This is a genomic window from Streptomyces sp. NPDC051907 (assembly GCF_040681075.1).
In the GTDB taxonomy this organism is placed as follows: domain Bacteria; phylum Actinomycetota; class Actinomycetes; order Streptomycetales; family Streptomycetaceae; genus Streptomyces.
Map to the genome: position 1 here is coordinate 15287 of NZ_JBFAYB010000056.1, position 42266 is coordinate 57552.

Genomic DNA, 42266 nt, shown 5'->3' on the forward strand with positions numbered 1-42266 from the left:
CCGCTCTCTTCGGGGCCCCCCCCCCGGGGGGGGGGCCCGGGGGCCACCCCCCCCCCCCCGGCCCCGGGTCCAGCGAAGGTGCAGGTCAGCCCTTGCGGGCGGTGACCTCTTCGGTCAGCTGCGGGACGACCTCGAAGAGGTCGCCGACCACGCCGTAGTCGACCAGGTCGAAGATCGGGGCCTCGGCGTCCTTGTTGACGGCCACGATGGTCTTCGAGGTCTGCATGCCGGCCCGGTGCTGGATCGCGCCGGAGATGCCGGACGCGATGTACAGCTGCGGGGAGACCGACTTGCCGGTCTGGCCGACCTGGTTGGAGTGCGGGTACCAGCCGGCGTCGACGGCGGCGCGGGACGCGCCGACGGCCGCGCCGAGCGAGTCCGCCAGCGCCTCGATGATCGCGAAGTTCTCGGCGCCGTTGACGCCGCGGCCGCCGGAGACCACGATCGCGGCCTCGGTCAGCTCGGGGCGGCCGGTCGACTCGCGCGGGGTGCGCGCGACGACCTTGGTGCCGGTGGCCTGCTCGGAGAACGAGACGGACAGGGCCTCGACCGCGCCCGCGGCCGGGGCGGCCTCCACGGCGGCCGAGTTCGGCTTGACCGTGATGACCGGGGTGCCCTTGGAGACACGGGACTTGGTGGTGAAGGAGGCGGCGAACGCGGACTGCGTGGCCACCGGGCCCTCGTCGCCGGCCTCGAGGTCGACGGCGTCGGTGATGATGCCGGAGCCGATGCGGACCGCGAGACGGGCCGCGATCTCCTTGCCCTCGGCGGAGGACGGGACGAGCACGGCGGCCGGGGACACCGCCTCGTACGCGGCCTGCAGCGCGTCCACCTTCGGTACGACGAGGTACTCGGCGAACTCGGGCGCGTCGGCGGTGAGGACCTTGACCGCGCCGTGCTCGGCGAGCGCGGGAGCGGTGGCCTCGGCGCCGGCGCCGAGGGCGACGGCGACGGGCTCGCCGATGCGGCGGGCCAGGGTCAGCAGCTCCAGGGTGGGCTTGCGGACGGCACCGTCCACGTGGTCGACGTAGACGAGAACTTCAGCCATGGGACTTCTTCTCTCCTGCTTGCGAAGTGTGAGGGGGCAGTGGGGGCCGAAGCCTTAGATGAACTTCTGGCTCGCGAGGAACTCCGCGAGCTGCTTGCCGCCCTCGCCCTCGTCCTTGACGATCGTGCCGGCGGTACGAGCGGGACGCTCGGCCGCCGAGTCGACCTTGGTCCAGGAGCCCTCGAGGCCGACCTCGTCGGCGTCGATCTCGAGGTCCTCCAGGTCCAGGGACTCCACCGGCTTCTTCTTGGCGGCCATGATGCCCTTGAAGGACGGGTAGCGGGCCTCGCCCGACTGGTCCGTCACGGACACGACGGCCGGCAGGGACGCCTCGAGCTGCTCGCTCGCGGTGTCGCCGTCACGACGGCCCTTGACGACGCCGTCCTCGACCTTGACCTCGGAGAGCAGCGTGACCTGCGGAACGCCCAGGCGCTCGGCGAGGATCGCCGGCAGCACGCCCATGGTGCCGTCCGTCGAGGCCATGCCGGCGATGACCAGGTCGTAGCCGGTCTTCTCGATGGCCTTGGCGAGCACCAGCGAGGTGCCCATGACGTCGGTGCCGTGCAGATCGTCGTCCTCGACGTGAACGGCCTTGTCGGCGCCCATGGACAGCGCCTTGCGCAGCGCGTCCTTGGCGTCCTCGGGGCCGACGGTCAACACGGTGATCTCCGCGTCGTCCGCCTCGTCGGCGATCTGCAGCGCCTGCTCGACGGCGTACTCGTCGAGCTCCGACAGCAGGCCGTCGACGTCGTCGCGGTCGACGGTCAGGTCATCGGCGAAGTGCCGGTCGCCGGTGGCGTCGGGCACATACTTCACACAGACAACGATCCTCAAGCTCACGCCGGCTCTCCTACTGCATCGTCTCTAGCTGGACTGCCTTGTGCACGCAGCATAGGCGTCTGAAGGGGCGGATCCCGGTCGGGGCGGGCCGCGCTCCGACCAGAATATTACTCGTCAGTACACCTAGCTGATTCCCAGTAAGCAAGCGCTTTGCACTGTGACCTTGCCAACGCTCCGTAATCGGCGCGCTCCGGGAACTCTCAGTCTCTCAGGGCGTTGAAGCGCCCCTGGTGGTACAGGAGCGGACGGCCCGCTCCGGCGGGGTCGCCGACGACGGCCTCGGCGACCACGATGCGGTGGTCTCCGGCCGGCACGCGGGCGACGACACGGCACACCAGCCAGGCCAGCACGCCGTCCAGGATCGGCACGCCCTCGGGCCCGTCGCGCCAGAGCGTGGGCGGTGCGAAGCGGTCGGCGCCGCTGCGGGCGAAGGTGGCGGCCAGCTCCTGCTGGTGCTCGCCGAGTATGTGCACGCCGATGTGCTCGGCCCGGGAGACGATCGGCCAGCTGGAGGAGCCCGTGCCCACGCCGAAGGAGATCAACGGCGGGTCGGCGGCGACCGAGTTGAGGGAGGTGGCGGTGAATCCCACCGGGCGCTCGCCCTGGGCCGTGATGACGGCGACGCCTGCGGCGTGCTGCCTGAAGACGGAGCGGAGAAGGTCGGGGGAGGCCAGCTGAGGAGTGGCGACGTCGGGCGAAGCCGTCATGGAGTTGTCCTTCTGCATGGATGCGAACAGGGCGACCGTGGCTGCTCAGACAGCCCGACAGCGCGCGCTCGCGTTACGGGCGAAGTCGACATGAGCCCGCCCGTAGAGAAGGAGTTCTGAAGGCACAGCGCCAGCGTGACGATGCATGGCGGGCGCAGTCAAGTGCGGTCCAGCATGTGCGATACGCGTCACCCGGGCTCATACGGCCTGTCCGAGCGCGGCGATGACGTCCGCCTTGCGGGGCTGGCCCGCGGCTCTGGTGACGATCCGGCCGCCCGCGTCGAGGATGAGCACGGTCGGCGTCTTGAGGATGCCCAGCTCCCGCACCAGCGCCAGCCGTTCCTCGGCGTCGATCTCCACATGCGCGACGCCGTCGACCATGGACGCGACGTCTGCGAGCGTGCGCCGGGTGGCCCGGCAGGGCTGGCAGAAGGCGCTGGAGAACTGCACGAGCGTGGCCCGCTCCCCCAGTTCCGCCCCGAGCTCGGCCGCGCCGATCCTTCTGGCCGTGTCCCTGCCCCGCACCTTCAGCCTCCCGCCGGATCGCCGCTGCCACAGCCCGAAGGCGCTCGCCGCCGCGAGCACCCCTGCGCACACCAGTAGTCCTGTCATCCCCGGGTGCAGCGTTCACAGGACCGCAAAGATTCCCGGGGCCTGGGGGCGGCCTCGGTGCGAGATGCTGGCCGCGTGGCCTGGCCACCCAGGACCATCAGCAGCGACTCGGACGCGCCAGGCGTCCGCAGGGCACGTGAGAGGGGCAGCGCAGTGGCGGACACCGACGCTTCGGACGCCGTCGCGAAGGACATCGACGTGACGGACACCGACGTGAGAGACGCCGACGTGAGGGACGTCGACCCGAGGGACATCGACGCGAGAGGACCGCGCTTCGGCGCCGGGCTCACCGCGGTCGTGCTGGCCGCCGCGCTCGTCACGGGCAGCACGGCGCTGCTGGCCTGGCAGGCGCTCTGCTTCGCCGTCGGCGCGGCGGCCGGCGTGCCGCGCTCTCCGTACGGCTGGCTCTTCCGTACCGCCGTACGGCCCAGGATCGGACCGCCCGCCGAGTTCGAGTCGCCGGCTCCCCCGCGCTTCGCCCAGGGCATCGGACTCGCCTTCGCCCTGATCGGCCTCGCGGGCTATGCCTGGGGGCCGACGTGGCTGGGCATGACGGCGACCGGCTGCGCACTGGCGGCGGCGTTTCTCAACGCCGTCTTCGGGTACTGCCTGGGCTGTGAGCTGTTTCTGCTCTTCCGCCGTGCGACGGCGGGCCGCGCCAAGGCCGGGGTCCGGCCCTGAGCGCGACGGAGCGCTCCCAAGAACAGCCACAGAGTGACAAGAATCTCGCCCGCGGAGGGCGCCAGGACTGGTCAGCACGCCGTCCATGGGGCACGATCGGCCCAATGCCGAAAACCTACGGCTGCGTAACTTCCGCCGGGAGAACCCTCCCCGGGCACAACAGAAGGGCCCTCTCCTGATGGCAGAGCTCGTCTATCGGCCGGTCATCGGCGCCGCTCTCACCATGTTCAAGGCGCTTGACCTGAAGATCGACACTCAGGGTTCGGAGAACATCCCACGCTCGGGCGGCGCCGTGCTGGTCAGCAACCACATCAGCTACCTGGACTTCATCTTCACCGGACTCGCTGCCCTTCCGCAGAAGCGCCTGGTGCGCTTCATGGCGAAGGAGTCGGTCTTCCGGCACAAGATCTCCGGTCCGCTGATGCGCGGCATGAAGCACATCCCGGTGGACCGCAAGCAGGGCGAGACGGCCTACGCGCACGCCCTGGAGTCGCTGCGCGCCGGCGAGATCATCGGCGTCTTCCCCGAGGCCACCATCTCGCAGTCGTTCACGCTCAAGTCCTTCAAGTCGGGCGCCGCCCGACTCGCCCAGGAGGCCGGCGTCCCGCTGATCCCCATGGCGCTGTGGGGCACCCAGCGCGTATGGACCAAGGGCCGTCCGCGCAACTTCAAGCGCAGCCACATCCCGGTGACGATCCGCGTCGGCGCGCCTGTGGAGGCCCCGGCCGACCAGTACGCGGGCGCCATCACCCGGCGGCTGCGCGAGCGCGTCCAGGAGCTGCTGGAGGCCGCGCAGCGCGCCTACCCCGTACGCCCCAAGGACGAGAACGACACCTGGTGGGTGCCGGCCCACCTCGGCGGCACGGCCCCGAGCCCGGCCGAGGTACGCGAAGCGGGCTGAGGTCCGCGCGGACCAGCCGAAACGTCACGCCGGACACGGGCGCCAGCGCGGGCCCGGCCCGGGTACGAGCACGGCCCGGAGTACGAGCACGGCTCGGGGCACGAGCACGGCCCGGCGGCAGGCGCCGCCCAGCCGCCCGGCACAGGGCCCCCACGCGCCCGCGCCCTCAGAGCGTCCGTGGGCAGGGCCCGCCTGCGGGCGTGGCCCGGGTACGAGCACGGCCCGCGAGCAAGGGCCCGTTCGGGCCCGGCCCTGCTGCAAGCACCGCCCAGCCGCCCGCCCAGGGCCCCGCGCCCGCGCCGTCAGAGCTTCGCGGGCAGCGCCCGCCTGCAAGCGTGGCCCGGGTACGAGCACGGGCCCCGTTCGGGCCCGGCCCTGCTGCAAGCACCGCCCAGCCGCCCGCCCAGGGCCGCGCGCTCCGCGCCGTCAGAGCATCGTGGGCAGCGCCCTGCGCAGCGCCTCGGGGTCGTGTGCCACGCGCAGCGCGCGCAGGGCGTGGGCATGCGGCCGCGCGTAGAGCACGGGGTAGTCCGCCTCCCCCAGCTCCGGACGCACAACGTACGCCAGCCGCTCCCCGTCCAGCGAGAACTGCGCGTCCAGGTCCGCCGTGTTGCCCCGCGGGTCCTGCCTGTGCCAGCCGTCGCCGCCGGGCAGCCGGAGCGCGACGAGGCCGTGGACGACGGGGTTCGACCCGTCGTCGTCGGTCAGCCGCTGGTAGCAGAGAGCCGCCGGCACTCCCTGGGCGCGCAGCAGCGCGGCCAGGGCATGGGACTTGGCGTAGCAGATCCCGGTGCGCTGCCGGAGCACGTCGGACGCGCGCCAGACGACGCGCGGATCGCCGGCGTCGAAGGAGTGCGGGATCGTGTCGCGGACGTACTCGTACGCGGCTCTGGCGTATGCGTATACATCGACGCTCTCGGCATGGAGACGGGCCGCGGTCTCCCGTACCAGCCGGTGGTCATGGTCGACGACGTCGTCCGCGGCGAGGTAGGCGGAGAGTTCGGGCTCCTGCTGGATCAGCTCCATGGCCGACCACCATAGAGAAGCGGCCGACCGGAGATCAATTGATTTCCGATCGGCCGCATGCCTATACAGCCCCAGGGCCCTATAGAGCTCTCTACCTGGCCATCTCTTCCTTGAGCGCCTGGAGGAACGCGTCGACGTCGTCCTCCGTGGTGTCGAAGGAGCACATCCAGCGGACGTCCCCCGCCACCTCGTCCCAGAAGTAGAAGCGGAAGCGCTCCTGCAGACGGCGCGTCACCTCGTGCGGCAGACGCGCGAAGACCGCGTTGGCCTGGACGGGGTGGAGGATCTCCACGCCGTCGACCGCGCGCACGCCGTCGGCGAGCCGCTGGGCCATGCTGTTGGCGTGCCGGGCGTTGCGCAGCCACAGGTCGCGCGCCAGCAGCGCCTCCAACTGCACCGACACGAAACGCATCTTGGACGCGAGCTGCATCGACATCTTGCGCAGATGCTTCATATGGCTGACGGCGTCCTGGTTGAGGACGACGATCGCCTCGCCGAAGAGCATGCCGTTCTTCGTGCCGCCGAACGTCAGCAGGTCGACGCCCACGGCGTTGGTGAAGGTCCGCATGGGCACGTCGAGCGAGGCGGCGGCGTTGGAGATCCGGGCCCCGTCGAGGTGGACCTTCATGCCCAGCTCATGGGCGTGCTCGCAGATCGCGCGGATCTCCGCGGGCGTGTAGACCGTGCCCAGCTCGGTGTTCTGAGTGATCGACACGACCTGGGGCATCGCCCGGTGCTCGTCCTCCCAGCCCCAGGCCTGCCGGTCGATGAGCTCGGGCGTCAGCTTGCCGTCCGGGGTCGCCACGGTGAGCAGCTTCAGGCCGCCCATCCGCTCCGGCGCGCCGCCCTCGTCCACGTTGATGTGCGCGCTCTCGGCGCAGACCACCGCGCCCCAGCGGTCGGTGAGCGCCTGGAGGGCGGTCACATTGGCGCCGGTGCCGTTGAAGACCGGGAAGGCCTCCGCCGACGACCCGAAGTGGCTGTGCATGACCCGCTGGAGGTGCTCGGTGTACTGGTCCTCGCCATAGGCGACCTGATGGCCGTCGTTGGCGAGGGCGAGCGCGGCCAGCACCTCGGGGTGCGCGCCGGCGTAGTTGTCGCTGGCGAAGCCCCGTACGGAGGGGTCGTGGTGCCTACGGGCGTCGGTCTTGGGAGGTATCACGGCTTGGGGGTCAGCCACAGGCGCTGTCCATTCACTTCCTGGGCGGGCTGGTCCCAGACCCCGGCGATGGCGTCTGCCAGGTCCTTGACGTCGGTGAAGCCCGCGAACTTGGCGTTCGGGCGCTCGGCGCGCATGGCGTCGTGCACGAGTGCCTTGACCACCAGGATCGCAGCCGCGGACGTCAGCCCTTCCTCGCCCCCCGCCTTGCGGAAGGCGTCGGCGAGCGCCAGCGTCCACGCCTCGGCCGCGGCCTTGGAGGCGGCGTACGCGGCGTTGCCCGCGGTGGGCTGGCTGGCGCCGGCCGCGCTGATCAGCAGGAAGCGACCGCGGTCGCTGCGCTGGAGCACGTCCTGGAAGGCGAGCGAGGTGTGCTGGACCGTGCGGATCAGCAGCTTCTCGAGCAGGTTCCAGTCGGCGAGGTCGGTCTCGGCGAAGGAGGCGCTGCCGCGCCAGCCGCCGACGAGGTGAATCAGGCCGTCGACCCGTCCGAACTCCTTCTCGGTCTTGTCCGCCCACTCACGGGCGGCCGCGAGGTCCAGGAGGTCGACGGTGTCCCCGGTGACGGTGGCGCCGCCGTGTGCGTACCGGGCGGCGTCGACCGCCTCGGCGAGCCGTACCGGATCCGCGTCCGAGGCGACGACGGTCGCGCCGGCCTCGGCCAAGCGCAGCAGGGTGGCGCGGCCCGCGGGGCCCGCCGCCCCGGCCACCGCGATCACGGCGCCATCGAGCGCCCCGTTGCCGTTCGTGTCCATTGTCGTCGCCTCCTCCGTACGAATACTCACGCGGCGACCTGCTCGGCACTCGCCGCGGTGATCCCCTTGGTGGAGGCGATCACGCTCTTGAGCTTCTTGGAGAGCGCCTCGAAGAACATGCTGAGCGGAAACTCGTCCGGAAGCACGTCGTCCACCAGTTTGCGCGGCGGCAGAGTCAGGTCGAGGGCGTCCGGACCCTTGGCCCACGTGGAGCCGGGGTGGGGCGCCAGGTAGGTGGAGACGAGTTCGTACGCCTTGAACCAGTGAACCAGCTTGGGGCGGTCGATGCCGTCGCGGTAGAGCTTCTCGATCTCGCCGCAGAGCTGGTTGGTGACCTGCGGCGCGCGGTCCCAGTCGATCTTCAGGGTGTTGTCGGTCCAGCGCAGCACGTCGTGCTTGTGGAGGTAGGCGAAGAGCAGCTGACCGCCGAGGCCGTCGTAGTTGCGGACGCGGTCGCCGGAGACCGGGAAGCGGAACATCCGGTCGAAGAGCACGGCGTACTGCACGTCGCGGCCGTGCTGGTTGCCCTCGGCCTCCAGCTTCACGGCCTCCTTGAAGGCGGTGAGGTCGCAGCGCAGCTCCTCCAGGCCGTACATCCAGAACGGCTGGCGCTGCTTGATCATGAAGGGGTCGAACGGCAGGTCGCCGTGGCTGTGGGTGCGGTCGTGGACCATGTCCCACAGCACGAAGGCCGCTTCGACGCGCTTCTGGTCGCCGACCATCTCCTTGATGTCCTCGGGCAGCTCGAGGCCGAGGATGCGCACGGACTCCTCGGTGACGCGGCGGAAGCGGGCGGCCTCGCGGTCGCAGAAGATGCCGCCCCAGCTGAAGCGCTCGGGGGCCTCGCGGACGGCGATGGTCTCCGGGAAGAGCACCGCGGAGTGGGTGTCGTAGCCGGCGGTGAAGTCCTCGAAGGCGATGCCGCAGAAGAGGGGGTTGTCGTAGCGCGTGCGCTCCAGCTCGGAGAGCCACTCGGGCCAGACCATGCGCAGCACGACCGCTTCGAGGTTGCGGTCGGGGTTGCCGTTCTGCGTGTACATCGGGAAGACGACCAGGTGCTGGAGGCCGTCCTGGCGGTTCGCCGCCGGCTGGAAGGCGAGCAGCGAGTCCAGGAAGTCGGGCACGTCGAAAGCGGAGTCAGCCCACTTGTGCAGGTCGGCGACGAGCGCACGGTGGTAGTCCGCGTCGTGCGGAAGCAGCGGGGAGAGCTCCTCGACGGCGTCGATGACCCGGTCGACGGCAGCCTCGACGGCGACGCGCGTGGGCGCGCCCTCGGCGTCGAAGTCGATCGAGCCGTCCTTCGACTGCCAGGGCCGGATCTGCTCGACGGCATTCTTGAGCGTCGGCCATGCCGGGTGCTCGATCACCCGCTCGCTGTCGCGTATGCCCCTTGCGGCAACGTCCTGCACAAGAATTTCCGTCATGTCACTTCCTCCACGGGAGAAACTCGCGTCAAGAGACCGTATCCGTCCGTAGTTCTCCTACACAAGTGGCCTCTTGGGAAATTATCCTGCCTCACCCCCATGATCGCCGGAGTTTTTTCTGTTTGCGAGGGTCTTGGCGATCGCATCTGTCAATCCTTCCCGGTATCGCCTCAGATAGGCCACAAGATCGCGCCGAGGGGCCGCAGGCCCGTGCGCACTGGGGCGCACGGGCGTCTCGCCCCTTCGCGGCGAGGCCGGCGCGGCTCCCGTCAAGGCCGAGACGACGCGCCCACGCGCGGGTGACGCGGCTCGCGCCCGGAGCCCGCCGGCGGCGGAACGAGACGTTCCCCACACCCCTCTCCTCTCCGGCGCCGACGCCCGCGTGAGCACCCTGCCGTCCTTGTCGCAGCCGTCGTCGCCCGCTCCGTCTCGGGCACGGCGGGAGACAGAGCGGACGCCTCCACTCCCCCGCGCACGACGGGTTCCCTCGTGCACACGGGCCGTTAGGCTGCGTGCTTGCCGCGCGGGCCCCAGGTGCGCCGCGCGGGAGCCGCCGTCGACGAAAGCGAGAGAGTCTTGACTTTCCTCACCATCGGTCATCGCGGGGTCATGGGCGTCGAGCCGGAGAACACCCTGCGCTCCTTCGTCCGCGCCGAGCAGTGCGGCATGGACGCCGTCGAACTGGATCTGCATCTGAGCAAGGACGGCGTCCTCGTCGTCATGCACGACGCGGAAGTGGACCGCACGACCGACGGAAAGGGGCCCATCGCCGACAAGACCCTCGCGGAGCTGCGGGAGCTCGACGCGGGCGACGGCGAGCGGGTGCCGGTCTTCGACGAGGTCCTCGACGCCGTGCGGTGCCCGCTCCAGGCGGAGATCAAGGACGTGGCGGCGGCGCGGGCGCTCGCCGAGGTGATGCGGCGCCGGGATCTGGTGCACCGCGTGGAGGTGTCGTCGTTCCACGACGACGCCATCGCCGAGATCTCCTCGCTGGTGCCCGGCGTGCGCACGGCGCTGATCGCCAGCCGGTGGGGCGCCGACATCGTGGACCGGGCGAAGGCGGTGGGCGCCGCCGCGCTCGCGCTGAACATCCGCAGGCTGACGCTGGAGACCGTGGAGCGGGCGCACGGCGAGCGGCTGAACGTCATCGGGTGGGTGGTCAACACACAGGAGCATCTGCGGCTGGTGCGCGCCTTCGAGCTCGACGGCGCGACCACCGACTTCCCCGAGATCCGGCGCACCGGCCGCTTCACGGCCTAGCGCGACGGGGGCTGCTCCGGGCTCCGGTCGGGGTTGGCGGCCCGGAGCCCGGCCTCGGCTAGTCGAGCTCCTTGACCAGCAGCTCGAAGGCGAGATCGGCGCGCTGCGGAACGCCGAAGCGCTCGTCGCCGTACGGGAAGGGGGACAGCTTTCCCGTACGGCGGTAGCCGCGCCGCTCGTACCAGGCGATCAGCTCGTCGCGGACCGAGATCACCGTCATGTGCATCTCCCGCACGCCCCAGGTCTCGCGCGCACGGCGCTCCGCCTCGGCGATGATCTGCCGGCCGAGTCCCGCGCCCTGGAGTTCGGGACGGACCGCGAACATCCCGAAGTAGGCGGCCTCGCCGCGGTGTTCGAGCTGGCAGCAGGCGACCGTCTCGCCGCCCTGCTCCACGAGGAGCAGTCGGCTGCCCGGAGCGGCGATCACCGCGAGCACGCCCTCGGGGTCGGTCCGCTGGCCCTCGAGCAGGTCCGCCTCGGTGGTCCAGCCGGTCCGGCTCGCGTCGCCGCGGTACGCCGAGTCGATCAGCGGGACCAGCGCCTGGACGTCCGCCTCAACGGCGTCGCGGTAGCTGAGCGGTGCGGCGTCACGGGGCGGTGCGGTGTCCATGTACGGCTCTCCGATCTCTGTCTCAGCCCTCGTGCGGCTGTGCGTCCGACGAGACTAACGCCGCCCCTGGGCCTAGGGTCCAGGGCATGGTGCACGTGCTCAGCAGCCGGATCCTGTTGCGCCCGGCCGACCCCGAGCGGTCGCGGCGGTTCTACGGTCATACGCTCGGCCTGCCCGTCTACCGGGAGTTCGGGGCCGGGCCCGACAGAGGAACGGTCTACTTCCTGGGCGGCGGATACCTCGAGGTGTCCGGCCGGTCTCAGGGGTCGCCCGGGCCGACTCTCAAGCTGTGGATCCAGGTCGACGACGTGGCGGCGGCGCACGAGGAGCTGACCGAGCGGGGCGCCGAGGTGCTGCGGCCGCCGGTGAAGGAGCCCTGGGGGCTGATCGAGATGTGGATCAGCGACCCGGACGGCCACCGCATCGCGGTCGTCGAGGTCCCGGCGGACCATCCGCTGCGGTACCGCCCCTAGGCAGATGCGGCCGGCGGTGTCTCTCCCGCCGCAGTCCGGGCCGTCCGGGCCTCGCGCTGGGCTGCGCTGGGCCGCCGCTTCTCTCGGTCGGCGCCCTTTCGTTCGTCGCTCGTCTCGGCCGTCGTGCCAGCCCGTCGTTTCGTCCCTCGCTCGTCCGTCGCTCGACGACGGCTGGCGGAGGGCTGGAGTCCGGGCCGATTCCGCGTCCGCGCTCCCCTCGCACTCCTGTGCGCTCGCGTACGAGCCGAGGCGGCAGGGCATCGACCCCTCGACTCCGTCGAAGGGGGAGGTGCGCCGTGCACGGACCGACGACGTCCGGCTGGCTGCTGGTGGCGCTGTGCGGCTCGACCGGGGCCTACTGCCTGGTGCGGATGCGCGAGTGCTCCGGGCGAGCGCGGGGAGCGGCCGGGGGCGAGGCGCTGATGGGCTTCGGAATGGCCGCGATGGCGGTGCCCGCCGCCGTGCTCGCCCCGCCGCGGTGGAGCTGGGCGGTGTACGCCGTCGTCTTCGGCGCGGCAGCGCTGCGCGCCCTGTGGCCGGCCTTGCGCAGCGCCCACCATCTGCACCATCTCGTCGGCTCGCTCGCGATGGTCTACATGGCGCTCGCCATGGCGACCGGCGGCGGGCACGCGGGGCACGCGTCCGCCGGCCGGCCCCTGCTCACCGGCGCGCTGCTCGTCTACTACACGGCGTACGTGCTGCGTTCCGGGGTCCGGCTGATACCCGTGCCGTCCCCCTCCCCTGTACCGTCCGCGTCGTCCGCGGCAGGCGCCGCGACGCCTGCCCTCGTCGGAGGCTCGCGCCCCGAGCTGACCCTGGCCTGCAGACTCTCCATGGGCATCGCGATGTTGGCCATGCTGCTCACACTCTGACTCGCTCTCATGTGAGCCTCGTCGCCTCCGTGTCGTGCGTCACTTGGCGTGTCAGGCCATACCCCCGGCCAGTCCCGCGCTCATAGGCTGAGGGCCATGCCAGTCTCCCTCGCCCTGCTTCTGCTCGGCGCCCTGACCGCCGTCTCGGCGCCGCGGCTGCTGGCGCGGGCGGACTGGCCGGAGCGCGAGCCGGTGGTGGCGCTGTGGGTGTGGCAGTGCGTGGTCGCCGGGGTCCTGCTGTGCTTCGCCCTGTCGATGACGTTCAGCGCGGCGGCCGCCTGGCAGCTCGTACGAGGGCATGTCTTCGCGCCCGCGCCGACCGCCGTGGTGGACGCGTACGCCCTCGGCCCGCACGAGCCGTGGTCGGCCGTCCTCGCGGTGGTCCTGGCGTGCGGCGGCCTGTGGACCGGGGCGATGCTCACCCGGGAGGTCTACCGCGCCCAGGCCCGGCGCAGGAAGCGGCGCGGCGAGCTGCTGGTGCGCTCCCCGCTGCTGCCGGGCGAGGAGCCGGGCGGCGAGCCGCTGGTCGTCCTGGAGGGCGAGCGCCCCGACGCCTGGTGGCTGCCGGGCGCCACGCCCCAACTGGTCGTCACCACAGCCGCGTTGCGCCGGCTCAAGGGCCGCCAGCTCGACGCGGTGCTGGCGCACGAGCAGGGGCACGCCAACGCGCGCCACGACTGGCTGCTGCACTGCTCCGCCGCGCTCGCCAACGGCTTTCCGCAGGTGCCGGTGTTCGCGGCGTTCCGCGACCAGATGCACCGGCTGGTCGAGCTGGCCGCCGACGACGTGGCGTCGAGGCGCTTCGGGCGGCTCACCATCGCGCTCGCCCTGGTCGAACTCAACGAGGACCGCGGGGTGTTCGGTCCGTGCCCCACGCCCGACGCCGAACTGCCGCGGCGGGTGAACCGGCTGCTGACCCCCGTTCCCCGGCTGACGGCGGGCCGCCGGCTGCGGCTGACCGCCGCCGCCGCGCTCGTGCCGGTCGTGCCGCTGGCGGTGGCGTTCGTTCCGGGGCTGCGCGCTCTGGGCTAGCCCGGCCTGCCCGGTTGGCACTCGCGCCTGGTCACAGGCCAGGATCTCCCCATGCACTCCCCCCACCCGACGCCGCCGTCCGCTCCCTCTCCCGCAGCGTCCGCTCGTACGGGCGCGCTGTTCGCCGTGCTCTCGCTCGTGCTGCTGATCCTGGTCGCGATCTCCTGGGCGCCGCTGCTGTCGGCCGACGAGTCGCTCGCGGACCCGCTGCACCGGTGGGCGGTGGCCGAGCCCGGGCTGACCGAGGTGAACCGCGTGCTCAGCGACTGGGTGTGGGATCCCTGGACGATGCGCCTGCTGATCGCCGCGGCCGCCGTCTGGCTCTGGGTGCTGCGCGAGCGGCTGCTCGCGGTGTGGATCGTGGCGACGAGCGCGCTGGGCACGGCGATGCAGCAGGGGCTGAAGGCGGCCGTGGGTCGGGAGCGTCCCCAGTGGCCGGACCCGGTCGACTCGGCGCACTACGCGGCCTATCCCTCGGGCCACGCCATGACGGCGACGGTCACCTGCGGGCTGCTGCTGTGGCTGCTGCGGCGGCACGGGGCGAGCGGGGCGCTGTGGTGGACGTGCGCGGCGGTCGCGGTCGTCTCGGTGGCCGGGGTCGGGTTCACCCGGCTCTATCTGGGGGTGCACTGGCCGTCGGACGTCGTGGGCGGCTGGCTGCTGGGGGCGTGTGTCGTCGCTCTCTCCATCGCCGGTTACACGCGCCTGCACTTGTCCCGTCGGCTGTGAGCCCGCGAGGATCGAGGTCATGGTGATCAAGGGTGTGCTCTTCGACTTCTCCGGAACGCTCTTTCGCGTCGAGTCGGTCCGGGACTGGCTCGGCGCCGTCCTGGACGCCCGGGGCCTCGCGCTGCCGGAGGCCGAACGGACGCGGTACGCGGCGGAGTTGGCGGACGCGGGAGCCTTGCCCGGCGGCTCGAGTCCGCTGCGGATCCCGCCCCGCCTCGCCGAGCTGTGGGCGACCCGGGACGAGTCGGCCCAGCGGCACCGGGCCGCGTACACCGGCCTCGCCCGCCAGGTGGCGCTGCCCGACGACGGGCTGTACGACGCGCTGTACGAACGCCATATGGCGCCGGCCGCCTGGCGCCCCTACCCCGACGCGGCGGAGGTGCTGGGAGCGCTGCGCGAGCGGGGGGTGCGGGTGGCCGTGGTCAGCAACATCGGCTGGGATCTGCGGCCGGTCTTCCGCGAGCACGGGCTGGACCCGCTGGTGGACGCGTACGCCCTGTCGTACGAGCACAGTGTGCAGAAGCCCGATGTGCGGCTCTTCCGTGCGGCGTGCGAGGAGCTGGAGCTGGACCCGCGCGAGGTGCTGATGGTCGGCGACGACCGCAGGGCGGACGGCGGGGCCGCGGATCTGGGGTGCGCGGTGCACTTCGTGGACCATCTTCCGGCGGACGAGCGTCCGGCGGGACTGCGGCCGGTGCTGGGGCTCGTCGGCTGACGCCGGGAGGGGCCGCCCGGGCGCCGTCCGGTCAGAACCGGCCGGTATCAGTCGGGACAGAGGCACACTGAAAGCATGACAAAGCCACCCGAACCGGACGATCCCCCGCGTCGCCCGGTTCGGGCAGCAACCCCGCTGACCAGGCCCTGAGGGACGTGGGGCGGGACGCGCTGAGTATATTGGCTCAGAGCCAGTCAACGCAGGAGTCAAGCATGTCCCCGCGGAGCGCATCGGTCAATGAAGAGCTTCGTCGGCGTTCGCGCGAGCGGCTTCTGCAGGCGACGGTGGACCTCGTCGGCGAGCGTGGATACGAGGCCACGACGTTGGGCGACATCGCCGACCGGGCAGGCGCGGCGCGCGGTCTCGTCTCGTACTACTTCCCGGGCAAGAGACAGCTGCTCCAGTCCGCCGTGCACCGGCTGATGCACCGCACGCTGGAGGCGGCGCTGGAGCGCGAGCCGCGCACCGACGACGGGCGCGAGCGGCTGGCGCGGGCGATCGACGCCATCCTCGGGCTCGCGGTCGACCGCCCCAGACTGATGCGCACCCATATGTCGGGGGTCCTTCAGGCCGAGGGGTTCGTGCAGTGCCCGGAGCAGCAGCGGCTCGCGTTCCTGCTGCGGGACACGGTGGAGCGCTATGGGTCGCGCGATGTGGACGCGGACTATCCGCTGCTGCGGGCCCTGCTGATGGGCGCGGTCTTCGCGATTCTGCTGCCCGGAGCGCCGATGCCGCAGGCGCGGCTGCGGGCCGAGCTGTTCCAGCGGTACGGCCTGGACTGGGAGCTGGGCGTTCCGCCGGGCGAGAGGCCGCTCGGCGGAACGCGTCAGGTCGTGGTCGGTCAGTCGTCGAAGTCGTCGAAGTAGTCCGGCTGGGTCTGGACGTTGAGCTCGTCCATCCGGATGCGCTTCGCCGGGTCGGTGCGCCTGTCCTTGATCTTCAGGACGTCCATGCCCTTGGCGATGTCGTTGGAGTAGACATAGCCGTTGTAGTAGTACGCCGACCACGAGCCGGCGGTGGTGACCTGGTCGAGGGTGACCGGGCCGCGCTCGAAGTAGCCGATCTCCTTCGGCTTGGCGGAGTCGGTGAAGTCCCAGACCGAGATTCCGCCCTGGTACCAGGCCTGGACCATCAGGTCGCGGCCCTTCACCGGGATGATCGAGCCGTTGTGGGCGACGCAGACCTCGGCGGCGGCCTGGTGCCGGTCGATCTTGAAGTAGCTGCGGAAGACCAGCTTGCGCCGGTCGCCCTTGCCGACGATGTCGTAGATGCCGTCGGCGCCGCGGTTCGGGCCGATCTCGGCGTTGCAGGTGGCCGCGCCGCCGCCGCCGAGCTCGTCGGTGAAGACGACCTTGTTCGCCTTCTGGTTGAAGGTGGCCGAGTGCCAGAACGCGAAGTTGACGTTGTCCTGGACGCGTTCGATGACCTTCGGGCGCTCCGGGTTCTTGATGTCGAACAGGATGCCGTCGCCCATGCAGGCGCCGGCGGCCAGGTCCTTGGAGGGGAGCACCGTGATGTCGTGGCAGCCGGTGGTCTTGGAGACGCCCGGGTTGGTCGGCCCGCCCGGGTTGCCGCCGCCGTCGGGGCCTTCGCCCGGGAAGAGGACCGGGAAGTTCACGATCGCGGACTTCTCAGGCGCCTTGCGCGGCACCTTGATGACGGAGATTCCGTCGTGCGGCGGCTGGCAGTCGGGGAAGGCGGCGTTCGGCGAGTACGAGGAGACGTACACGTAGACGTTGCGGCGCTCGGGCACCAGGGTGTGCGTGTGCGATCCGCACGCGGTCTCGACGGCGGCGACGTACTGGGGGTTGCGCTTGTCGCTGATGTCGAAGATCTTCATGCCCTCCCACGACGACTTCTCCGTGGCAGGCTGCGAGACGCTGTTGCAGGAGTTGTCGCTGCGCGAGGAGTCGGTGGACAGGAAGAGCAGGTCGCCGGAGACGGAGATGTCGTTCTGTCCTCCGGGACACAGGACTTGGGAGACCGTGCGGGGGGCCTTCGGATTGCTGATGTCGAGGATCCGGAAGCCGTCGTAGTTGCCCGCGAAGGCGTACTTCCCCTGGAAGGCCAGGTCCGTGTTGGTGCCTGGCAGCGCGTCCTTGGGGATGTTGACGAGATGCTCGACGTTGTCGCTGTGGACGATCTCGTCGACGCCGGGTATCTCACCGCTCGTGATGGCCGACCTGACCTGGGCCTCCTGCTCGCTGGAGATCTTCTCGCGAGCGGGCGAGTCGCCGGGGTCGGGTGTGGCGGCCGCGGGTCCGGCCGCCAGCAGCGTGGCGAGGAGCCCGGCCGCGGCTGCCGCCACGCCCAGACGTCTGCGCCGCACTCGGGTGGGGTGCAACAGGGTCACTGCGTCCTCCCTTGTATCCGTTCGCGGTTGAACGGTTCACGGACCCCGGCAGTATCTTCCCTAGCATGCCCATATCAATAGATGGCAACAGAGACGTAATGAAAGTCTCCGGGCAACCCTGTTCGCAAGCGTGCTAGGACGGTCCCTGAACACCCCAAGTGGCACAGGAGGTCAACGCGTTGAACCGCAGGAGAACCACGCGTGTCCGCACCAACGTCGTGGCGGCGGCGGCCGTCGCCGCCCTACTGGCCCTGAGCGCCTGCGAGTCGAGCTCCGACGCTCCCGCCAAGGCCAAGAGCGACGCAGGCCCTTCGGTGGTGGCGCCCGGGAAGCCCGGCGAGCCCGCGAAGACGCTCTCCGCCGACGAGGCGGCGAAGGCGCTTCCAGACGACAGCCCCAACGCGGCTGACTTCGGCTACGCACAAATGATGATCGAGCACCATAGCCAGGCGCTGACGATGACCGCGCTGGTACCGGAGCGTGCTGGATCGACGCAGCTCAAGCGGCTGGCGGAGCGTATCGCCGCCGCGCAGCAGCCGGAGATCGCCGCGATGGAGGGATGGCTGAAAAAGAACGGCGGCGACAAGGCGGCTCAGAAGGGCGGCCACGACCACGGCCACGGCCAGATGCCGGGCATGGCGACGGAGGCGCAGCTGACCCAGCTGAAGGAGGCGAAGGGCGCGGCCTTCGACGAGCTCTTCCTGAAGCTGATGATCACGCACCACCAGGGGGCGGTCACGATGGCGGTGGAAGCGCTGTCGGACGGGAACAACGTGCTGATCGAGGAGATGGCGAACGATGTGATCGCGCAGCAGACGAGCGAGATCGAGCGGATGCGCAGGCTATAGGCGCCGTGGTCGCCGCGAGGGTGCTGGTCGCAGCGGCTCGGTGAGGGCTGCGACCAGCACGGGCTCTCAGCGCGCGCCCTGGGCGTCGACGAGTCCGCCGCCGCCCGTGGCGACGCCGCCGGTCGGCTTGGCGGGGCCGAAGGGCGGGGCGTCCTGCCGGCAGACGGCGCCGACGGGCGGCAGCGCGCCCGTGGTGAGGTAGCGCACGGCGTAGTCGTTCACGCAGGTGCTGGGGTTGAGCAGCGCGGTGTGACCGTAGCCGTCGAGGGTCAGCAGGCGTGCGCCGGCCAGTGCGCGGGTCATGGCCTCGGCCGCCTGATAGGAAGTCGCCGTGTCGTAGACGGGGTTGACGACCAGAATCGGGTGGGCGGTCGGCGTGTTCCACGGGCCGGTGTAGCGCTGGGCCGCTGTGGCCGGCCACTGCGCGCACCACTCGTAGTCCCACACCCAGCGGCGGCCGAGGTCTCCCGCGCGCGCGGCGGCGAACGCGTCGAGTTCGGCGTAGCGGCTGAGCACCCGGGGGTTGGGACTCTCGGAGCAGACGACTGCGGCCTCCTGCTCGGCCCCCGGATACTTCCCGGGCGGCGGGGGTGGGGCTGCCTCAGGAGCGCGTCCCTGCCACAGTCGCTGGAGCGTCTCGGCTCCGTGGGGCCACCCCGGGTCGGTGAAGTAGAGCGCCTGGCGCAGGTCCGCCACGGTCCTGGCGTAGGTCCACTCGCCCACGGGGCTTCGCCGGAGCCGCTGCATCAGGTCGGCGAACTTGGCGCGGGTCGCCTCGGGGCTGCCCGCGGAGAAGGCGCAGCCGGCTGTGGAGGCCCGACCGCACAGCGTGAGGAACTGCTCCAGCGTGTCGGCCGAGCCCAGATCCGAGCCCATCCGCAACGAGGTGGTCTGCCGCGGCTCGCTGTCCATGGCGCCGTCCGCGTAGTTGCGAGGGTCGACGTTTCCGTCCAGGATCAGGCCGCCCACCCTGTCGGGGAAGAGATTGGCGTAGACGGCGCCGAGGAACGTGCCGTACGAGAGGCCCCAGTAGCGCAGTCGCCTGTCCCCCACCGCCTGGCGCAGCCGGTCCAGATCACGAGCGCTATAGGGGGTGGAGACGTACGGCAGCAGCTTCGCGGCGCGCTGCTCGCAGGCCTTGGCCAGCTCCGCCCGCCCGGCGAACCAGACCTGCCGCTCCCTCTCCCCCACCGGGAATCCCGCGGGCTGCCGAGCCCAGAAGGCCGTCGCTTCCTCGGCGTCGCGGAAACAGCGCACCGCGGTGCTGCGGCCCACGCCGCGTGGGTCCCAGCTGACGATGTCGAAACGCTTGCGCAGCTCGGCCGGGAAGAACCGTTCGTACCAGGCCGGCAGAGCGTCGGTGCCGGCGCCGCCGGGTCCGCCCGGGTTGAAGAACAGCGAGCCGATCCTCTCGGACGGGCTGGTGGCCTTGCGCCGGATCACGGCGAGATCGATGGTCTGGCCCGCCGGACGGTCGTAGTCGAGCGGGACCTTCAGCGTGGCGCACTCGGATCCCCGCTGTTCCGTGCCCTCGCACGGCCGCCACTCCAGCGTCGCTCCGCCGTCCCCGCCGTCCCCGCCGCGAACGGTCTGCGGCGCGGCCGCGCCGGCGGTCAAGAGCGCACAGGGCAGCAGAAGCGCGACGCACCACCCCGCTCTGCCTCGCCGTCTCGATATGAACCCCGGCATCAGGCGTCCCTTCGCAGGCAATGGGTCTGGCCCCTGGTCCGGCCCCCATTGCCGGAGGCCTGTCGGTCTCCCCCTCACTCAACAACCCGACGATCGGGACAGCACCCGCTGCGCGTCCGAACGCGGTACGTCCCAGGGACCCAGACCGCATGGGAGGCGGGCAGGCGGCGGCGCCTGCCCGCAAGATCCGCGTCCGCCGCGTCCGCGCCGCGGACCTGGGCGGCAGGCTCGTGCGGCTGGAGGCCGCGTCGTGCCTCCCCCTCCCGGCGCACCGGTGCGATGCTGGAATCCCCCTGTGGGAAAGGAGCGCAGCTGTGCTTCGCGTCGCCGTCATCGGATCGGGACCCAGTGGGGTCTACGCCGCGCAGGCTCTCGCCCAGCAGAGCCTTGTGCCGGATGTACGGGTGCATGTGCTGGACCGTCTCCCCTGCCCATTCGGACTCGTGCGCTATGGAGTGGCGCCCGACCACGAGAAGATCAAGTCGCTCCAGAACAACCTCCGAGCCGTCCTGGAGGACGAGCGGATCGACTTCGTCGGCAACGTCGAGGTGGGCTCGCCCGGCCTCGGCCCCGAGCGGCTGCTCGAGCTGTACCACGCGGTGGTCTACTGCGTCGGAGCGGCCAAGGACCGCAGGCTCGGCGTGCCCGGCGAGGACCTTCCGGGCAGCTGCTCGGCCACCGACTTCGTCTCCTGGTACAGCGCGCACCCCGACGCCGCGTCCAACGGCTTCGCGCTCGGGGCCCGCTCGGCCGTGGTGATCGGCGTCGGCAACGTGGCCGTCGACGTCGCCCGGATCCTCGCGCGCGGCGCGGACGAGCTGCGCCCCACCGACGTCCCGCAGGCGGCGCTCGGCGCGCTCGCGCTGAGCCGGGTGCGCGATGTGCACATGGTGGGCAGGCGCGGCCCCGCACAGGCCAAGTTCACCACCAAGGAGCTGCGCGAGCTCGGCGCCCTGCCGTCGGCGGAGGCACTGGTCGAGCTCGCCGACCTGTCCCTGGACCCCGCGTTCGCCGACCCTGCCTCGACCGCGGCGGCCGCTCTTCCCGCGGTCAGCCGGCGCAATCTCGAGGTTGTGCGCGGCTGGTCCCGCCAGCCGCCGCAGGGCAAGGAGCGGCGGATCCACCTGCGGTTCTTCCTCCGGCCGACCGAGCTGCTGGAGCGAGAGGGGCGGGTGGCGGGCGTACGGTTCGAGCGCACCGCCCCGGACGGCGAGGGGGGCGTACGGGGCACGGGCGCGTACGAGGACGTCGAGGCGCAGCTGGTGCTGCGCGCGGTGGGCTACCGAGGGACGCCGCTGGCCGGACTGCCGTTCGACGCGCGGCGCGGGACGGTGCCGCACGCGGGCGGCCGGGTGCTGCGGGACGGCGTGCCCTCGCCCGGCGAGTACGTGGCGGGGTGGATCAAGCGTGGTCCGACCGGCGTGATCGGCACCAACCGGCCGTGCGCCAAGGAGACCGTGGCATCGCTGCTCGAGGACGCGGCGACGCTCGCGCTGCGGCCGGTCGCGGCCGATCCGCTGGCCGCGCTGCGGGAGTCGGGGCGCCGACCGGTGACATGGCCGGGCTGGCTGGCGATCGAGTCGGCGGAGGCGGCCCTGGGCACGACGCTCGGCCGACGGTCCGTCAAGATCCCGGACTGGGAGGGCCTGTTGGCCGCCTCGCGGGCCGGGTGAGGCGCAAGGCTCCTCGGTCGGCCGTCCGCGGCTGACCCGCGGGGAGTGCGGGCCTGCGGCACCGCGGCGAGGGAGGAGGGGCTGGGCCGGCGGGCAGGAGACCGGGAGACGCAGCGGCTGGGTCCGGCGACCGGCGCGGCTGGGTCGACCGGCGCGACCGCCACCAGGGCGGCGTGGGCCTCTGCCCTCATGCTCCCGTGGCCCCGAGACCCCTGGCTGAGAACCGCCTCCTCGGCGACCGATGAGTTCGGGGGACGCGGACGGTCTCCACTGCGCACGCCCCGCCGCGGCCCGACCCTGCCCCGGCGTCCGCGTGCACGGGCTGACCTGCGCGGACGCCCGTCCACGAGCCACTGTCAGTGGGCGGGTGCAGACTGGCCCGTATCCGCGACAAAGGCGTCCTGGAGGCAAGGCCATGACCGATGTTCTTCTGACCGTTGGGACACGAAAAGGGCTGTTCATCGGCCGCGGAAGCGGTGGATCCTGGGAGTTCGACGGCCCGCACTTCAATGCCCAGGCGGTCTACTCGATCGCGATCGACACCCGCAGGGGACCCGTCCCCCGGCTGCTGGTCGGCGGCGACAGCGCGCACTGGGGGCCGTCCGTCTTCCACTCCGACGATCTGGGCCGGACCTGGGTCGAGCCGGCGAAGCCGGCGGTGAAGTTCCCCAAGGACACCGGCGCCTCCCTGGAGCGGGTCTGGCAGCTGCATCCGGCGGGCGCGGCCGCCCCGGACGTGGTGTACGCGGGCACGGAGCCGGCCGCCCTGTTCCGCTCGACGGACCGGGGCGAGACCTTCGAGCTCGTACGCCCCCTGTGGGAGCACCCCACCCGCTCCCAGTGGGTGCCCGGCGGCGGAGGCGAGGCCGTGCACACGGTGGTGACCGATCCCCGGGACGCCGAGGCCGTGACGGTCGCGGTGTCGACCGCGGGGGTGTTCCGCTCCCAGGACGGCGGCGCCAGCTGGGCGCCGTCCAACCGCGGGGTCTCGGCCGTCTTCCTGCCCGACCCCAACCCGGAGTTCGGGCAGTGCGTCCACAAGATCGCGCAGGACGCGGGCGACGTCGACCGGCTGTATCTGCAGAACCACTGGGGGGTGTACCGCAGCGACGACGCCGGCGCGCGGTGGACCGACATCGGCGCGGGCCTGCCGTCCGACTTCGGCTTCGCCGTGGCCGCGCACCCGCACCGCTCCGGCACCGCCTACGTCTTCCCGATCACGGCCGACGCCGACCGCGTCCCGGCCGGGCATCGCTGCCGCGTCTACCGCACGGGCGACGCCGGCGACACCTGGGAGCCGCTCTCCGCCGGGCTGCCGGAGGGCGACCACTACGGCACGGTGCTGCGGGACGCGCTGTGCACCGACGACGCCGATCCGGCGGGCGTCTACTTCGGCAATCGCAACGGCGAGCTGTTCGCCAGCGCGGACGACGGGGACAGCTGGCGGCAGATCGCCTCGCACCTGCCGGACGTCCTGTGCGTACGGGCGGCGGCCATGGGGTGATCGAGGGGGCCGTTGCACCAGTAGAGTGACGCTCCGTGGCAGCGAGACCTTTGAACGAAATCGTCGAGCCGGGATGGGCCGACGCCCTGGGCCCGGTGGCCGAACGCATCGCCGCGATGGGCGACTTCCTGCGCGCTGAGATCGCCGCGGGACGCACCTATCTGCCGGCCGGATCGAATGTGCTGCGCGCTTTCCAGCAGCCGTTCGACGAGGTGCGCGTCCTGATCGTCGGTCAGGATCCGTATCCCACACCAGGGCACGCCGTGGGGCTGAGCTTCTCGGTCGCGCCCGAGGTGCGGCCGGTGCCGGGCAGCCTGGACAACATCTTCCGGGAGATGCACGCGGACCTGGGCCACCCGCGGCCCGCCAACGGGGATCTCACCCCGTGGACGCGGCAGGGGGTGCTGCTGCTCAACAGGGCGCTCACCACCGCCCCCCGCAAGCCCGCCGCGCACCGCGGCAAGGGCTGGGAGGAGGTGACCGAGCAGGCCATCCGGGCGCTCGCCGCGCGCGGGAAGCCCCTGGTGTCGGTGCTGTGGGGGCGCGACGCCCGCAATCTGCGCCCCCTGCTCGGCGACCTCCCCGCGATCGAGTCCTCGCACCCCTCTCCGATGTCCGCGGACCGCGGCTTCTTCGGGTCGCGGCCGTTCAGCCGGGCCAACGAGCTGCTCCAGCGGCAGGGCGCCCAGCCGGTGGACTGGCGGCTTCCGTGACCGCGAGCTGGGTGCTCGGGGTGGACTCCGGCGGCTCCGGCCTGCGCGCTGCGCTGACGAGGGCCGCGGGAGACCCTGACGGCCCCGGCGGCCCGGACGCGGCCGTACCCGGCGCCCATGAGGTCGTCGAGTCCCGTGAGCCCGTGCGCACCGGGACCGGCGGCATCGACGCCGGTCATCTGCTGGAGCAGCTGCTGCCGATGGCGCGCGGCCTGCTGGAGCGCGTCGGCGGCGGCTCGGTCCGCGCGGTCGCGATCGGCGCGGCCGGGATGGCGTCCCTCGGCGGCCGGCTGCGCGCCGAGCTGCCCGCTGCGCTGGCGGGCTCGCTGGGCGTGCGGCGCCTCGTGCTGGCCGCCGACGCGGTCACCGCCTACGCAGGAGCGCTCGGCCAGCGTCCGGGCGCCGTCGTCGCCGCCGGCACCGGCATGATCGCGCTGGGCACGGATCTGACCGGCTGGCGGCGGGCCGACGGCTGGGGGCACCTCCTCGGCGACTGCGGCGGCGGCGCGTGGATCGGCCGGGCCGGCCTGGAGGCGGCGCTGCGCGCCCACGACGGGCGGGCGACGGGCTCGCCCGCGCTGCTGGCCGCGATGGAGTCCGCGCTCGGTCCCGCGCGGGACGTTCCCGGCCTGCTCTACCCGCGTTCGGACCGGCCGGCGGTGCTCGCGTCCTTCGCCCCGCACGTCGCCCGCTGCGCGGCGGAGGACGGCGACGAGGTGGCCGCGGGCGTGCTCGCCCAGGCCGCCCGGCATATCGCGGAGTCCGCCGCCGCGGTCTGCCCGGCCGCGGCCGAGGCGCCCGACGGCTGCGAAGTCGCCCTGACCGGAGGGCTGTTCAAGCTGGGCGAGCCGCTCCTCCTGCCCCTGCGGTCCGAGCTTTCCGGACAACTGCCGCACGCCCAGCTCGTATCGGCGGCCGGCGACCCGCTGGCCGGGGCGCTGCTCCTCGCCTCCGCGCTCGCCTCGGGCACGCTCCGGCTGCCCCTCCATGAGACGCTGCTGCACGTGTCGGCAGAGCAGGGTACTTGAGACGTACGCCGCCCATCGGATAAATACGGACAGATGACGCTTGACTGCCCCCTCCCCGAACAGCCGAGCCCACAAAGCCACTAGCATGCGGCGCTATGAGCTCCCCCACTGGGCCCGCATCCGGCCTGCCTGTACGAATGCCGCGACCTCGACAGTCCGGTCGGCACCGCCGTCCGGAACCCGTGGCCGCTCCTGAGGGCGCGCCCGCGCTCGTGCTCGCCGTTCCCGGCGCTCCCGCGCCGGCGACGCGCGCTCTGGCCGAAGAGGTCATAAGCATCGCTCGTTCCGAGCTGCCCGGCCTGGACGTCGGCATCGGGTACCTGGACGGCGACGACGCCGAGTACCCCACGCTCGAGAGCGTCCTCGCGCAGACCGCCGCCCGGCGCACCGAGCGGTACGAGATCGCGAAGGCCGCCGGCCGCGAGGTGAACGAGCCCGAGGGTCCGGCCGCCGTCGTCGTGCCGCTGCTCGCCGGCCCCGACAGCGCCCTGATGAGGCGCGTCCGCCAGGCCGTGATGGACAGCCGCGCGCACGCCGAGCTGACCGACGTCCTCGGCCCGCACCCGCTGCTCGCCGAGGCCGTGCACGTGCGGCTCTCCGAGGCCGGTCTGGCCCGCGCCGACCGCGCCCGGCTGTTCACCGTGGCCACGGCGGCCGACGGCATCATCCTGGCGACCGTCGGCGGCGAAGAGGCCGTCCAGGCGGCCGGGATCACCGGGATGCTGCTGGCCGCGCGGCTGGCCGTGCCCGTCATGGCGGCGGCGCTCGACCAGGAGGGCTCGATCGCGGCCATCGCCGAGCAGCTGCGCGGCTCCGGCTCGATGCAGCTCGCCCTCGCCCCGTACCTCGTCGGCCCCGAGCTGCCCGAGGGCCTGCTCGACGCCGCCGCGAAGGAGGCGGGCTGCCCCGCCGCCGACGCGCTCGGCGCGTACCCCGCGATCGGCAAGCTGGTGCTCTCGCAGTACGCGAGCGCGCTGGGCATCTCGCCGCAGCCGCAGGGCGCTCCGTCGCGCTGACGGCCCGCACACGCAGGACGAAGGGCCCGTACCGGTCGCGCTGACCGGTACGGGCCCTTTCTCTCGTCTTAGGGCGTCCTCGGGCCCGTCCACGGCGCTGCGGGGCCCCAAGGCGCTCCGAGCGCCGTCAGGCGAAGATCACACAGGAGGCCGCGGGGACGTCGAGGGACCCGGCGCGGCGCGGGACGCCCGTCTGCGGGTCGACGTCGAACCAGGTGACGTCACCGGAGTGCTCGTTGGCCGCGTAGAGCCTGCGCCCCGACGGGTCCAGGGTGAGGTCCCGCGGCCAGCGCCCGCCGCACGGCACGGTCGCCACCAGCTCGGCCCGCTCGCCCGTCTCGTCGAGCGAGAGGACGGCGATGGCGTCCTGCCCGCGATTGGCCGTCCACAGGCGGCGGCCGTCGGGCGAGACGACCACCTCGGAGGGGTAGACGGGCCGCGGCGTGCCCTGCGGCGCGACGGCCGCCTCGCCGACCGGCTCGAGCACGCCGGCGTCCGCGTCCCAGCGGCAGACGACGAGGGTCGGCTCCAGCTCGTTCAGGACGTAGGCGTGGGCGCCCGCCGGGTGGAAGGCGAGATGGCGCGGGCCCGTGCCGGGGCGCAGCGCGGTCTCGGAGTGCAGGTTCAGCTCGCCCGTCCCAGGGTCGAGCGCGCAGATCCGCACGGAGTCGGTGCCGAGGTCGACGCTGAGCACCCAGCGCCCGGACGGGTCGGGGAGCACCTGGTGGGCGTGCGGGCCGCGCTGGCGGTCCGGGTCGGGGCCGGCGCCCTCGTGGTGCATGACGCCGCTGGCGGCCGACGCCCGTCCGTCGGGCCGCAGGGGGAGCACGCTGACGCTGCCGGAGCCGTAGTTCGCCGTCATCAGGTGATCGGAGGCGAGCGCGAGATGCGTGGGCGCGGCGCCGCACACGGGCACCGGCACGCCGATCAGCCGCGGCGCGCCGCCGCTGACGTCGAGCGCCGCGACCGCGCCCTCAGAGGTCTCGGAGACGGCGTAGAGCACCGGGCGCGCCGGACCCGACGAGGCGGCCAGTGCGAGGAAGGACGGGTCGGCGACGGCGTCGCTCGCCCCGGTCTCCGTCAAGGCGCCGGTGCGCCCGTCCACGGCGGCCGTGACGATCCCGCAGCCCCCCGCCGAGGTGAACGATCCGATGAACGCGCGTACGGCGCTCAGAGCGGCCTCTGGAGCCTCTCCCGCCTCGACGGCCCCGCCGGCCTTCCGGCCCCGACCGCTCCCCGCATGCCTCCCGCCCTGCTCTGCTCGGTCGTCCCGCCCGCCCTGCTCGGCTCCCTGGCTCACAGCGCCTCCCCATGTCCGCCTGTGTCCGCCTGCTGATCGCACAACGCGCGGCCGACGCTAGCAGCATCGGTCTAGACCAACCGCGGCCCTCCCCCGCTCCCCCGCTCCCCCGCCCTACTCGCTCGCCTCGCCCCGTGCTCGCGCCTGCGCCTGCGCGTGGTGGACATAGGACGGCCGCCACTGGGTCGAGTCGTACGTCCGGTGGAAGACGGGCGTCGCGGCGCCCGAGATCGGCGGCACGATCCACGACCAGTCGGCTCCCACCCCTCGCCCATGGCCGGCCTCGCGCTCCAGGTGTGCGAGGAAGCGCTGGGACTCGGTGTGGTGGTCGGTGACGGTGACGCCCGCCCGGTCGAAGGAGTGCAGCACCGCGCGGTTGAGCTCGACGAGCGCCCGGTCCTTCCAGAGCGAGCGGTCGCTCGTCGTGTCGAGCCCCAACTGCTCGGCGACGCGCGGCAGCAGGTCGTACCGGTCGGTGTCGGCGAGGTTGCGCGCGCCGATCTCCGTGCCCATGTACCAGCCGTTGAAGGGGGCCGCCGGGTAGCAGATCCCGCCGATCTCCAGGCACATGTTGGCTATGGCGGGCACGGCGTGCCAGCGCAGGCCGAGGGCCGCGCACCAGGCGTCCTCCGGGTGCCGCAGCTCCACTTCGAGGACGGCGTCGCGCGGCAGCTCGAACCAGCGCGGCTTGCCGTCCCCGTCCTCTATGACGAGAGGCAGTACGTCGAAGGGCGTGCCCGGACCGCCCGGCCAGCCGAGCCGGAGCGCGAGGTCGGTGAGCCCGGCGTTGCGCGGGTCGCCGACGGCGGACGCCCCTGCGGCCCCGGGCACGGCGCCGTACCCGGCGTACCGCACGAGCTGCTCGTTCCAGATCCGCGGTCCGGGCCGGTCGGGGGCGTCCGGGGCGAACACCGTGATCAGCGGGCGGATCCGGCCGCCGTTGGTCGCCTGCCTCAGATGCTCCGCGGCCTCGCGCGCCACGGAGTCGGCGTCCTCGACATGTCTTCTGTCGCGTATGCGCAGGGAGCGCCAGTAGAGGCGGCCTATGCAGCGGTTGCTGTTGCGCCAAGCGACGCGTGCGCCATAGACGAGTTCGGACGAGGTGTGGCGGTAGGTTCCGGTCTTGTCGATCTCGGCGCGCACGGCTGCCAGACGGGCGGCGAGATCGCCTGCCTCCGGCTCCTCACGGTGGTACTGGACGAGGAATTCCTCGGCCTCCTGGCGCAGTTCGTCGAGGGTGGCCGGCGGGCCGGACTCCGCGCGGCCCGCCGGGGGCCGCTCGGAGTGGGCCATGGGGCAGCCGGCCTGCTTAGCGGTCGCGTCCGCCCACTGGTGCTGTTCCGCCTTCGGGTCGTCCGCCGCCCTCCGGCGCAGGTATCTGAGCAGTGACTTCCGCATGGTGCGCACCCCCGGGGGTCCTTGAGGGGACATACGTGGATGCCGCTGTCGTTACCCCTCGAACAGGCTGATCCACCCTGTGTATGCGGGGTGAAATCGCCTCATCCAAGCACTTCTTGTCCATGCCGCACACCCGTTCCCATCGAATAAGGCATCCCGGATCGTCGCTGAACGTCCGTGAACGTCTTTGACCGGTCCTGGGCCTGACGCTCCGTCGGCGTCCTCCGTGGTCAGGCCGGCGATCAGGCTCGCGGTCAGGACCTGACGAGCGGGGAGCCCGGGGAGCTGTGCAGGGGCGCGGCCAGCTCGGTGAGCAGCTTCTCCAGCCCGTGCAGATGGTGCAGCGCGGCCTCCGCGCCGGGGTGGTGCTGCACGGCCGACCCGTGGGCCGCGGGCGCCGACTCGGCGGCCGACCGCGTGCCGGGCGAGACCAGGGCCTCGACTGCGGCCTCCACGCGCCAGCAGGCCGCCGCCAGCCGCGCGTCGTGCGAGGCCTGCGGGTCGGCCGCGACGGAGGCGAGGCCGCGCACCTCGCGGGCGCAGTCGTCCAGCAGGACCAGGACCTGGCGGGCACGGGCCTTGCGGGCGCGCAGCGGGTTCAGCGGGTGGACGAGCGGGGCCAGGGAGAGCCGCGCGCGGCCGAGGACCGCCTCCAGCTCCGCGGCGAGGGGCGCCGGGTCGGCCTCCTCGTCGCCGGCCAGCCGGCGCGCCGCCGCGGCGGTGCAGTCGTGCACGCAGCGCACGGCGCGCTCGATCCAGGCGTGGGTCGCGGCGTGCGTCGTGATGGGCAGCACGAACGTCACCGCCAGCGTCGCGCCGAGCGCGCCGACGCCGGTCTCCGCGAGACGCAGCGCGAGCAGGCCGGGCTCCAGCATTCCGAGCAGTCCGTACAGCAGGGAGACGAGCAGCGTCACGGCCAGCATCATCCAGCTGTACGAGACCGGGGCCGCGTAGAAGATCGCGAAGACGCACACGGCCACCAGGGCCGCCGTGGGGGCCACCGCGCCGTGCAGCGGCAGGGCCAGAAGGAGTCCGGCGGCGATGCCGACGACCGTGCCGAGGATCCGACGGAACCCGCGGACCAGGGTCTCGCCGCGCGAGGAGGTGTTCACGAAGATCCACCACGCGGCGCCGACGGCCCAGTACCAGCGGCCCTCGGACAGGATCTGGCCCAGCACGAGCGCGAACCCGCCCGCGACCGTCACCTGGATCGCCTGTCGGGTGGTGGTCCGCTCGAGGCCCGATCCGCCCGGCAGGGCCGGCGGGGCGGCCGGCGGCAGCCGCCGCTCGTAGCACCACAGGCCGAAGCGGACGCCCGAGGAGGCGAGCAGGGCGGTCAGGACGGCGGAGAACAGGCCGGGCAGCTGTCCGGGCACGGTGTGCAGGAACTGCGCCACGAAGAAGGTCATGAACGCGAAGACCCCGAGCGCGTGGCCGCGCGGGCCCCAGCGCCGGGCGTACACCCCGAGGCCGGCGACGGCGAGGAACGCCGCGTCCCGCAGCAGCGCGACGTCGTGCAGCCCGGCCGCGAGGGCGAGGACCGGGAAGCCGACGGCGGGCAGCAGGGCGGTGGTGACCGCCTGACCGCGGACGGTTGGGTCGGTGACCGTGAAGAGGGCGAGCAGCGCGGCGAGGCCGCCGGCGATGACCGCGGTGAGGTGGTGGCCGGTGAGGGCGCACGCGGCGACCGCCAGACCGACGCCGAGGACGGACCGCAGAGCGCTGCGCAGCCGCAGCCGCCCCGGATCCGGAGCCACGAACACCCTCTTCAGCACTGCTTGCCGCCCCTTCGCCGTCCTGGCATGAAAAAGGCGCCGCGGAATCCGCAGCGCCATCGACGTCCCCATGAGAACATCCGGGGCCCCATTGGCTCAAGCGACGCTTGGATCAGTGGGCCATTGGCCCAGTATCGGACGGGGAGGGCACCCGTCATCCGGGCCAACGGACCACCGAGCGGGGGGCAGCACGGCCTAGAGCGCGCAGGCCCTCCGCTCGGGGCGGAGGGCCTGCGCGCTATAGAGGGCCAGATCGAGGGCCTGCGCTATAGAGGGCCGCGCGCCTTAGAGGGCCCGCGCGCTATAGCGCGACGGCTGCGGCCTGACGGCCATGGCTACCGCTCGACGACCGCGTCCCCTCTGTTCGCGCGGACGCGCTCCCGGATCAGGGCGATGGCCACGACCAGCGCCGCCACCAGCACGGAGAGGATCACCTGCTCGCGTCCGGCGTCGTCGGTCAGCATGTAGACCAGCACGAACGAGATCATCGCGATCGTCGCCCACGTCAGATACGGGAAGAGCCACATCCGCACCACCAGCTTCTCCGGCGACTCGCGCAGCAGGATCGCGCGCATCCGCAGCTGTGTGAAGCAGATGACCAGCCAGACGAACAGGGCCACCGCGCCAGAGGAGTTCAGCAGGAAGAGGAAGACCGTGTCGGGCCACTGGTAGTTGAAGAAGACGGCGACGAAGCCGAAGACGACCGAGCCCAGGATCGCCGCCCGCGGCACGCCGCGACGGTTCGTCCGTGCGAACGCCTTCGGCGCGTCGCCGCGCTCGCCGAGCGAGTACGCCATGCGCGAGGCGGTGTAGAGCCCGGAGTTGAGGCAGGAGAGCACGGCCGTGAGCACGATGACGTTCATGATCTGGCCGGCGTGCGGGATGCCGATCGCGTCCAGCGCCGCGACGTACGAGCCATGCTCCTTGATCGCCGGGTCGTCCCAGTCCAGGAGCGACACGACGACCAGGATCGAGCCCAGGTAGAAGACGGCGATTCGCCAGATGACGCTGTTGGTGGCCTTGGTGACCGCGCGCTGCGGGTCCTCGGACTCGCCGGCGGCGAGGGTGACGATCTCGCTGCCCATGAAGGAGAAGACGACCATCAGCACGCCGGTGAGGATCGCGCCCGCGCCGTTCGGCAGGAATCCGCCGTGGCCGGTGAGATGGTCCAGGCCCGTCGCCTCGTGGCCGGAGCCGGGCAGCACTCCGAAGACCGCGAGCCCGCCGATCACGATGAAGGCGGCGATGGCGACGACCTTGATCCCGGCGAACCAGAACTCGAACTCGCCGTACGACGACACCGACGCCAGGTTGGTCGCGGTCAGCACGACCATCACGATCAGCGCCCACGCCCACTGCGGAACCGACGGTATCCAGCTCTCCAGGATCGCCGCGCCCGCGGTCGCCTCGACCGCCAGCACCACGACCCAGAAGAACCAGTACAGCCAGCCGATCGAGAAGCCGGCCCAGCGGCCCAGCGCACGGTCGGCGTACGCGGAGAACGAGCCGGACGTCGGATGGGCGGCCGCCATCTCGCCCAGCATCCGCATCACGAAGACGACCATCGTGCCGACGAGTGCGTACGACAGAAGGATGCCGGGGCCCGCGGCCGCGATGCCCGAGGCGGAGCCGACGAACAGGCCGGCGCCGATGACACCGCCGATGGCGATCATCGACAGATGCCGGTTCTTGAGCCCCGCCTGGAGGCCGCCCGGGGAGGGCGTCTGCCCGGGCTCACGCGGTGGCGAGGCCACGCCGGTGGTCGTCGGTTGTGCGCTCATGCTCAGTCCTCACAGGGGGAAGGAAGAGGTGCGGGGCGGCGGGACGGGGCGGCCGAGACCGGTCCGCAGGCCGGACATGGGGTAGGACGGCACTGTGGACGGCCCGTTGGGAGGCCGGCCCGTCGCAGCAGTCGGCACGGTGCGCGAACTGCTCGCCGACGCCTTCGAGTCGGCGACGTCGCCTGGGCCCGTCGGCACACACGGCGCGGAAGGCGCCGGGGCGGAAGACAGGGCCGCTATGGGCGCCGGGGATGGCCCGGCGCTCGGATTCGGGGTACGCAGAACCTAGGAGCCAACCCCCCGCGGCGGCCATGTACAGATGTCAGACGCGGTCGCCCCCACTTCAGACAGTTGCTCAAACCAACCCGTACAACCCCGCCCGCCCTGGGACGGCCCCCGCATGCGGAAACTCATGTCCGCTTCGCGGAGCACCGCAGGGCGATCACCGCGAAGGCGCTGGTCGTCGCCCCGCGTCGCACGGAGGGCCGGGATAGACTGGGCCATTGGCTCAGCCGCGGCCAGCGCTTTCGGGCCAGGGCCAGCGCCTTCGGGCCAGAGGCCAGGACATTCGGGCCAGAGGAGGCCGCGGACCGTGACGGTCGACGCACTCGACACCCGCATCCTGCGGCTGCTGATCGAGCAGCCGCGCACCAGCGTGCGCGAGTACGCCCGGATCCTCGGCATCGCCCGCGGCACGCTCCAGGCCAGGATCGACCGGCTGGAGCGGGACGGGGTGATCACCGGCTCGGGGCCGTACCTCTCCCCCGCCGCCCTCGGGCACCCGGTGCTCGCCTTTGTGCACATCGAGGTCACGCAGGGGCATCTGGACGAGGTCGGCGACGCGCTGGCGGCCCTGCCGGAGATCATCGAGGCCTTCTCGATCACCGGCGGCGGCGATCTGCTGACCCGGGTCGCCGCGCGCGACAACGGCCACCTGGAGGACGTCATCCAGCGGCTGATCCAGCTGCCGGGCGTGGTGCGCACCCGGACCGAGATGGCCCTGCGCGAGCGGGTGCCGCACCGGCTGCTGCCGCTGGTCGAGTCGGTGGGCAAGGCGGCCGGCACGCCTCGCTGAGGAGCGCCTTGGCATGCTGGAGCGTATGAGCACCGCGCGCACATCTTCGGTTTCGGTCGTCTTCGATCTCGACGGCACGCTCGTGGACAGCGAGCCGAACTACTACGAGGCAGGCCGGCGGCTGTTGGCCGAGCACGGCGTGCGGGACTTCAGCTGGGAGAGCCACACCCGCTTCATCGGCATCGGCACCCGCGAGACGCTGGAGGTCCTGCGCGAGGAGTACGGGATCGAGGCGCCGGTGGAGGAGCTGCTGGCCGGCAAGAACCGGGCCTATCTGGAGCTGGCGCGCACCTCGACCGACGTCTTCCCCCAGATGCGGACGTTCGTGGAGCGGCTGCACGCGGCGGGCGTGCCGATGGCGGTGGCGTCCGGTTCGTCCCGGACCGCCATCGAGGCGGTCCTGGCGGGCACCGGCCTGGACGCGTACCTCCCCACGATCGTCTCCGCGGAGGAGGTCGCCCACGGCAAGCCGGAGCCGGACGTCTTCCTGGAGGCCGCGCGCCGGCTGGGCGTCTCGCCGGACGACTGCGTGGTCGTGGAGGACGCGCCTCCGGGCGCGGCGGCGGCGCACGCGGCCGGGATGCGCTGCATCGCCGTTCCGTACGTCCCCGAGACCGCCGACGATCCGGCGTTCCAGTCGGCGGGGCTCCTCTTCGCGGGCGGCCAGGGCGAGTTCACGGCGCAGGCGGCGTACGACTGGACGGTCGGCGCGCCTGCCTGACCGGGCTCGTGCCCAGCAGCCCGGCCTCAGGCGCGCCGACCGGGCGAGCGTGCAGCGCGGTTCCCGCGCCGCGCGTGCTCGCGCCGGTCAGCGCGTCCTGTCGCGCTAGACGGAGCGGCGGACCCGGGCGGCCTTGCGGGCCTCGGCCGTCTGACGGGCCTCGGCGGACCGGCGGGACTCGCCGCCGGCGCGGCCGGACTGCCCCGGGCGGGTGCCCATGCCCCGGAAGGGGGCGCCGCGCTGGGAGCGCTCCTTGACCGGCGCGCCGGGGCCGATGGGGACGCCGGAGGGGGCCTGTGCGCCGGTGATACGGCTCAGCTCGGCCTCGCCGGAGCGCACTTGGGCGATCTGCGGGGTGATCCCGGCGGCCGCCATCAGACGGGCCATGTCGCGCCGCTGGTTGGGCAGGACGAGGGTGACGACGCTGCCGGACTCGCCGGCGCGGGCGGTGCGGCCGCCGCGGTGGAGGTAGTCCTTGTGGTCGCTGGGCGGGTCGACGTTGACGACGAGGTCGAGGTCGTCGACGTGGATGCCGCGCGCCGCGACGTTGGTGGCGACGAGCACGGTGACATGGCCGGTCTTGAACTGGGCGAGCGTACGGATGCGCTGGGGCTGGGACTTGCCGCCGTGCAGCGCCGCAGCGCGTACGCCGCTGTTCAGCAGGTGCTTGGTCAGCCCGTCGACCGCGTGCTTGGTGTCCAGGAACATGATCACGCGGCCGTCGCGGGCGGCGATCTCGGTGACGGTGGCGTACTTGTCGGCGCCGTGGACGTGCAGCACGTGGTGCTCCATCGTGGTGACCGCGCCGGCGGCGGGGTCCACGGAGTGGACCACCGGGTCGTTGAGGTAGCGCCGGACCAGCAGGTCGACGTTGCGGTCGAGCGTGGCCGAGAACAGCATCCGCTGCCCGTCGGGACGGACCTGGTCCAGAAGTTCGGTGACCTGCGGCATGAAGCCCATGTCGGCCATCTGGTCCGCCTCGTCCAGCACGGTGATGTCCACGCGGTCCAGCCGGCAGTCCTTGCGCTCGATCAGGTCGCTCAGACGGCCCGGCGTCGCGACGACGACCTCGGCCCCGGAGCGCAGCGCGCCCGCCTGGCGGCCGATCGACATCCCGCCGACCACGGTCGCCATGCGCAGCTTCAGCGAACGGGCGTACGGGGTGAGCGCGTCGGTCACCTGCTGCGCCAGCTCCCGGGTGGGGACGAGCACCAGAGCCAGCGGCTGGCGCGGCTCCGCGCGCCGGCCCGCGGTGCGCGCGAGCATCGCCAGGCCGAAGGCGAGCGTCTTGCCCGAGCCGGTGCGGCCACGGCCCAGAACGTCGCGGCCCGCCAGTGAGTTCGGCAGCGTCGCGCCCTGGATCGGGAACGGCTCGGTGACGTCGAGGCCGGTGAGCGTCTTCAGCAGCTCGGCCGGCATGTCCAGCTCGCCGAAGGTCGCGGCGGCGGGGAGGGCGGGGGTGACGGTGACGGGGAGGGCGAACTCGCCCTGCGGCGCGGAGGGACGACGCCGGGCGGGGCCGCCCTGGCCGCGTCCCTGCGGGCGGAACCGGGCGCCGCGGTCGGCGCCGGCCGAGCCGCCCTGGCGGGGATTGGAGTAGCGGTCGTTCTTGCGGGTCGATCGGTTCATACAGAACCCTTCCTCGATAGGGCACGTATCGAGGAATTCTCGGCGCAATGGCCGAATGAATTGCAAGAACGAGCCGGAGTAAATACTGGGACGAGACCGGCCGCCGCTTCGGTGCGGAGCACGGGGGCGCCCGGCGCCGGAATTGCGGGAATCCACGGGGACGGGCGGCTCGTCTCGCCGCTGCCGTACGGCAGGACGTCGGCGCCTCGCCCGCGCTCACGCGGGCCTCGAGGCGCCGTCAGGGCGCGTCGGGCGAACCCCGAGCACGCCAACGAGCCGGGGCCCGCACCCATGGTGCGGGCCCCAGCTGCGTGGTACGCGTCTGCGTCAGCGTCAGGCGGGAACGATGTTCTCGGCCTGCGGGCCCTTCTGGCCCTGCGTGACGTCGAAGGTCACCTTCTGGCCTTCCTGAAGCTCACGGAAGCCGGACGTGGCGATGTTCGAGTAGTGGGCGAAGACGTCCGGGCCGCCACCCTCCTGCTCGATGAAGCCGAAGCCCTTTTCCGCGTTGAACCACTTCACGGTGCCAGTAGCCATGTCATATCTCCTTCGGGGCAGTGCACGGAGGCCGCACTGTGCGAACTCCGGCGTCGCCGTAATGATTGCCCCGTCCGGAAAAATTCTCCGGAAATTAAAGCACTCGATGGCATACAGCTATCAAAAGCACTTGAAATCTTTGGGAACCACAACTGCAACTGAGATCAAGACTAGCACGGCACCGCCGTCGGACAAGGTGCGCAGCCCGTTATTTCACCGGCGTCCACGTCGACGTCGGCGAAAATTCGCCGCCCTCCACGGGGCAAATTCTGAACTCCCGGCGACAGATATTCGCCACCCCGGCCGACGGCCCGCCGTCCGCGCCCGCGGCGGCCGAAACGATCTCCAGACCGGATCGCGCGAGCGGCGGCGGCGACGCGTACCCGACGTCGTGCTTCCGGCCCTTACCCGTGAGTAATTTGGCTGATCATCATCTCACTCCGGCTGGTTCCGCACGTCTAGTCTCCGATCACCGCGCCGGTGGGCGGGCGCCTCCGCGGCGCCTTTCCGGGGCACGACGGTCCGATCCAGATGGAGCCCCCGTGAGACGAACGCAACGCCCCGGCGCCCACCGCGCCAGGGTCCGGACGACCACCGCCGCCGTCGCCGTGGCGCTCGCCCTCGTCGGAACGGTCGCCGCGGCCCCCACGGCGCCCGCGACAGCGGCCCCGAGCCCGCTGCCCGCCGCGTCCCGAGCCGCCGCGGGCCCCTCCTTCCGGCTCGTCGACATCCCGATGAAGGACGGCGCCGTCCTCAAGGCGAACGTGTTCACCCCCACCCCCGGCACGCCGGGCGCGGACGCGCGGGGTCGCTACCCGGTGATCGTGCAGCCCGCCAGCTGGGGACAGAACGACCTCGAGTACGTCCTCCAGGGCAGACGGCTCGCCGCGGGCGGCTATGTCGTGCTCACCTACACCGTCCGCGGCTTCTGGCTCTCCGGCGGCGAGGTCGACGTCGCGGGGCCCAAGGACGTCGCGGACATCTCGTCGGTCATCGACTGGGCCCTCGCCCGGACCCCGGCCGACCCGCGGCGGATCGGGATGACGGGTCTCTCGCTGGGCGGCGGCCTGACCCTGATGGGGGCCGCGGCCGACCCGCGGATCAAGGCGGTCGCCGCGCTGAGCGGATGGGGGGACCTGGTCGACTCGCTGTACAGCGGCGAGACCCGGCACCTCCAGGCGGCGGCGGTGCTCGCCGCCGTCCAGGCGCCCACCGGCCGCGGCGGCGCCGAGCTCCAGCGGATACTGTCCGACCTGTTCGCCGACCGCAACGCCCCCGACGTCGTCCGATGGGCGCGGACCAGGTCCCCCGAGGCGTACGTGGACCGCGTCAACGCCAACGGCACGGCCGTCTTCCTCGCCAACGCCTGGGGCGACAGCATCTTCAACCCCAGCCAGATCACCGCCTTCTACCAGCGGCTCACCGGCCCCAAGCGGATCGAGCTGCGCCCCGGGGACCACGCCACCCAGGAGGTCACCGGCCTGCTGGGGCTGGACAACGCCACCTGGGCGAGCGCGCTCCGCTGGTTCGACGAGCATCTCAAGGGCGGCGGCAGGGCCGCCTCCCGGCCGCCGGTGGAGCTGGAGGTGCGGCCCGGCGGAAGCCGCGAGACGTACCCGTCCTGGCAGGCCGTCAGCTCCCGGACCGAGCGGCTGCGCCTCGGCCGAGCCGACGTCCTCGGCACCGGCGCGCTGGGCGGCTCGGCGGGCACGGGGTGGCACAAGACCGTCGCCGGCGGGGTCGACTCCGGCGCCAACGGAGGCGTCGCCGAACTGTCCGGGCTGCTCGACCAGGTCGTCAAGCTGCCGCCGGTCGTGCTGGTCCCGCTGCTGCCCCGCCGGGCCGGCGCGGTCTGGCAGTCGGCGCCGTACCCGACCGCCCAGCGCGTCCGGGGAGCGGCCAGGGTGCACACCACGGTCACCTCCTCCACGCCGGAGGGCACGGCGATCGGCTACCTCTACGACGTGAACGCCCTCGGTGTGGGAAAGCTGATCTCCCACGCGCCGCAGAGCTGGTCGGGCAAGACGCCGGGGCGGGCCTTCCCGCTCGACGTCGAGCTCTTCGCCACCGCCTACGACCTGCCGGCGGGACACCGGCTGGCGCTGGTCCTGGACACCAAGGACCCGCTGTACGGCGGGCGTACGGCGCTGGGCGGCAAGGTCACGTTCAGCTCGCCGCAGCACGATCCGTCCGAGCTGGCGCTGCCCCTGCGCTGAGCGCGGGCCTCACGCGCCGCGCCCGGGCCGGGGGCGCGGAGGGCGTCCCGGTCAACCCAGAAAGCAACGATCCTGAGCCGCTTCGCCGTCGGCGGATGCCCGCGGCCGACTTCATGTCGTCGCCTCCGCGGAGAGCTCCGGGCGGGAGAGGGGCAGGCCGTCGGCCATCCGCAGGCTGAGGACCATGGTCAGGCCCCCGCCGGGGGTGTCCTCGGCGGACACCGTGCCTCCCATGGCCTCGACGAAGCCCCGGGCGACTGCCAGGCCGAGCCCGACTCCCGCGCCGCGCGGGGCGTCACCGTACCGCTGGAAGGCGCCGAAGATCCGGTCCTTCGCCTCGTCGGGCACGCCCGGGCCCCGGTCCACGACGCGCAGTTCGACGCGGTCGGCTATCGCGCTGGCCGCCACCAGGACGCGATCGCCGGCCGGGTTGTACTTGGCGGCGTTCTCGACGATGTTGGCGACGGCCCGCTCCAGGAGGCCGCGGTCGACGGCGACCATCGGCAGGGTCTCGGGGATGTCCAGGTCGACGCTGTCCTCCGGTACGCCGAGGAGGGCGATGGGCACGACCTCGTCAAGGTCGGTCTCCCGGATGACGGCGGTCACGGTGCCCGTCTCCAGACGGGAGACGTCCAGCAGGTTGCCGACGAGATGGTCGAGGCGGTCGGCGCCCTCCTCGATGCCCTCGAGGAGCTCGGCCTGGTCCTCCGCGGACCAGTCGACGTCGTCGGAGCGCAGGGAGGAGACGGACGCCTTGATGCCGGCGAGGGGGGTGCGCAGATCGTGGCTGACCGCGGCGAGCAACGAGGTGCGGATCTTGTTCCCCTCGGCCAGCTTGCGGGCGTCCTCCGCCTGGCCGACCAGCCGCTGCCGGTCCAGTACCACGGCGGCCTGCGCGGCGAACGCGCCGAGGACGCGACGGTCCTCCGCGGGCAGCACCCGGCCGAACAGGGCCAGCGCCAGATGGTCGCCGACCGGCATGTCCACGTCCGCGTCGTCGGGCCTGTCGGCCCGACTGGGGCCGACCCGGGCGACGCACGACCACGGCTCCGCCTCGTTGTGACGCTCCAGAAGCGCCACCGACTCCATGGCGAAGGTCTCGCGGACCCGCTCCAGCAGGGCCTCCAGGGTCGTCTCGCCGCGCAGCACGCTCCCTGCGAGGAAGGAGAGGGTCTCGGCCTCGGCCCTCAGCCTGGCGGCCTGGTGAGTGCGCCGGGCGGCGAGGTCGACCACCGAGGCGACCGACACCGCCACGCCGACGAAGACCACCAGGGCGACGATATTGCGCGGGTCCGCGATGGTGAGCTGGTGGATGGGCGGGGTGAAGAACCAGTTCAGCAGCAGCGAGCCCACGGCCGCGGAGACCAGCGCGGGCAGCAGCCCGCCGAGCAGCGCCGCTGCGACGGTGAGGCTGAGATAGAGCAGGACGTCGTTGGCCAGACCCACGTCGGGAGCGGCGGTGGAGAGCAGCAGGGTCAGCAGCGCCGGCCCCATCAGGCCGACGAGCCAGCCCCAGATCGTCCGGGAGCGGCCCAGGCGCGCGCCGCGGGCGACGGGCAGGCCGCGGCCCTTGGCCGCCTCGTCGTGGGTGACGATGTGGACGTCGAGGTCGGGGCCCGACTCCCGGGCGACCGTGGCGCTGACGCCGGGGCTGAAGACGTACTGCCATGAACGGCGACGGCTCACCCCGAGCACGATCTGGGTGGCGTTGACGCCCCGGGCGAACGCCAGCAGCCCCGACGAGATGTGGTCGCCGACGACGTGGTGGAAGGTGCCGCCCAGGTCCTCGACGAGGGTGCGCTGGACGGCGAGTTCCTTCGGGGAGGCGGAGGTGAGGCCGTCGCTGCGGGAGATGTAGACGGCGAGCACCTCGCCGCCCGCGCCCTTCTCCGCCAGCCGAACGGCGCGGCGGATGAGCGTGCGGCCCTCGGGGCCGCCGGTGAGCCCGACGACGATCCGTTCGCGCGAGCCCCAGATCTTGGAGACGCGATGCTCGGTCCGGTACTCCTGGAGGTACTCGTCGACCCGGTCTGCCGTCCACAGCAGCGCCAACTCCCGCAGGGCGGTGAGGTTTCCGGGCCGGAAGTAGTTGGACAGGGCCGCGTCGACCTTGTCGGGCTTGTAGATGTTGCCGTGGGCCATTCGGCGGCGCAGGGCCTGCGGCGACATGTCGACGAGCTCTATCTGGTCGGCGCGGCGTACGACCTCGTCGGGGACGGTCTCCTTCTGCCGCACACCGGTGATCGACTCGACCACGTCGCCCAGCGACTCCAAGTGCTGGATGTTGACGGTGGAGATGACGTCGATACCTGCCGCGAGCAGCTCCTCGACGTCCTGCCAGCGCTTCGCGTTGCGAGAGCCCGGGACGTTGCTGTGCGGCAGTTCGTCGACGAGCGCGACGGCGGGCCGCCGGGCCAGCACGGCGTCGACGTCCATCTCCGTGAAGGCGGTGCCCCGGTACTCGATCTCCCGGCGTTCGATCGTCTCCAGCCCGTGGAGCATCACTTCCGTACGCGGACGGTGGTGGTGCTCGACGAAGGCGACGACGCAGTCCGTGCCGCGTTCGACGCGCCGGTGGCCCTCCGACAGCATCGCGTAGGTCTTGCCGACGCCCGGCGCCGCGCCGAGGTAGATCCGAAGCTTTCCGCGTCCCATGGGTGTCGTTTCTCGCTCGAGGACGGACAGTACAAGTGCTCCACACCGGTCGGACCGACTGCCCGCCGGCAGTCGGTCCGTCACGCCTCGAAGCGGTAGCCCATTCCGGGTTGGGTGATCAGATAGCGGGGGTGCGACGGGTCGACTTCCAGCTTGCGTCGCAGTTGCGCCATGTAGACCCGGAGATAGTTCGTCTTCCTGCTGTAGCTGGGCCCCCAGACCTCCTGGAGCAGCCTGCGCTGACTGACGAGGACCCCGGGGTGGGAGATCAGGATCTCCAGCAGATGCCATTCCGTCGGGGTCAGCCGAACGTCGCGGTCCGCGCGCCGGACTCTCTTCGCCACCAGGTCGACGGTGAACTCGTCCGTCGTGACCAGGTGCGACGCGTACGGCGTGGGCAGCGTCTCCTCGGTGCGGCGAGTCGCCGCCCGTAGCCGAGCCATCAGCTCGTCCATGCTGAACGGCTTGGTCATGTAGTCGTCGGCGCCGGCGTCGAGCGCACGGATCTTGTCCTCGGAGCCGGTGCGCGCGGACAGCACCAGCACGGGGACCCGGCTCCAGCCGCGCAGCCCTCTGATGACGTCGACGCCGTCCATGTCGGGCAGTCCCAGGTCGAGCACGACCACGTCCGGGCTCTTGTCTGCCGCGAGCCTGAGGGCGCTGGCGCCGTCGGGCGCCGAGTCGACCTCGTAGGTGCGCGCCCGCAGGTTGATCGCCAGAGCGCGTGCGAGCTGTGCGTCGTCCTCTACCACCAGCACCCGGGTCATCGGTGTGCTGCCTTCCTCTTGTAGTTCGACATACGGCGGGAGCCGGCGCCCTGGACCTGCCAGGGCGCCGGATCCCCTTCGTGCGGTAAGGCCATCAGCTCTTGTCCACCAGCTTTTTGAGGGCGATGTTGAGCTGGAGGACGTTGACGCGGGGCTCGCCGAGGAAGCCGAGGGTCCGGCCGTCGGTGTGGTCGGCGACGAGCTTGTCGACCGCCTTGACGTCCAGGTTGTTCTTCTCGGCGACGCGGTGGACCTGGAGCTTCGCGTACTCGGGGGAGATGTGCGGGTCGAGGCCGGAGCCGGAGGAGGTGACGGCGTCGGCCGGCACGTCCTCGGGCTCGACCTTGTGGCCGGGGACCGAGTTGTCCTTGACCACGGCGGCCTTGGCGTCCTTCACCCAGGCGATCAGGTCCGCGTTGTCTCCGGACCGGTTGGTCGCGCCGGACAGGATCAGCTGGTACTGGGGGTTGACGCTGTTGGAGCCGAGGCCGTTGGACGGGCGCGGCTGGAACCATTTCAGGTCCGGGACCGCGGCCTCCTCGGCGTCGTCCGGGTCCTTCTTCGGCAGGTTGTAGGTCTGGCCGATGAGGTCGGAGCCGACGACCCTGCCGCTCGCGTCCTTGACCTCGGAGCCGTTGGCCTTGTCGTTGAAGGCGACCTGGGCGATGGCGGTGACGGCCAGCGGGTAGAGCACGCCGGTCACCACGGTCAGCACGAGCAGGGCGCGCAGGCCCGCCCAGAGCA

38 protein-coding genes are annotated in these 42266 nt (G+C 72.3%); 18 read left to right on the forward strand and 20 right to left on the reverse strand.

Going from position 1 to position 42266, the window contains the following annotated elements:
• Positions 1-85 precede the first annotated feature (85 nt).
• From AB0M39_RS25995 to AB0M39_RS26010, 4 genes are all read right to left on the reverse strand, one after another.
• Positions 86-1048, reverse strand: a complete 963-nt coding sequence (locus AB0M39_RS25995; protein ID WP_365368303.1) for an electron transfer flavoprotein subunit alpha/FixB family protein — start codon at positions 1046-1048, stop codon at positions 86-88.
• Between the two features lie 54 nt (positions 1049-1102).
• Positions 1103-1888, reverse strand: a complete 786-nt coding sequence (locus AB0M39_RS26000; RefSeq protein ID WP_365368304.1) for an electron transfer flavoprotein subunit beta/FixA family protein — start codon at positions 1886-1888, stop codon at positions 1103-1105.
• A 200-nt stretch (positions 1889-2088) separates the two neighbouring features.
• Positions 2089-2595, reverse strand: coding sequence for a flavin reductase family protein (locus AB0M39_RS26005; RefSeq protein WP_365368305.1), 507 nt, complete (start codon positions 2593-2595; stop codon positions 2089-2091).
• Between the two features lie 198 nt (positions 2596-2793).
• A complete protein-coding gene (locus AB0M39_RS26010) occupies positions 2794-3207 on the reverse strand; it encodes a thioredoxin family protein (RefSeq protein ID WP_365368306.1) in 414 nt (137 codons plus the stop codon).
• A gap of 228 nt (positions 3208-3435) precedes the next feature.
• Between AB0M39_RS26010 and AB0M39_RS26015 the strand changes: the two genes are divergently transcribed.
• Positions 3436-3888 carry a DUF4395 domain-containing protein gene (locus tag AB0M39_RS26015; RefSeq protein ID WP_365368337.1) on the forward strand — a complete coding sequence of 151 codons (453 nt, stop codon included), beginning with the start codon at positions 3436-3438 and terminating at the stop codon, positions 3886-3888.
• A gap of 178 nt (positions 3889-4066) precedes the next feature.
• Positions 4067-4789, forward strand: a complete 723-nt coding sequence (locus AB0M39_RS26020; protein WP_365368307.1) for a lysophospholipid acyltransferase family protein — start codon at positions 4067-4069, stop codon at positions 4787-4789.
• Between the two features lie 426 nt (positions 4790-5215).
• On the opposite strand, the gene AB0M39_RS26025 is transcribed toward AB0M39_RS26020, so the two are convergent.
• The 4 genes from AB0M39_RS26025 to AB0M39_RS26040 form a co-directional block, all read right to left on the reverse strand.
• On the reverse strand, positions 5216-5815 hold the full coding sequence (locus AB0M39_RS26025) for a transglutaminase family protein (protein WP_365368308.1): 600 nt from the start codon (positions 5813-5815) through the stop codon (positions 5216-5218).
• 91 nt (positions 5816-5906) lie between these two features.
• Positions 5907-6995, reverse strand: a complete 1089-nt coding sequence (locus AB0M39_RS26030; protein ID WP_365368309.1) for a low specificity L-threonine aldolase — start codon at positions 6993-6995, stop codon at positions 5907-5909.
• Positions 6974-7729, reverse strand: coding sequence for an SDR family NAD(P)-dependent oxidoreductase (locus AB0M39_RS26035; RefSeq protein ID WP_365368310.1), 756 nt, complete (start codon positions 7727-7729; stop codon positions 6974-6976). The genes AB0M39_RS26030 and AB0M39_RS26035 overlap by 22 nt, the downstream gene beginning before the upstream one ends.
• Before the next feature lie 26 nt (positions 7730-7755).
• On the reverse strand, positions 7756-9153 hold the full coding sequence (locus AB0M39_RS26040; RefSeq protein ID WP_365368311.1) for a DUF6421 family protein: 1398 nt from the start codon (positions 9151-9153) through the stop codon (positions 7756-7758).
• A gap of 576 nt (positions 9154-9729) precedes the next feature.
• Between AB0M39_RS26040 and AB0M39_RS26045 the strand changes: the two genes are divergently transcribed.
• Positions 9730-10413: a glycerophosphodiester phosphodiesterase family protein gene (locus AB0M39_RS26045; RefSeq protein ID WP_365368312.1), complete on the forward strand. Its 684-nt coding sequence runs from the start codon at positions 9730-9732 to the stop codon at positions 10411-10413.
• A 58-nt stretch (positions 10414-10471) separates the two neighbouring features.
• On the opposite strand, the gene AB0M39_RS26050 is transcribed toward AB0M39_RS26045, so the two are convergent.
• Positions 10472-11023, reverse strand: a complete 552-nt coding sequence (locus tag AB0M39_RS26050; protein WP_365368313.1) for a GNAT family N-acetyltransferase — start codon at positions 11021-11023, stop codon at positions 10472-10474.
• 86 nt (positions 11024-11109) lie between these two features.
• Here AB0M39_RS26050 and AB0M39_RS26055 point away from each other — a divergent pair, with 86 nt between their 5' ends.
• The 6 genes from AB0M39_RS26055 (at position 11110) to AB0M39_RS26080 (ending at position 15710) form a co-directional block, all read left to right on the forward strand.
• Positions 11110-11496, forward strand: a complete 387-nt coding sequence (locus AB0M39_RS26055; protein ID WP_365368314.1) for a VOC family protein — start codon at positions 11110-11112, stop codon at positions 11494-11496.
• Positions 11497-11792: 296 nt separating this feature from the next.
• The gene (locus tag AB0M39_RS26060) at positions 11793-12368 is read left to right on the forward strand and encodes a DUF5134 domain-containing protein (RefSeq protein WP_365368315.1); all 576 of its coding nucleotides are present in this window, start codon (positions 11793-11795) and stop codon (positions 12366-12368) included.
• 96 nt (positions 12369-12464) lie between these two features.
• Positions 12465-13400, forward strand: a complete 936-nt coding sequence (locus AB0M39_RS26065; protein WP_365368316.1) for a M56 family metallopeptidase — start codon at positions 12465-12467, stop codon at positions 13398-13400.
• Positions 13401-13451: 51 nt separating this feature from the next.
• The gene (locus AB0M39_RS26070) at positions 13452-14129 is read left to right on the forward strand and encodes a phosphatase PAP2 family protein (RefSeq protein ID WP_365368317.1); all 678 of its coding nucleotides are present in this window, start codon (positions 13452-13454) and stop codon (positions 14127-14129) included.
• Positions 14130-14148: 19 nt separating this feature from the next.
• A complete protein-coding gene (locus AB0M39_RS26075; RefSeq protein WP_365368318.1) occupies positions 14149-14844 on the forward strand; it encodes an HAD-IA family hydrolase in 696 nt (231 codons plus the stop codon).
• Between the two features lie 212 nt (positions 14845-15056).
• Positions 15057-15710 (forward strand): helix-turn-helix domain-containing protein, encoded by a 654-nt coding sequence (locus tag AB0M39_RS26080; protein ID WP_365368319.1) that lies wholly within the window; start codon positions 15057-15059, stop codon positions 15708-15710.
• On the opposite strand, the gene AB0M39_RS26085 is transcribed toward AB0M39_RS26080, so the two are convergent.
• Positions 15686-17197, reverse strand: coding sequence for a hypothetical protein (locus AB0M39_RS26085; RefSeq protein ID WP_365368320.1), 1512 nt, complete (start codon positions 17195-17197; stop codon positions 15686-15688). The genes AB0M39_RS26080 and AB0M39_RS26085 overlap by 25 nt on opposite strands.
• Positions 17198-17376: 179 nt before the next feature.
• Here AB0M39_RS26085 and AB0M39_RS26090 point away from each other — a divergent pair, with 179 nt between their 5' ends.
• A complete protein-coding gene (locus AB0M39_RS26090) occupies positions 17377-18045 on the forward strand; it encodes a DUF305 domain-containing protein (protein WP_365368321.1) in 669 nt (222 codons plus the stop codon).
• Positions 18046-18111: 66 nt separating this feature from the next.
• Here AB0M39_RS26090 and AB0M39_RS26095 read toward each other — a convergent pair whose 3' ends face one another.
• The gene (locus AB0M39_RS26095) at positions 18112-19662 is read right to left on the reverse strand and encodes an alpha/beta hydrolase (RefSeq protein WP_365368322.1); all 1551 of its coding nucleotides are present in this window, start codon (positions 19660-19662) and stop codon (positions 18112-18114) included.
• A gap of 386 nt (positions 19663-20048) precedes the next feature.
• Here AB0M39_RS26095 and AB0M39_RS26100 point away from each other — a divergent pair, with 386 nt between their 5' ends.
• The 5 genes from AB0M39_RS26100 (at position 20049) to AB0M39_RS26120 (ending at position 25668) form a co-directional block, all read left to right on the forward strand.
• Positions 20049-21407, forward strand: coding sequence for an FAD-dependent oxidoreductase (locus tag AB0M39_RS26100; RefSeq protein ID WP_365368323.1), 1359 nt, complete (start codon positions 20049-20051; stop codon positions 21405-21407).
• Between the two features lie 415 nt (positions 21408-21822).
• Positions 21823-22911 (forward strand): exo-alpha-sialidase, encoded by a 1089-nt coding sequence (locus tag AB0M39_RS26105; protein WP_365368324.1) that lies wholly within the window; start codon positions 21823-21825, stop codon positions 22909-22911.
• A 35-nt stretch (positions 22912-22946) separates the two neighbouring features.
• Entirely contained in the window at positions 22947-23624 is a 678-nt protein-coding gene (locus tag AB0M39_RS26110) for a uracil-DNA glycosylase (RefSeq protein ID WP_365368325.1), read from the forward strand.
• Entirely contained in the window at positions 23621-24652 is a 1032-nt protein-coding gene (locus AB0M39_RS26115) for a BadF/BadG/BcrA/BcrD ATPase family protein (protein ID WP_365368326.1), read from the forward strand. Before AB0M39_RS26110 ends, AB0M39_RS26115 begins: the two co-directional genes overlap by 4 nt.
• A gap of 95 nt (positions 24653-24747) precedes the next feature.
• Positions 24748-25668, forward strand: a complete 921-nt coding sequence (locus AB0M39_RS26120; protein WP_365368327.1) for a hypothetical protein — start codon at positions 24748-24750, stop codon at positions 25666-25668.
• A 127-nt stretch (positions 25669-25795) separates the two neighbouring features.
• On the opposite strand, the gene AB0M39_RS26125 is transcribed toward AB0M39_RS26120, so the two are convergent.
• The 4 genes from AB0M39_RS26125 to AB0M39_RS26140 all read right to left on the reverse strand — a co-directional run bounded on the left by AB0M39_RS26125 (position 25796) and on the right by AB0M39_RS26140 (position 31922).
• Positions 25796-26842 carry a lactonase family protein gene (locus AB0M39_RS26125; protein ID WP_365368338.1) on the reverse strand — a complete coding sequence of 349 codons (1047 nt, stop codon included), beginning with the start codon at positions 26840-26842 and terminating at the stop codon, positions 25796-25798.
• Positions 26843-27082: 240 nt separating this feature from the next.
• Positions 27083-28366 carry a nitric oxide synthase oxygenase gene (locus tag AB0M39_RS26130; RefSeq protein WP_365368328.1) on the reverse strand — a complete coding sequence of 428 codons (1284 nt, stop codon included), beginning with the start codon at positions 28364-28366 and terminating at the stop codon, positions 27083-27085.
• 254 nt (positions 28367-28620) lie between these two features.
• Positions 28621-30141, reverse strand: coding sequence for an FUSC family protein (locus tag AB0M39_RS26135; RefSeq protein ID WP_365368329.1), 1521 nt, complete (start codon positions 30139-30141; stop codon positions 28621-28623).
• 335 nt (positions 30142-30476) lie between these two features.
• Entirely contained in the window at positions 30477-31922 is a 1446-nt protein-coding gene (locus AB0M39_RS26140) for an amino acid permease (protein ID WP_365368330.1), read from the reverse strand.
• Positions 31923-32514: 592 nt separating this feature from the next.
• Between AB0M39_RS26140 and AB0M39_RS26145 the strand changes: the two genes are divergently transcribed.
• Positions 32515-32997, forward strand: coding sequence for an Lrp/AsnC family transcriptional regulator (locus AB0M39_RS26145; RefSeq protein WP_365368331.1), 483 nt, complete (start codon positions 32515-32517; stop codon positions 32995-32997).
• A gap of 25 nt (positions 32998-33022) precedes the next feature.
• On the forward strand, positions 33023-33718 hold the full coding sequence (locus tag AB0M39_RS26150) for an HAD family phosphatase (RefSeq protein WP_365368339.1): 696 nt from the start codon (positions 33023-33025) through the stop codon (positions 33716-33718).
• A gap of 105 nt (positions 33719-33823) precedes the next feature.
• Here the strand turns inward: AB0M39_RS26150 and AB0M39_RS26155 are convergent, their stop codons facing one another.
• Both AB0M39_RS26155 and AB0M39_RS26160 read right to left on the reverse strand, forming a co-directional pair.
• Positions 33824-35347: a DEAD/DEAH box helicase gene (locus tag AB0M39_RS26155; RefSeq protein WP_365368332.1), complete on the reverse strand. Its 1524-nt coding sequence runs from the start codon at positions 35345-35347 to the stop codon at positions 33824-33826.
• A 333-nt stretch (positions 35348-35680) separates the two neighbouring features.
• Positions 35681-35884 (reverse strand): cold-shock protein, encoded by a 204-nt coding sequence (locus AB0M39_RS26160; protein ID WP_030846597.1) that lies wholly within the window; start codon positions 35882-35884, stop codon positions 35681-35683.
• Between the two features lie 542 nt (positions 35885-36426).
• Here AB0M39_RS26160 and AB0M39_RS26165 point away from each other — a divergent pair.
• Positions 36427-38100, forward strand: a complete 1674-nt coding sequence (locus tag AB0M39_RS26165) for a CocE/NonD family hydrolase (protein WP_365368333.1) — start codon at positions 36427-36429, stop codon at positions 38098-38100.
• Positions 38101-38211: 111 nt separating this feature from the next.
• Here the strand turns inward: AB0M39_RS26165 and AB0M39_RS26170 are convergent, their stop codons facing one another.
• The 3 genes from AB0M39_RS26170 to AB0M39_RS26180 all read right to left on the reverse strand — a co-directional run.
• Positions 38212-40755 (reverse strand): DUF4118 domain-containing protein, encoded by a 2544-nt coding sequence (locus tag AB0M39_RS26170; protein ID WP_365368334.1) that lies wholly within the window; start codon positions 40753-40755, stop codon positions 38212-38214.
• Positions 40756-40835: 80 nt separating this feature from the next.
• Positions 40836-41522, reverse strand: a complete 687-nt coding sequence (locus tag AB0M39_RS26175) for a response regulator (protein ID WP_365368335.1) — start codon at positions 41520-41522, stop codon at positions 40836-40838.
• Between the two features lie 94 nt (positions 41523-41616).
• Positions 41617-42266 (reverse strand): potassium-transporting ATPase subunit C (locus AB0M39_RS26180; RefSeq protein WP_365368336.1); only part of this gene is annotated, 650 nt, incomplete at its 5' end.

Excerpts from the sequence above, each read along its gene's own strand:
- AB0M39_RS26070 (WP_365368317.1), top strand. The coding sequence starts at position 13,452 with ATGCACTCCCCCCACCCGACGCCGCCGTCCGCTCCCTCTCCCGCAGCG.
- AB0M39_RS26010 (WP_365368306.1), bottom strand. The coding sequence starts at position 3,207 with ATGACAGGACTACTGGTGTGCGCAGGGGTGCTCGCGGCGGCGAGCGCC.
- AB0M39_RS26075 (WP_365368318.1), top strand. The coding sequence starts at position 14,149 with ATGGTGATCAAGGGTGTGCTCTTCGACTTCTCCGGAACGCTCTTTCGC.
- AB0M39_RS26040 (WP_365368311.1), bottom strand. The coding sequence starts at position 9,153 with ATGACGGAAATTCTTGTGCAGGACGTTGCCGCAAGGGGCATACGCGAC.
- AB0M39_RS26065 (WP_365368316.1), top strand. The coding sequence starts at position 12,465 with ATGCCAGTCTCCCTCGCCCTGCTTCTGCTCGGCGCCCTGACCGCCGTC.
- AB0M39_RS26120 (WP_365368327.1), top strand. The coding sequence starts at position 24,748 with ATGAGCTCCCCCACTGGGCCCGCATCCGGCCTGCCTGTACGAATGCCG.
- AB0M39_RS26160 (WP_030846597.1), bottom strand. The coding sequence starts at position 35,884 with ATGGCTACTGGCACCGTGAAGTGGTTCAACGCGGAAAAGGGCTTCGGC.
- AB0M39_RS26050 (WP_365368313.1), bottom strand. The coding sequence starts at position 11,023 with ATGGACACCGCACCGCCCCGTGACGCCGCACCGCTCAGCTACCGCGAC.
- AB0M39_RS26055 (WP_365368314.1), top strand. The coding sequence starts at position 11,110 with ATGGTGCACGTGCTCAGCAGCCGGATCCTGTTGCGCCCGGCCGACCCC.
- AB0M39_RS26080 (WP_365368319.1), top strand. The coding sequence starts at position 15,057 with ATGTCCCCGCGGAGCGCATCGGTCAATGAAGAGCTTCGTCGGCGTTCG.
- AB0M39_RS26155 (WP_365368332.1), bottom strand. The coding sequence starts at position 35,347 with ATGAACCGATCGACCCGCAAGAACGACCGCTACTCCAATCCCCGCCAG.
- AB0M39_RS26105 (WP_365368324.1), top strand. The coding sequence starts at position 21,823 with ATGACCGATGTTCTTCTGACCGTTGGGACACGAAAAGGGCTGTTCATC.
- AB0M39_RS26150 (WP_365368339.1), top strand. The coding sequence starts at position 33,023 with ATGAGCACCGCGCGCACATCTTCGGTTTCGGTCGTCTTCGATCTCGAC.
- AB0M39_RS26130 (WP_365368328.1), bottom strand. The coding sequence starts at position 28,366 with ATGCGGAAGTCACTGCTCAGATACCTGCGCCGGAGGGCGGCGGACGAC.
- AB0M39_RS26170 (WP_365368334.1), bottom strand. The coding sequence starts at position 40,755 with ATGGGACGCGGAAAGCTTCGGATCTACCTCGGCGCGGCGCCGGGCGTC.
- AB0M39_RS25995 (WP_365368303.1), bottom strand. The coding sequence starts at position 1,048 with ATGGCTGAAGTTCTCGTCTACGTCGACCACGTGGACGGTGCCGTCCGC.
- AB0M39_RS26025 (WP_365368308.1), bottom strand. The coding sequence starts at position 5,815 with ATGGAGCTGATCCAGCAGGAGCCCGAACTCTCCGCCTACCTCGCCGCG.
- AB0M39_RS26005 (WP_365368305.1), bottom strand. The coding sequence starts at position 2,595 with ATGACGGCTTCGCCCGACGTCGCCACTCCTCAGCTGGCCTCCCCCGAC.
- AB0M39_RS26175 (WP_365368335.1), bottom strand. The coding sequence starts at position 41,522 with ATGACCCGGGTGCTGGTGGTAGAGGACGACGCACAGCTCGCACGCGCT.
- AB0M39_RS26035 (WP_365368310.1), bottom strand. The coding sequence starts at position 7,729 with ATGGACACGAACGGCAACGGGGCGCTCGATGGCGCCGTGATCGCGGTG.
- AB0M39_RS26020 (WP_365368307.1), top strand. The coding sequence starts at position 4,067 with ATGGCAGAGCTCGTCTATCGGCCGGTCATCGGCGCCGCTCTCACCATG.
- AB0M39_RS26140 (WP_365368330.1), bottom strand. The coding sequence starts at position 31,922 with ATGAGCGCACAACCGACGACCACCGGCGTGGCCTCGCCACCGCGTGAG.